Genomic DNA, 56341 nt, shown 5'->3' with positions numbered 1-56341 from the left:
CTGATCGCGCCGAGTGTCACCCTGGTTTATGCGACCGTGTTGGGTATTGCGGGCTTCGCGTTGCTGTATATCGCGGCCAACCCGCTGGCCATGTGGCTGGCGGTGATGGGCTTCGTGGTTTATGTCGGCGTTTACAGCCTGTACATGAAACGCCATTCGGTCTACGGCACGCTGATCGGCAGCCTGTCGGGCGCCGCGCCGCCGGTTATCGGCTACTGCGCGGTGACCAACGAGTTCGACGCCGGCGCGTTGATCCTGCTGGCTATCTTTAGCCTGTGGCAGATGCCGCATTCTTATGCGATCGCTATCTTCCGCTTTAAAGATTACCAGGCGGCCAACATTCCGGTGCTGCCGGTGGTGAAAGGCATTTCCGTCGCCAAGAACCACATCACGGTCTACATCCTGGCATTTATGATCGCCACGCTGATGCTGACCCTGGTAGGTTATGCCGGCTACAAGTACCTGATCGTCGCTGCGGCGGTGAGCGTATGGTGGCTGGGCATGGCGCTGCGCGGTTACAAGACCGAAAACGACAGCGTCTGGGCGCGTAAACTGTTCGTGTTCTCCATCGTCGCCATCACCTCGCTGAGCGTGATGATGTCGATCGACTTCAGCGCCACGGCGGCGCCTGAAGCGCTGGTGACCTACGTTTGGTAAGCCAAATCATCTGTGAATGGGCCGCTTTTGCGGCCCATTTTATTTGTCACGCCGAAAAGCGGCCAAACTGTAATATCTGTTAAACAACATTCGATTTACCCCCCCTGCCCCGCACACTAAAATGACGCAGCTTTACAGAAATCATGCCATCAGGCGCTGTCTCAACGTCTGATGGCATGGTTTTTACCGAGGTTTGATGTGAACGATAATTCAATGACCCCGCAGGAGCGCCGCGCTACCTGGGGATTGGGCACCGTATTCTCCCTGCGCATGCTCGGCATGTTTATGGTATTGCCGGTGCTGACCACCTACGGCATGGCGCTCAACGGCGCCAGCGAAGCGCTGATCGGCATCGCCATCGGCATCTACGGCCTGGCGCAGGCGGTGTTTCAGATCCCGTTCGGCCTGGTGTCCGATCGCATCGGCCGCAAACCGCTGATCGTCGGCGGCCTGCTGATTTTTGCCCTCGGCAGCGTGATCGCCGCGGTCACTGACTCTATCTGGGGCGTGATCCTCGGCCGCGCGTTGCAAGGCTCCGGCGCGATCGCCGCCGCGGTAATGGCGCTGCTCTCCGATCTGACCCGCGAGCAGAACCGCACCAAAGCGATGGCGTTCATCGGCGTCAGCTTCGGTATCACCTTCGCCATCGCCATGGTTCTGGGCCCTATCATCACTCATGCCTTTGGCTTACATGCGTTGTTCTGGATGATCGCCGTGCTGGCGCTGGCCGGCATCGTCATCACTTTGGCAGTAGTGCCTTCCGCCGATACCCATCTGTTGAACCGCGAGTCCAGCATCGTGCGCGGCAGCTTCCGCAAAGTGCTGAGCAACTCGCGCCTGCTGAAGCTCAACTTCGGCATCATGTGCCTGCATATCCTGCTGATGTCGAGCTTCGTGGCGCTGCCGCTGGCGATGGAGAAAGCCGGGCTGGCGGCCAGCGAACACTGGATCGTCTACCTGGTGACCATGCTGGTGTCGTTCGCCGCCGTAGTGCCGTTCATCATCTATGCCGAAAAGTATCGCCGCATGAAGCAGGTGTTTATGGGCTGCGTGGCGGTGCTGTTTTGCGCCGAAGTGCTGCTGTGGCTCTCCGGCGCGCACCTGTGGGGCATCATCGCCGGCGTACAGCTGTTCTTTATGGCCTTCAACGTGATGGAAGCCATTCTGCCTTCGCTGATCAGCAAAGAGTCACCGGCCGGCTACAAAGGCACCGCGATGGGGGTCTACTCCACCAGCCAGTTTATCGGCGTGGCGATCGGCGGCAGCCTCGGCGGCTGGCTGTACGGTTTGCAGGGGGCAGGCTTGGTGTTTATCGCTGGTGCCGTGTTAGCCGCCGTCTGGTTCCTGGTCAGCAGCACCATGAAAGAGCCGCCGTATGTCAGCAGCCTGCGCATTACGCTGTCGGAACTGGCGGTGAAGGATTCGGCGCTGGAAAGCCGCCTGAAGGCGCAGCCCGGCGTGGCCGAGGCGATCGTGGTGCCGGAAGAGCGCAGCGCCTACGTCAAGGTGGACACCAAGCAGACCAATCGCGGTCAGTTGGAAGCGCTGGTCAATTCGCTGTAAAGAAACGGGGCCGGCAATGCCGGCCCCGTAGAGATTAATCGCGGAAGTTCTTGAACTGGAACGGCTGCCCCAGATCGCCGCCGCGCACCAGCGCCATCACGCTCTGCAAGTCGTCGCGTGATTTGCCGGTCACCCGCACTTCTTCGCCCTGGATCTGCGCCTGCACCTTCAGCTTGCTGTCTTTGATCAGCTTGACGATTTTCTTCGCTACAGAGGTTTCAATCCCCTGCTTCAGCTTGGCTTCCACGCTGTAGGTTTTACCGCTGTGGGTAAACTCTTCCGGGATCTCCAGCGCGGCGCCGTCGATGCTGCGCTTGCTCAGCTTTTCGCGCAGAATGTCGAGCAGCTGCTGCACCTGAAAATCAGACTCGGTGGCAACCTTAATGCTTTGGTTTTTCTCGTTTAGCTCAAAGCTGGCCGGCACGTTGCGAAAATCCCAGCGGGTGCCGAGATCGCGGGTGGCGTTCTCAACGGCGTTACGCACTTCCTGCATATCAATTTCGGAAACGATGTCGAAAGATGGCATACTTCTTCCTCCTGAATGAGTGCCTAATAGCTTAGGCGATTTTGATGCCGAGCATGATAACCGCTTTGCCGCCTCAGACAAAATCTGCTGAACGCACGCAGGGATAGCGCTTCAGGCTGCCATAAAGCCTATAGTTAAATCACGGTAATTGAGCGGTATTCCCGTGTTTCCAAGGAGACTGAATGAAAATAACCATTCTTGGTTGCGGCGCGCTCGGACAACTGTGGCTCTCCCGGCTGTATCAGCAGGGCCACGATGTACAGGGATGGCTAAGAGTGCCGCAGCCTTTTTGCGCCGTGAACGTGATCGAGCCGGAAGGCGTCTCGTTTAATCGCAATTTGCCCACCAACGATCCTGAGCACCTCGCGCAGAGCGAGTTGCTGCTGGTGACGCTGAAAGCCTGGCAGGTGTCCAGTGCGGTCAGCGCGCTGCTGCCGAAGCTGAACCCTCAGTGCGCCATTTTGCTGTTGCATAACGGCATGGGCACCCAGGAGGAACTGCCGCCAAACGGCCAGCCCATCCTGCAGGGCACCACCACCCACGCCGCGCGCCACGAAGGCAGCACCATTATCCACGTCGCCACCGGCATCACCCACATCGGCCCAACCTCGCCGGCCGCCCAGCACCTCAGCCACCTGGCGGAAGTGCTGCATCAGGCTTTGCCTGACGTTGCCTGGCACAACAATATCGCCTCGGCCAACTGGCGCAAGCTGGCGGTCAACTGCGTGATCAACCCGCTGACGGCGCTGTACGGCTGTCGCAACGGCGATCTGCAGCGCTACCCGGAGCAAATCGAAGCGCTGTGTCGTGAAGTCGCCAGCGTGATGGCGATGGAGGGCTACCACACCTCCTGCGAAGGCCTGATGCAATATGTGATGGACGTGATCCACAGCACCGCCGACAACGTTTCGTCGATGCTGCAGGATATCCGCAGCCAGCGACACACCGAGATCGACTACATCACCGGCTACCTGCTGCGCCGCGCGCGCAGCCACGGCCTCACGCTGCCGGAGAATGCGCGGCTGTTTGAATTGATTAAACGAAAGGAAAATGAATATGAGCGTATCGGCGCTGGTTTGCCTGGCACCTGGTAGCGAAGAAACCGAAGCCGTCACCACCATCGATCTGCTGGTGCGGGCGGGCGTAAAAGTCACTACCGCCAGCGTCGCCGGCGACGGCGAGCTGACTATCGTCTGTTCACGCGGCGTCAAACTGCTGGCCGATGCGCCGCTGGTGGCGATCGTCGATGAGCCTTTCGACGCCATCGTGCTGCCCGGCGGCCTGAAAGGCGCAGAATGCTTCCGCGACAGCCCGTTGCTGGTGGAAAAAGTGCGGCAGATGCACCTGCAGGGGAATATCGTCGCCGCCATCTGTGCGGCGCCGGCGCTGGTGCTGCAGCACCACGATCTGTTCCCGGTCGGCAACATGACCGGCTTCCCGGGCCTGAAAGACCAGATACCGGCGGAAAAATGGATGGAGCGCCGCGTGGTGTACGACGCGCGCGTCAACCTGCTCACCAGCCAGGGGCCGGGCACCGCGATGGAGTTCGCGCTGAAGCTGATAGACTTGCTGCTCGGCAAGGCCAAAGCGGCGGAGATCGCCGCGCAGCTGGTGCTGATCCCGGGAATGTACGATTTCCGCGACTGAGCGGCTTGCCGATAAAAAAGGGCTGAACATCGGTTCAGCCCTTCTCGTTTATGGCGCTCCGCGCGTTACGGGCGATAAACCTTCACGTTGCTGAAGCCCTGCTCCAGCAGGTACAACACCTGCAGACGGCTCATCACGCCGCGCTCGCAGTACAGCAGGTAGGTTTTGCTTTGGTCCAGATCGCCGAATTGGGTGCTCAGCTTGTAGAACGGCAACGCTTTCACTTCAACCTGTTCCAGCTGCAGCGGCTTCTCTTCCTGCTCGTCGTTGGAGCGGATATCCAGGATCACCTCATCGGCGCCGAAGGCCGCAACGGTTTCTACCTCGGTCACCTGCTCCTGCGCCTGCTCGGCGATGGAGCGAATATCAACGTTCTTCGCCTCGCTCACCACCCGATCGAGAATGCTGAAATCGAAGTGGCTCTCTTCCTCTTCGATCTTGGCCTTGACGGCTTTTACCGTCGGGCTCTTCGAAATCACGCCGCAGTATTCCGGCATGGTTTTGGCGAAGTCTTCGGTGCCGATTTCACGCGCCAGTTTGATGATGTGCTCTTTATCGTGCGAGATCAGCGGACGCAGGATCAGGGTGTCGGACGCGTTATCGATCAGGCGCAGGTTGGTCAGCGTCTGGCTGGAGACCTGCCCCAACGCTTCGCCGGTCACCAGCGCCTGCACGCCATAGCGTTCGGCCACTTGCGAAGCGGCGCGCACCATCATGCGCTTGAGCACCACGCCCATCTGGCCATCGTCGACCTTCTCCAGGATCTCGCCCACCACCGGCTCGAAGTCAATGGCGACGAAGCGCACCTTGTGCGAGCTGGCGAAGCGGTTCCACAGGTAGTGCGCCACCTGCTTCACGCCGATCTCGTGCGCGGCGCCGCCCAGATTGAAGAAGCAGAAGTGCACGCGGCAGCCGCGACGCATCAGCATGTAGCTGGACACGCCCGAATCGAAACCGCCGGAAATCAGCGACATCACGTCTTCCTGGGTGCCGACCGGGTAACCGCCGATGCCTTCGAGGCGGCGTTTGACCAGCATCAGCTTGTCGTCTTCAATCTCCAGATTTACCGTGACCTGCGGGCGGGTAAGATTAACGCGCGCGCTCTCGATATGCTGGTTCAGGCCGCCGCCGACGTAACGCTCCACGTCCTGCGAATTGAACGCCTGCTTGCCGCGGCGCTTGACGCGCACGCAGAAGGTTTTGCCTTCCAGCTGGGCGCGGTAGGCTTCCAACGTCTGCTCGAAGATGTGGTGGATGTCGGTATAAGCGCGATCTTCCACTTCCAGAATATGGTGGATGCCGGGAATGCGCGTCAGCGCGTCGGCGATGATCGGCCGCTGGTTTTCATCTTTGGCGCGAACTTCGATATGATCCCAGTGACGGACGACCGCCAGCGTTTCATCATACTGCTTCAGGACGTTGCGAATATTGGTCGAGAGAATCTTGATAAAGCGCAAGCGCACAGATTGGCTCTTGATGGTGATTTCCGGGAACAATTTAATGATAAACTTCATGGCGGTCTTTGTTGTCAGATAAGAATTACGGCGCGGAGTATATCACCATATCGCCGCGCTCTGCGCACAAAACCACACATGAGCGCCATGATTTGCTAATCAAGATCCGCTAGGATAGGCTCTGGCGCCACGGTTCACATGATGACGTAAAAAGAAAATTATGCCGAAAAAACCAGCACAATCAGCCAGTACAGAGCAAACAGCCAGCTTTGAAAGCGCCCTCGGCGAGCTGGAAAGCATCGTGACGCGTCTGGAGTCGGGCGAACTGCCGCTGGAAGACGCGCTGAACGAATTCGAACGCGGCGTGCAGCTGGCGCGCCAAGGCCAGCAGAAACTGCAACAGGCGGAACAGCGTGTGCAGATACTTCTTAACGACAGCGCCGACGATGCGGCGCTGGCGCCTTTCACACCGGATGCCGAGTAACCGACATGTCTGAGATCGCCCCATCGGCCGCTTTTGCCGATCAACTGCAGATTTTCCGCCAGCGCGCCGATCGCGCGCTGCTGGACTTCATCGCCCCGCTGCCGTTCAACGACGGCAACATGGTGGCAGCGATGCGTCATGGCGCCTTGCTGGGCGGCAAGCGCCTGCGCCCGTTCCTGGTGTACACCACCGGCCAGATGTTCGGCGTGTCGCTGGCCAACCTGGACGCGCCGGCGGCGGCGGTGGAATGCATTCACGCCTACTCGCTGATCCATGACGATCTGCCGGCGATGGACGACGACGATCTGCGCCGCGGCCAGCCGACCTGCCACATTAAATTCGGTGAAGCCAACGCGATCCTGGCCGGCGATGCGCTGCAAACGCTGGCGTTTTCGATCCTGGCCGATGCCGAGATGCCTGACGTGGCGCTGCGCGATCGGCTGGCGATGGTTTCCGAACTGGCGACCGCCAGCGGCGTAGCCGGCATGTGCGGCGGCCAATCGCTGGATCTGGAAGCTGAAGGCAAGCACGTCGATCTGCAGGCGCTGGAACAGATCCACCGCCACAAAACCGGCGCGCTGATCCGCGCGGCGGTGCGCCTGGGCGCGCTGAGCGCCGGCGAAGCCGGGCGAGCGGCGCTGCCGCAGCTGGATCGATATGCCGCCGCGGTTGGCCTGGCGTTCCAGGTGCAGGATGACATTTTGGACGTTGTCGGCGAGACTGAAAAGATCGGCAAACGCCAGGGAGCGGACCAACAACACGGAAAGAGTACCTACCCGGCGTTGCTCGGGCTTGACAGCGCGAAAGCAAAAGCGTGGGATCTCTATCAGGAAGCATTAGCTGCATTAGACACTTTGGCAGCGCAATCTTACAACACAGCGCCATTGCGAGCGTTAGCCAGCTTCATTATTGAACGCGACAATTAACGTGTGACGTTAACTCCTCTGATATGAGTATCGAATGAGTCTTGATATAGCCAAATACCCAACCCTGGCGCTAGCGGAAAACCCCGAGGAACTCCGCTCACTGCCCAAAGAGAGCTTGCCGAAGCTGTGCGATGAGCTGCGGCAATATCTGCTGAACAGCGTCAGCCGCTCCAGCGGCCACTTTGCCTCCGGGCTGGGTACCGTCGAACTGACGGTGGCGTTGCATTTCGTCTACAACACGCCGTTCGATCATCTGGTGTGGGACGTCGGCCACCAGGCCTACCCGCACAAAATTCTGACCGGTCGCCGCGACCGGATCGCCACTATCCGGCAAAAGAACGGCTTGCACCCCTTCCCATGGCGCGCCGAAAGCGAATACGACGTGCTGTCGGTCGGCCATTCGTCAACCTCGATCAGCGCCGGCCTCGGCATGGCGGTGGCGGCGGAGCGTGAAGGCAAAGGCCGCCGCACGGTGTGCGTGATCGGCGATGGCGCCATCACCGCCGGCATGGCGTTTGAAGCGATGAACCACGCCGGCGACATCAATCCGGACATGCTGGTGGTGCTGAACGACAACGAGATGTCGATCTCGGAAAACGTCGGCGCGCTGAACAACCATCTGGCGCAGCTGCTGTCCGGCAAGCTTTACTCCACCCTGCGCGAAGGCGGCAAGAAAGTGCTGGCCGGCGTGCCGCCGATCAAGGAGCTGGTGAAACGCACCGAAGAGCACCTGAAAGGCATGGTGGTGCCGGGCACGCTGTTCGAAGAGCTGGGCTTCAACTACATCGGCCCGGTAGACGGGCACGACGTGCAGGGGCTGGTCGCCACGTTGAAAAACATGCGCGATCTGAAAGGCCCGCAGCTGTTGCACATCATGACCAAGAAAGGCCGTGGCTACGCGCCGGCGGAAAAGGATCCGATCAGCTTCCACGCGGTGCCGAAGTTCGATCCCGCCAGCGGCACGCTGCCGAAAAGCGCCGGCGGTCTGCCGACCTATTCGAAAATCTTCGGCGACTGGCTGTGTGAAACCGCCGCCAAAGACAGCTCGCTGATGGCGATCACGCCGGCGATGCGCGAAGGCTCCGGCATGGTGCAGTTCTCCCGCGACTACCCGCAGCAATATTTTGATGTGGCGATCGCCGAGCAGCACGCGGTCACCTTCGCCGCCGGGCTGGCGATCGGCGGCTACAAGCCGGTGGTGGCGATCTATTCCACCTTCCTGCAACGCGCCTACGACCAACTGATCCACGACGTGGCGATCCAAAACCTGCCGGTGATGTTCGCCATCGATCGCGGCGGCATCGTCGGCGCCGATGGTCAGACTCACCAGGGTGCGTTCGATCTGTCGTTCATGCGCTGCATCCCGACCATGGTGATCATGACGCCGAGCGACGAAAACGAATGCCGCCAGATGCTGTATACCGGCTATCACTACAATGCCGGCCCGAGCGCCGTGCGCTATCCGCGCGGCACCGGCACCGGCGCGGCGCTGGAGCCGCTCAACATGCTGCCGATCGGCAAAGGCGTGGTGCGCCGCCAGGGGGAAAAGATCGCCATTCTCAACTTCGGCACTCTGCTGCCGGAGGCCGCGCAAGCGGCGGAAGCGCTCAACGCCACGCTGGTCGACATGCGCTTCGTCAAGCCGCTGGACGAGCAGTTGGTGCTCGAACTGGCCGCCAGCCATGAAACGCTGGTGACGCTGGAAGAAAACGCCATCATGGGCGGCGCCGGCAGCGGCGTCAACGAACTGCTGATGGCCAAACGCCGGCCGGTGCCGGTGCTGAACCTCGGCCTGCCTGACAGCTTCGTCTCGCAGGGCAGCCAGGAAGAGCTGCGCGCCGATCTGGGGCTGGACGCCGCCGGCATTCAGCGCCAAATCGAAACCTGGCTGGCGCAGTAATCACCCCCGCGCCTGAAAAAACGCCTCCGCTCTCGGAGGCGTTTTCGTTTCCGCCCTCCGGGATCCGCGCTACAGTTACTGTCTGAGCTGTGAATGGGAGGCAAACATGAAGTACCTGAAACTGGGCAACACCGATCTGAACGTTTCGCGCATCTGCCTGGGTTGCATGACCTACGGCGAACCGAATCGCGGCAATCACGCCTGGACGTTGCCGGAAGAGAGCAGCCGCCCGCTGCTGAAACAGGCGCTGGAAGCCGGCATCAACTTTTTCGACACCGCCAACAGCTATTCCGACGGCAGCAGCGAGGAGATCCTCGGTCGGGCGCTGCGCGACTATGCGCGCCGCGAGGACGTGGTGATCGCCACCAAGGTCTATTTCCCGCTGAGCAACCTGGAGCGCGGTTTGTCGCGCGCCAAGATCATGCAGTCCATCGACGACAGCCTGCGGCGCCTGGGCACCGACTATGTCGATTTGCTGCAGATCCATCGCTGGGATTACGAAACGCCGCTGGAAGAAACGCTGGAAGCGCTGCACGACGTGGTGAAAGCCGGTAAAGCGCGATACATCGGCGCCTCCTCGATGTACGCCTGGCAGTTCGCCAAAGCGCTGTATACCGCCGATCTGCACGGCTGGACGCGCTTTGTCAGCATGCAGGATCAATACAACCTGATCCAGCGCGAAGAAGAACGCGAGATGCACCCGCTGTGCGCCGCCGAAGGCATCGCCGTGCTGCCGTGGAGCCCGCTGGCGCGCGGCCGCCTGACCCGCCCCTGGGGCGAAACCACCGCGCGGCTGGTCTCCGACCAGTTCGGCAAGAGCCTGTACGAGGACACTGAAGGCATCGACGCCATCATCGCCGAGCGCGTCGCCAGCCTCGCCGACGAACGTGGCGTTTCACGCGCGCAGATCGCGCTGGCCTGGCTGCTGAACAAACCGACGGTCAGCGCGCCGATCGTCGGTGCTTCACGCAGCGAGCAGTTGGATGACGCCATCGCCGCGGTCGATTTGAGTTTGTCGCCACAAGAGGTGGCGGAACTGGAGACGGCCTACGTGCCGCACCGGGTGACAGGGTTTGAATAAAGAGAAGCGGGCGCGAAGAAGCGCGCCCGCCTGTCAGAACAGCCCGATAGGCCAGTGGTGGCCAATCAGGTAGATGATGCCGGCGGACAGCACGCCGGCGATGATATCGTCGACCATGATGCCCATGCCACCATGCACGTTGCGGTCGAACCAGCGGATCGGCCACGGCTTCCACATATCCAGAATGCGGAAGATGACGAAACCGGCGGCGACCCAGCGCCAGTCGTTGATCGGCAGCGCCATCAGCGTGATCCACATGCCGACGAACTCATCCCAGACGATACTGCCGTGATCGTGCACCTTCATGTCTTTTGCCGTGCGGTGGCAAATATAGACGCCGATACAGATGCTGAACATCACCGCCAACGAGTAGAGCTGCCACGGCAGCTGGATCAGCAGCAGCCAGAACGGGATCGCCGCCAGCGATCCCATGGTGCCCGGCATCACCGGCGACAAACCGCTGCCAAAACCGGTGGCCAGCAGGTGCCACGGATTGCTCATCCGCAGCCGACGTTTGGCTTCATCCATGGGTGCCCGGCTCCGCATTGAAATGATCGAACCCGGCCCAGTCCAGCTCTACCGCTTCGTCGTCGCGATAATAGCGGATGCCTTCAGACAGCGGACCAATTTGGCCGATGCAGGTGTAGTCGGCGCCGAGGTGGCTCAGCGCCACTTCCAGCGCGCCGCGGTTGATCTCCGGCACGGTGAAGCACAGCTCGTAATCTTCGCCGCCCGCCAGCGCCCAGCGCAGCGCCTGCTCGGCGTCGGTGTGGCTGCTCAGCGCCTGCGACATCGGCAGCTCGTCCAGCACGATGCGTGCCCCGCAGTCGCTGGCCTTCAGGATGTGTTTCAGATCGGAAATCAGGCCGTCGGAGATGTCGATCGCCGAGCTGGCCAGATCCCGCAGCGCCTGCCCCTGCAGCACCCGCGGCTGCGGCCGCAGATGGCGAGCGAGCAGGTAATCGCGCGCCGCCGCATCCGGCACCGCCAGGCGATCCTGCAGGATCGCCAGACCGGCGGCGCTGTCGCCCAGCGTGCCGGTCACGTAGATCCAGTCGCCGATGCGCGCGCCGCTGCGGGTCAACGCCCGGCCGGCCGGGATCAAACCCTGAATGGTCAACGTCATGCTCAGCGGGCCGCGCGTGGTATCGCCGCCGATCAGCTGCATGCCGTAATAGTTGAGCTGATCAAACAGGCTGTCGCTGAAGGCCTTCAGCCAGGGTTCGTTCACCTCCGGCAGGGTCAGGGCCAGCGAGAGCCACGCCGGATCGGCGCCCATCGCCGCCAGATCGCTCAGATTGACCGCCAGCGCTTTATAACCGAGATCGGCCGGATCGATATCCGGCAAGAAGTGCACGCCCGCCACCAACGTATCGGTACTGACGGCCACCAGCTGTTTTTCCGGCACTGCCAGCAGTGCGCAGTCATCTCCAATGCCCAACTGTACATCCCGGCGCACGCGCTTAAACCGGTCAAAATAGCGGGCAATGAGGTCAAATTCGCCGCATGCCATATCGATATTCCACGAGAAGAAATTAAGGCCGGGAATGCCGGCCTTAATGTTTTACTTTTTCTTGCGAAGGGTTGGCGCCACTTTATCCAGCACCCCGTTCACAAACTTGTGGCTGTCTTCCGCGCCGAAGGTTTTCGCCAGCTCGATCGCTTCGTTGATCGCCACTTTGTAAGGGACATCCTCGCGCATCTTCAGTTCAAACAGCGCGACGCGCAGCACCGCGCGCTCCACCTGGCCCAGCTCTTCGAGCTGACGCGACAGGTATGGCGCCATCAGTTCGTCCAGCATACCTGCATTCACTGCCGCGCCGGACAGCAACTCGCGAAAATAGGCGACGTCAACATCTTTGACATCCTGCTCCGTCAGGAACTGGTGTTCAACATCGGCAAGGTCGTTTTTAGACAACTGCCAAGAGTAAAGCGCTTGAACAGCGCACTCACGAGCGCGGCGACGAGCAGCAGGTTTCACGGAATTCCCCTTAACTAAATTCAGGCTTTAATAGCTTTGATAACATTAATCATTTCAAGTGCGGTCAACGCGGCTTCAGCGCCCTTGTTGCCCGCTTTAGTGCCGGCGCGTTCGATCGCCTGTTCGATGCTTTCGGTGGTCAGCACGCCAAAGGCAACCGGGATTTCGGCATTCATCGCAACGTTGCCGATGCCGGAGCTGGCTTCGCCCGCCACATATTCGAAGTGCGCGGTGCCCCCGCGGATAACGGTGCCCAGCGCGATAACCGCGTCGTATTTGCCGGTTTTGGCCAATACGCTCGCCGTCAGCGGCAGCTCGTAAGCGCCCGGGACCCAGACAACGGTGATGTTGTCGTCAGCAACCTGACCAATGCGTTTCAGCGCGTCGATGGCGCCTTCCAGCAGGCTGTCGTTGATGAAATTGTTAAAACGTGCAATTGCGATCGCCACACGGGCATTTGGAGTAGCAACAACACCTTCGATAACTTTCATGGGCTTTCCTTAAAAATGGGTTCAATACCCCGCAGGGGGGCGGATTCTATCATATTCTTTCATCGCCTGCGCGGCGCTTTTGTAAAACCGGCGCGCGGGCGCGAGATTCAGTGTTTCACCCGCAGGCGCAAACGCAGATCGGGGCCGACCTGGCGCACGTCGCTAAAGACGAATTCCGGCGCGTCGGCCAGCCGTTCCAGGCCCGGCAGATGACACAGGCCACGGCCATTATCGCCCAACAGTTTCGGCGCGATGTACAAAATGAGCTCATCCACCAGGCCGGCCTGCAGCAGCGCGCCGGCCAGCATTGCGCCCGCCTCTACCCAGATTGAATTCACCTGGCGCTTGGCCAACAGCATCATCATCACCACCAGATCAATGCCGCCGCCGTGCGCCGGGCAGATAAACTGTTCGACCTCTTGCGGCCAGGCCTGTTCATCCGCCTGCAGGCGCGCCAGCCAGGTAGCGCCCGGCTGCTGCACCACGCGGTGCTGCGGGGTGATGCGATTTTGGCTGTCGAGCAGGATGCGCAGCGGCTGGCGCAGATTTTCGCGCGGATAGAGGCGCTGCGTCTCGGCGTCCAGCTCATCCCAACGCACCGTCAGCGACGGATCGTCCGCCAGCACGGTGGCGCTGGTGCTGAGAATCGCGGCGCTCTGCGCGCGCAGGCGCTGCACGTCCTGACGCGCTTCGGGTGAGGTGATCCACTGGCTCTCGCCGGTGGCCATCGCCGTGCGGCCGTCCAGCGACGCGCCCAGCTTCAGCTGCACGTAAGGGAAACCGGTGCGCATGCGCTTGAGGAAGCCCAGGTTGACCGCTTCGGCCTCGGCCAGCATCAGGCCATGACGGACTTCGACGCCGGCCTGCTGCAGCTTGTACAGCCCGCGCCCCGCCACCTGCGGATTGGGATCTTGCATCGCCGCGACCACCCGCGTCACGCCGGCGGCCACCAGCGCATCGGCGCAGGGCGGTGTGCGGCCGTGGTGGCTGCACGGCTCGAGCGTCACATAGGCGGTGGCGCCGCGCGCCTTGTCGCCCGCCATGCGCAGCGCGTGCACTTCCGCGTGCGGCTCGCCGGCGCGCAGATGGTAGCCTTCACCGACAATTTCGCCGTCGCGCACGATAACGCAGCCGACGTTCGGATTGGGCGCGGTGGTGAAACGCCCCAGGCGCGCCAGTTCGAAGGCGCGCGCCATATAAAATTCGTCGTGATGCATGAAAGATCCTTTAGTCTTGCAGGCGGGCAATCTCTTCGCCGAACTCGCGCACGTCCTCGAAGCTGCGGTACACCGACGCAAAGCGAATGTAGGCGACCTTATCCAGCTTTTTCAACGCGTCCATCACCAGATTACCCACCAGTTTGGTCGGCACTTCGCGTTCGCCGGTGGCGCGCAGTTGGGATTTGATATGATTAAGGGCGTTTTCCACATCGTCCGAGCTTACCGGGCGCTTTTCCAGCGCTTTCAGCATGCCGCGGCGCAGTTTGTCTTCGTTGAACGGCTCGCGCACCTCATCGCTTTTAATCACTCGCGGCATCACCAGCTCGGCCACCTCGAAGGTGGTGAAGCGCTCATTGCACACCAGACACTGGCGGCGGCGGCGCACTTGCGAACCGTCCCCCACCAGGCGGGAATCAATGACTTTGGTATCAACGGCGGCGCAGAAAGGGCAATGCATAACACGTCCTGATAAACGTTTTTATAGATAAACGCAGTTTACCCCGAAGTGCAGCCACAACAAAGGGCGGCGGCCATTTGTTGCAACACGCCGCCGGGAAGCGGCGCCGATATGACTTTCCCCTCCGAGCGGACTAAGCTGATAGCAGGAGATTCAGCATAGGAAATCGCCGTCATGACAACCTGTTACCCCAAAATCGCCCTGCTCACCGCCGCCGTGTTGCTGGCAGGCTGCGCGCACAACGCCGCCGTGCCTCAACTGCGCCATCAGGTCGCCGCGCTGAACCAGAAAGTGAGCGTGCTGACCGATCAAACCACCGCGCTGGAGCGGCAGAATATGCTCAATCAGCACTCCGACAACGGCGTCTACCTGCTGCCGGCGGCCCGAAGCGCCGCCCGTTTGCAGAGCGGCATCGGCGAGCTGAGCGTTTCGCTGAGCCACATCAAGAGCGAAGCCAACGGCACGCAGGCGCAGCTGCATGTGCGCATCCTCTCACAGGCCACGCTGCCGCCGTTCAAAGCGGTGGTGGAATGGGGCCAACTGGACGACGCCACCGGGCGGCCGCTGACCGCCGAGGCGCTGTCGCAACCGATCGCCAGCGCCGATTCGCTGCTGCCGAAACCCGCCCAGGACTTTGAGCTGCGCTTCAGCGGCGTGACGCCGGAACAATTGGGCTATATCCGTCTGCACAGTCTGGTTTCGACCGCCCAACCGGCGGTGGTGCAGCAACGCTGAAACCCAAAGCAAAAAAAAGGAGCGCCGATGGGCGCTCCTTTTCATTTCGCTGAATACTGCGGCGGTTAAGGCAGAATCGAAGGCTGATCCGCGCCCTCTTTTTCCACTTTTTGCTGCAGCATGTGCTCGCGTTTCATCCCCAGTTTCAACGCCAGCGCGGACGCGACGTAGATGGAGGAGACGGTACCGATCGACACGCCGATCAACATCGCCAGCGAGAAGCCTTGCAGCATCGCGCCACCGAAGATGTACAGCATCAGCACCACCATCAGGGTAGTACCGGAAGTCATCAGCGTACGGCTCAGCGTCTGGGTCAACGACACGTTCATGATCTCGTAAGGCGTGCCGCGGCGGATCTTGCGGAAGTTCTCACGAATACGGTCGGAAACCACGATGCTGTCGTTCAGCGAGTAACCGATAACCGACATCAGGGACGCGACGATGGTCAGGTCAATCTCGATGTGGAACAGCGACAGCACGCCCAGCGTGATGATCACGTCGTGCGCCAGCGCGATAACCGCCCCCAGCGCCAGGCGCCATTCGAAGCGGAAACCGACGTAGATCAGGATACAGATCAACGCCACCAGCAGCGCCATGCCGCCGGTTTGCGCCAGTTCGCTGCCCACGCTCGGGCCGACGAACTCGATGCGCTTCACGGTGGCGTTTTTATCCACCGAGTCGTTGATCACGCCGATCACCTTGTTGCCCAGTTCCTGGCCTGCGGTGCCGGTCGCCGGTGGCATGCGCACCATCACGTCGCGGCTGCTGCCGAAGTTCTGGATGATCGGATCCTGGAACCCGGCCTTCTCCAGCGTATCGCGCATCAGGTCGAGGTTAGCCGGTTTCTCCAGGTTGATTTCAATCACCGTACCGCCGGTGAAATCCAGACCCCAGTTAAACCCGCGCACCGACATGGTGACGATCGACGCGACCAACAGCAGCAACGAGATGCCGAAGGCCAAATAGTCCCAGCGCATAAAGTCGTAGACTTTACGGCCGTAGTTGAGTTGCTCAACAGTATAATCCTGTGCCACAACGCACTCCTCAGATAGACAGCTTGTTAATGCGTTTGCCGCCGTAAAGCAGGTTGACGATGGCACGGGTACCGACAATCGCGGTGAACATGGACGTCGCCACACCGATAGCGGTGGTGATCGCAAAGCCTTTGATCGAACCGGTGCCCACTGCGTACAGGATGACCGCGGTGATCAGGGTGGTGATGTTGGCATCGACGATACTGGAGAACGCGCCTTTATAGCCCTCATGGATCGCCTGCTGAACGGACCGGCCGTTCTTCAGCTCTTCCTTGATACGTTCGTTAATCAGTACGTTGGCGTCAACCGCCACCGCCAGCGTCAACACGATCCCGGCGATACCCGGCATGGTCAGCGTCGCCCCCGGCAACAGGGACATCACGCCGACGATCAGCACCAGGTTGGCGACCAGCGCCGTGGTGGCGATCACGCCGAACTTACGGTACCAGACCACCATGAAGACGATGGACGCCACCAGGCCCCACAGACAGGCTTCCAGACCTTGGGTGATGTTCTGCTGACCCAGGGTTGGACCGATGGTGCGCTCTTCGACGATCTGAATCGGCGCGATCAGCGCACCCGCACGCAGCAGCAGCGAAAGCTGACGCGCTTCGTTCGGGTTGCCGATGCCGGTGATGCGGAAGCTGTTGCCCAGACGCGACTGAATGTTCGCCACGTTGATCACTTCTTCCTGTTTCACCAGCACCGCACGGCCGTTAGCGTCTTTCTTGCCGCTGTCCTTATACTCCACGAACAGGGTCGCCATCGGCTTGCCGATGTTATCCTTGGTGAAGTTGGACATGGACGTGCCGCCGGCGCTGTCCAGCGAGATGTTAACCTGCGGCTGGTTGTATTCGTCGGTGCTCGAGGTGGAGTCGGTGATGTGGTCACCGGTCAGGATCACGCGCTTGTACAGCACGATCGGCTGGCCGTCACGGGTGTATTTCACCTCGGAGTCGCCCGGCACGCGGCCGTTGGCCGCAGCAGTGGCATCCGCATTGGTGTTCACCAGGCGGAACTCCAGGGTCGCGGTGGCGCCCAGAATTTCTTTGGCGCGCGCGGTGTCCTGAATGCCCGGCAGCTCAACCACGATGCGGTCGGCGCCCTGGCGCTGCACCAGCGGTTCGGCGACGCCGAGCTGGTTGACGCGGTTACGCAGGATAGTGATGTTCTGCTGGACGGCGTATTCGCGCGCTTCGCTCAGACGGGCGTCCGTCAGGTTGGCTTTCATGGTGTTGGCGCCGTTGGCGGACAGCACCAGATCGCGCTGACGCGGACCGATGTAGCTGATGGCCTGATCGCGAGCCGCATCGTCGCGGAAGCGAACTTCCACGCCGTTATTGTCCAGCTTGCGGATAGACGCGTAAGGAATGCCCTTCTCGCGCAGCTCGCTGCGCAGGGTATCCATGGTCTGTTCCTGCAGCTTGCTCAACGCGGTGTCCATGTCCACTTCCATCAGGAAGTGTACGCCGCCGCGCAGGTCCAGGCCGAGTTTCATCGGCTCTGCGCCCAGCATGGCCAGCCAGGTCGGCGTGGCCGGCGCCAGGTTCAGCGCCACGACGAATTTGTCACCCAGCTCGGTCACCAGCGCTTCGCGGGCGCGCAGCTGAACGTCAGGATCTTTAAAGCGAGCCAGGATGGCGCCATTTTCCAGCGCAATCGACTTGCTCGCGATGTTGTCTTTTTCTAATACGGTACGGACCTGGTCCAGCGTAGTTTCACTGGCGGCGACGCCGCGCGCGCCAGTGATTTGTACGGCCGGATCCTCACCGTAGATGTTGGGAAGCGCATAAAGCAGACCGACGAGGATCACGACGATCAACATCAGATACTTCCACAAAGGATAACGGTTTAGCACGGCAATTCCCTTCGGGAAAAAAGATTACAGGGCCTTCATGGTACCTTTCGGCAGAACGGCCGCCACGAAGTCACGCTTGATCATCACTTCCGTGGTGTCGTTCAGCGCGATGGCGATGATGCCGGTGTCGGCCACTTTGGTCACGCGACCGATCAGGCCGCCGGTGGTCAGCACTTCGTCGCCTTTACCGATGGAGTCCATCAGCTTCTTGTGATCTTTAGCGCGCTTCTGCTGTGGGCGCAGGATCATGAAGTAGAAGATCAGGCCGAACACCACCAGCATAATGATCAGAGAGTACGGGCTTCCCTGAGCCGGAGCCCCTGCGGATGCGACGGCGTCAGAAATGAAAAAGCTCATTGAAATTCCCTCATTAAGTTATCAATTATTAGATCAAGCGTTTAAAGGCGGAATCGGCTTGCCGATCCGACCATAGAAATCCGCAACAAACTGCTCTAATTTACCCTCTTCGATAGCCTGGCGTAAACCCGCCATCAGGCGCTGGTAGTGACGCAGGTTATGAATTGTGTTCAGTCGAGCACCCAATATTTCGTTGCAACGGTCGAGATGGTGCAAGTAGGCGCGGCTGTAATGGCGACACGTGTAGCAATCACAGTCCTTATCCAGCGGAGACGTATCATCCTTGTGCTTGGCATTACGGATTTTTACCACACCGTCAGTCACGAACAAATGGCCGTTGCGGGCGTTGCGGGTCGGCATGACGCAGTCGAACATGTCGATGCCGCGACGCACGCCTTCCACCAAATCTTCCGGCTTGCCGACGCCCATCAAATAGCGTGGCTTATCTTCCGGAATTTGCGGGCAAACGTGTTCAAGAATGCGATGCATATCCTCTTTCGGCTCGCCTACAGCCAAGCCGCCCACAGCGTACCCGTCAAAGCCGATATCCACCAGCCCTTTGACGGAAACATCACGTAAATCTTCGTAAACGCCGCCCTGAATGATGCCGAACAGCGCATTTTTATTTTCCAGCTCGTCGAAACGCTGGCGGCTGCGCTGCGCCCAACGCAGCGACATTTCCATCGAACGCTTGGCGTAGTCCCAGTCGGCCGGGTACGGCGTGCATTCGTCGAAAATCATCACGATGTCGGAGCCCAGGTCATACTGGATTTCCATCGATTTTTCCGGGCTCAGGAACACCTTGTCGCCGTTGATCGGGTTACGGAAGTACACGCCTTCCTCTTTGATCTTGCGCATCGCCCCCAGGCTGAACACCTGGAAACCGCCGGAGTCGGTGAGGATCGGGCCCGGCCACTGCATGAAGTCGTGCAGATCGCCGTGCAGCTTCATGATCTCCTGGCCCGGGCGCAGCCACAGGTGGAAGGTGTTGCCCAGCAGGATCTGCGCGCCGGTCTCTTTCACTTCTTCCGGCGTCATGCCCTTGACCGTACCGTAGGTGCCGACCGGCATAAAGGCCGGGGTTTCCACCACGCCGCGGTCGAAAATCAGGCGGCCGCGGCGTGCGCGGCCATCGGTAGTTTGTAGTTCGTACTTCACAAAGCCTCCAGCATCAGAGAAACAGTCTGATGTCGTTGAAACGGGGCCGCGCCGTAGGCGCAGCCCGGGAAATTAACCGCCGACGGACTCGTTTTCCGCCTGCGGGTTACGGCTGATGAACATCGCATCGCCGTAGCTGAAAAAGCGATACTGCTCGGCCACCGCCTGCTGATAGGCGTTCATGGTATTTTTATAGCCGGCGAAGGCCGATACCAGCATGATCAGGGTCGATTCCGGCAGGTGGAAATTGGTCACCAGCGCGTCGATCACCTGGTAGTGATAGCCCGGATAGATAAAGATGCTGGTATCGCCGAAGAACGGCGCAATCAGCGCCTCTTTGCTGGCCGCCGCGGCGCTTTCCAGCGAACGCACCGAGGTGGTGCCCACCGCCACGACGCGCTTGCCGCGCGCTTTGCAGGCCAGCACCGCATCCACCACGTCCTGCGGCACTTCGGCGTATTCGGCGTGCATCACGTGATCTTCGATGGTTTCCACGCGCACCGGCTGGAAGGTGCCGGCGCCGACGTGCAGCGTCACGAACGCCATTTCCACGCCTTTGGCGCGCAGCGCCGCCAGCAGCGGTTCGTCGAAGTGCAGGCCGGCGGTCGGCGCGGCGACCGCGCCCGGTTTCTCGCTGTAGACCGTCTGATACAGCTCACGGTCGGCGTCTTCATCCGGGCGAGCGATATAAGGCGGCAGCGGCATGTGGCCGGCCGCGTTAAGAATGGTGAATACGTCGCGTTCGTCGTTGAAGCGCAGCTCGAACAGCGTCTCGTGGCGCGCCACCATGGTGGCGGCGATGCTCTCGTCATCCCCCAACAGCAGCTCGGCGCCCGGCTTGGGCGCTTTCGACGCGCGCACGTGCGCCAGCACGCGATGGTCGTCCAGCACGCGCTCCACCAGCACTTCTATCTTGCCGCCGCTGACCTTGCGGCCGAACATGCGCGCCGGGATCACGCGGGTATTGTTGAACACCAGCAGGTCGCCGGCTTCCAGCTTATCCAGCAGATCGGTGAATACGCCGTGCGTCAGCGCCCCGCTCGGCCCATCCAGCTGCAGCAGGCGGCATGCGCTGCGCTCGGCCTGGGGATAGTGGGCAATCAGGGATTCGGGAAGTTCAAACGAAAAATCAGCGACGCGCATGGGTATTCACTTCTTCAATTTAAGGCTGGTTGGTAAAAAACAGGCGGCCTAGTCTAAAGCCGGGGGCGGTCAGCGGCAAGAAATAAGGAGGATTTGCCTGACTTCAGGTATAGTTGAGGGATGAATTTTCTCGCTCACCTTCACCTGGCCATGCTGGCAGACAGCTCGCTGCTGGGCAACCTGCTGGCCGATTTCGTTCGCGGCAACCCCGCCGCCGACTACCAGCCCGAGGTCGTGGCCGGCATCATGATGCACCGCCGCGTCGACGTGCTGACCGACAGCCTGCCGCAGGTGAAAGCCTGCCGCGACTATTTCAGCGCCCCCTACCGCCGCGTGGCGCCGATCACCCTCGACGTGGTGTGGGACCATTTTCTGGCGCGCCACTGGCAACAGTTGGAGCCTTCACGCGACCTGCACCAGTTTACCCAGGAAGCCCGCAGCCAGATCGAACCTTACCTGCCGCTCACGCCCCCGCGTTTTCAGAACCTGAACGGCTATCTGTGGCCGGAACGCTGGCTGGAACGCTACGCCGAATTGCCGTTCATCGCCCGGGTATTGCAGGGCATGGCCAGCCGCCGTCCACGCCTCGAAGCGCTGGCCGGCTCGTTCGCCGACGTCGAACAACATTATCATCAGCTTGAAACACACTTCTGGCAGTTTTATCCGAAAATGATGCAGCAGGCGAAGGAAAAAACGCTCTGAGGTCAAGCCCAAGCGTTTGAAATTGCAGCGCATTGCAAGAATTTACGTTTTGCCGCTTGCCCTTTTGCAGGAAAAGGTTATTTTTAAAGCTTGATAAATTATATCAACGACTTTGATAGGTAAAAGCTATCTCATTGATTGGTCTTTTACCCTTTATTCACCAAGTCATGGCCCCTATACTGGCCCTTGTTTTTACATCCACCCTTTAACACCTATTACAGGAGTAATTATGGTCCTGGTAACTCGTCAAGCCCCTGACTTCACTGCAGCTGCCGTACTGGGTAGCGGCGAAATCGTTGAAAACTTCAACCTGAAGAAGCACCTGAACGGCAAACCGGCCGTGCTGTTCTTCTGGCCAATGGACTTCACCTTCGTATGCCCTTCCGAGCTGATCGCTTTCGATCACCGCTATGAAGAGTTCCAGAAGCGTGGCGTTGAAGTGGTTGGCGTTTCCTTCGACTCAGAATTCGTCCACAACGCATGGCGTAAAACCCCTGTCGACAAAGGCGGCATCGGTGAAGTGAAATACGCAATGGTTGCTGACGTTAAGCGTGAAATCCAGAAAGCTTACGGCATCGAACACCCGGAAGCCGGCGTTGCGCTGCGCGGCTCCTTCCTGATCGACAAAGACGGCATCGTGCGTGCTCAGGTTGTTAACGACCTGCCAATCGGCCGTAACATCGACGAAATGATCCGTACCGTTGACGCGCTGCAATTCCACGAAGAGCACGGTGAAGTCTGCCCGGCTCAGTGGGAAAAAGGCAAAGCAGGTATGGGCGCTTCCCCAGACGGCGTGGCAAAATACCTGTCTGAAAACGCTGCCAAGCTGTAATTTCAGCCTGATAGTGAATCAACCGGCCCACGCGGCCGGTTTTTTTATGCCCCTTTTTGGGGCAGACCGCCCGTCTTCAGTGCTTTATTTCCCTGTTTCCGCTCACATTTCCCGCCCAGTTCGCCGCGCGAATGCCCATCTGCGGCTACTATCAATAACGCTGGCTCGCGCTTTGCAAGCGAACAGCGGCAAGCAAACACAACACAATAAAAAACTGACAGGGTAGGAATAACTATGTTTTTACAGAAATGGAGCAAACCCCTGACCATGGCGGCGCTGCTGGTCAGCGGCAGCCTGTATGCGGCATCCAACCCAGCGGTGGAAGCCCAAAACGGCATGGTGGTCACCTCGCAGCATCTGGCCTCGCAGGTCGGGGTGGATATCCTGAAGATGGGCGGCAACGCCATCGACGCCGCCGTGGCGGTCGGCTATGCGCAAGCGGTGGTGAACCCCTGCTGCGGCAACATCGGCGGCGGCGGCTTTATGACCGTCCACCTGGCGGACGGCACCGATACCTTCATCAACTTCCGCGAAACCGCGCCGGCGGCGGCCAGCGCCAACATGTATCTGGACGCCGACGGCAAGGTGAAGAAAGACGCCAGCCTGTACGGCTATCTGGCGGCGGGCGTGCCGGGCACCGTGCTGGGGATGGAAACCGCGCGTGAGAAGTACGGCAAACTGAGCCGCGAACAGGTGCTGGCGCCGGCGATCAGGCTGGCGCGCGAAGGCTTTGTGCTGACCCGCGCCGACACCGATATCCTCGACACCACCATCGCGCGCTTCAGGCAGGATCCCGAATCGGCCAAAATCTTCCTGCGCCCGGACGGCAGCCCGCTGCAGCCGGGGGACAAGCTGGTGCAAACCGATCTGGCCAACACGCTGGAAGCCATCGCCAAAGGGGGAACCGACGCCTTCTACAAAGGCAAGATCCCGCAGGCGGTAGAGGCGGCGGCCAAACAGGGCGGCGGCATTTTGACCGCCGCCGACTTCGCCAACTATAAAGTCACCGAAACCCCGCCGATCACCTGCAGCTATCGCGGCTACAAGTTCGTGTCAGCGCCGCCTCCCAGTTCCGGCGGCGTGACGCTGTGCGAAATCCTCAACGTGGTGGAAGGCTATGATCTGAAAAGCATGGGCTTCAACTCGGCGGCGGCCATTCACACCATGACCGAAGCGATGCGCCATGCCTACATGGATCGCAACACCTACCTTGGCGACCCGGAATTCATCAAGAACCCGATCGACCGACTGGTGAGCAAGAGCTACGCCGAGCAGATCCGCAAGAAAATCGTCGCGGACAAGGCCACGCCGTCGGAAAACGTGCAGCCCGGCATGGAGCCGCATGAGAAGCCGGAAACCACCCACTATTCGATCGTCGATCACGACGGCAACGCGGTTTCCACCACCTATACCGTCAACGGTCGCTTCGGCGCTGTCGTCATCGCACCGGGTACCGGCTTCTTCCTCAACGACGAGATGGACGACTTTACGGTGAAAGTGGGCGAGAAAAACCTGTACGGGCTGGTACAGGGCACCGCCAACAGCATTGCCCCCGGTAAGCGCCCACTATCGTCGATGAGCCCGACGCTGGTGACCAAGGATAACAAGATCTTTATGGTGCTGGGCTCGCCGGGCGGTTCGCGCATCATCACCATCACCCTGCAGACCGCGTTGAACGTGATCGACCACGGCATGGCGCCGCAGGAAGCGGTGGACGCACCGCGCATCCATCACCAATGGCTGCCGGATGAGGTGTACTACGAACAGCGCGGCGTTTCCGCCGATACGCTGAAGCTGCTGAGCGGCATGGGCTACAAGATGGTCGAGCAAACGCCGTGGGGCGCCGCCGAACTGATTCTGGTCGGTTTGCCGGGCGCGGCGGGCGTCAGCCCGGCCAACTCCGGCAACGATTCGGCGGTATCCGGCAAAGTGCGCGAAGGCTATCTGTACGGCGCCAACGACGTGCGTCGCCCGGCAGGCTCCGCGGTCGGTTACTGATGTAAACACCCACTCACCTTAACCGCGGGGGCGTTTCTGCCCCCGCACTCCCTTTAGCCCCCGCAGCGCCACACGGTGGCCGACTCTTCCGCCAACTGCAGGCGCAACCCTCCTGTCGTTTCGCTCAACTCGCCTCGCCCTTCCACACGCCGCCACGGGCCGCGGGCCAACAGCGGGTTGTGCGGCAACTGCGCCTGGCCGCTGCCGTCGCGCTGCAGCGCCACCAGCACCTGCTCCTGCTGATACAGGCGCACGAACACCAGCGTTTCTCCGCTGGCGTACAGCACCTGACAGCCGCCTCGGCGCAACGCCAGGCTCTGTTTACGCAGCGCCGCCATGCGCTGGAACAGCGTCAACAACGGCCGGTCCCAGTCGCCGACGTCCCATGGGAACGGCTTGCGGCAAAACGGATCGTTGCCGCCATCCAGGCCAATCTCATCACCGTAATAGAGGCAAGGCACGCCGATCCAGCTCAGCAACCACACCGCCGCCATCTGCATGCGCGCCGCATTCCCCTGCAACAGCGTGAGGAAGCGCGCGGTATCGTGGCTGTCCAGCTGATTGAACTGGATCAGTTGGCGGCTGTGCGGCAGCCCGGCGCGGTAACCGTCCATCCACTGCGCGCACCCGGCGGCGTCCAGCCGCACCGGGTGGTAGGCCACGTCCAGCCCCGCCAAAAACGCCCGCACCGGCAGCGCGAACCCCATGTAGTTCATCGCCGCATCCTCCACGCCGGCGTGCAGCCAGCGGCGCGCGTCGCCGAAGTGCTCACCCAAGACATAGGCCTGTGGATTCTCCTGCTTCACCGCCTGATAGATGCCCGCCAGGTGGCGCAGATTGCCGGTGGCGCCGCCGTTCTCCCCCAGCATATGCACCACGTCCAGCCGCCAGCCGTCGATGCTGTACGGCGGGCGCAGCCAGTGACGCACCACGCTGCCTTCCCCCTGATAAATCGCTTCCGCCACCTGCGGCTCGGCGAAATTGAGCTTCGGCAGGCTGGCGTTGCCCTTCCAGTCGAGCGCGCGGCCGTCCGGGTAAAAGTTGAACCAACCGCGATACGGCGAATCGGGGTGGTGACAGGCGCCGTTTTCGCCCTGACGATGGCGGTCGAACCACGGGTGCGAGTCGCCGGTGTGGTTGAAGACCCCGTCCAGCACTAGTTTCATGCCCACTTTGTGAGTGCTCACTCGCAAACGCTGCAGCGCCGCGTTGCCGCCGAAGTGCGGATCGACCTGGTAATAGTCCTCGGTATCGTACTTATGCACGCTCGGCGCGGTAAAAATCGGGTTCAAATACAGCGCCGTCACGCCCAGCTGCTGCAAATACGGCAGTTTGGCGCTGATGCCGTCCAGATCGCCGCCGTAAAAGGTCGAGGCGGCGTGGCGATCCTCCAACGGGTGCTGCCAGTCGCGCCGAATCACCTCGGCGCCGGCCGCGTGATGGCGGTAGCTGCCGCTCTGGATGCCGTGCTCGCCGCCGCTGCTGGCGAAGCGATCGGGGAAAATCTGGTAGAACAGCTGATCCGCCACCCACGCGGGGCCATTGTCAGGATCGTCGACGGCGAACTGCGCCAGCTGGCCCGGCGGCGTTGGCGACCAGCCCTGCGGGCCGAACCACTGTTGGCGATCGGCCCACAGCAGCTTGAAGCAGTAACGCCGCGTCGGCTCGCCCTCATTCAGCGTCAGGCTGGCCTGGTAGCGCCGCATCCCCTCGTGGCGCTGCGCTTTCATCGTCAGCAGCCACTCTTCGTTGTCCGGTTCGGCGCGCAAAAATACCCGTTCCGGCAGTTCATCCCCTTGTAACCACAGCGTGATATCCAAACGTTGCCCTTGTTTCACCACAAAAGGCGGGACCGGTTGATGCCAGGCGTTAAGCATACTGTTCTCCTGCTGTACCAAACGAAATCGACGGCGTTCTTCAAAAACGAACAATGCCACGTTAAGTGCAACTCCCCCTCCTCTCTGGCCGCAAAACCCGGGGATGAGCCGGGGGGCGGAGACTGAAAAATAACGCTAACTTGATGTAAAAAAAGGTAAACAGGCACAAATCCTGCACGTTCCCCCTTAGGCTAACGCGTTTTAAGTTTACAGGATATTTTTTGCGCATTTTTTAAGGAGCGGTAATGCAACAACAGATAACGCGCTGGCTGGAACAGTTTGGTTTGGAATTCGGCGGAGTGATGTCGCTGTTGATGGTATTGGGGTTGATTGTTCTGATCTCGGTCGCGATCCACCTGGTGCTGCACCGGGTGGTGTTGGCGGCCCTTCAGCGCCGTGGCCAGCAGTCGCAGCGCGTCTGGCAACAGGCCATCACCCAATACAAACTGTTCCAGCGCGTGGCGCTGCTGCTGCAAGGGGTGATCATCAGCATCCAGGCGACGCTGTGGCTGCAGAGCGGCAGCCAGACTCAGGCGGTGATCGTCACCGCCGCGCAGGTGTGGATACTCGCCTTCACCCTGCTGTCGCTGTTCTCGCTGCTGGATACGCTGCTGGCGCTGCTGCGCCAAAGCCCGATTTCCAATCAGCTGCCGCTGCGCGGCATTTTCCAGGGCCTGAAACTGGTGGCGGCGATCCTGATCGGCATCATGATCGTCTCGCTGCTGATGGGCAAATCGCCGCTGTTGCTGCTCAGTGGCCTGGGCGCCATGACCGCGGTCTTGATGTTGGTGTTCAAGGATCCGATCCTCGGGCTGGTGGCCGGCATCCAGCTCTCCGCCAACGACATGCTGAAGATCGGCGACTGGCTGGAAATGCCGAAATACGGCGCCGACGGCGCGGTCACCGACATCGGCCTGACCACGGTCAAAGTGCGTAACTGGGACAACACCGTCACCACCATACCGACCTACGCGCTGATCTCCGACTCGTTCAAAAACTGGCGTTCGATGTCGGAATCCGGCGGGCGCCGCATCAAGCGCAGTTTGAATATCGACACCGGCAGCGTGCACTTCCTGTCGGAAGAGGAACAGCGCCGCCTGCAGCGCAACCCGCTGCTGCACAGCTATCTGAACGTTAAGACCCAGGAGCTGAGCCAGCACAACCAGGAGATCGCCGTCGATCTGGCCTCGCCGCTCAACGGCCGCCGCCTCACCAACCTCGGCACGCTGCGCGCCTATCTGGAAGCCTACCTGCGCGCTCATCCGCGCATTCACCAGAACATGACGCTGATGGTGCGCCAGCTGGCGCCGACGCCGGAAGGCCTGCCGCTGGAAATCTACGCCTTCACCAACACCACGGTCTGGGCGGAGTACGAAAGTATTCAGGCGGATATTTTCGACCATATCCTGGCGGTGATCGACGAGTTCGGCCTGCGCGTGCATCAGACGCCAACCGGCAATGACCTGCGCGGCATGCTGCGACAAAGCGTGAACGCTTCCTGACGTCGGCTGACGTAACTGTGTCTGCTGGTAATTATTCTCTTTCAATTGCCAGCAGATATCTCCATCCCCTTCTTTTCCCCGGCGAAAACGGCGTTAATGCGCCATCACCTTCACCACCGAGAGGGAAAGCCCTTGCTGAAACGGATACGTCATCGGCTGTTTACCCTGCTGGCCACCCTGCTGTTTATCGGCTGCCTGCACAGCGCGTCGCTGGATGAAAGCCGCATGCCCCGCAATCTGCAACCTTCGCTGAGCGCCCTCAGCAGCAACCTGCAGGACATTCGCGAAGTGCTGGCGCGCTGCGCCGGCGAGGAAGAGGAGGAACGGCTGAACGACGGCGGCATGCGCATCGAAGCGCGCGCCGCCGGGGAGGAGGAAGCGGAAGACAAACGCTTGGCATAGCAGGTTAAAAAACGCCCCATCTTGTTGCGCCACACGCAACACCTGGCTGTGATGCGTATAGCGCAACACTCATGGAGCCATCAGGATGATAAGAAGCTTCAAGCATAAGGGACTCAAAAAGTTTTTCGAAACCGGTTCAACGGCAGGTATCGACGCCAAGCAGGCGAAGAAAATCGCGCTGCGGCTGAGCGTGCTGGATCTGGCGAAAGTGATTGATGACGTAGATCTGCCCGGCTTCTTCTTGCACCCGCTAACGGGCGCTCGCAGCGGGCAGTGATCCGTCACCGTCACCGGCAACTGGCGTATCACGTTTGAACTGGTCGAGGGTGATGTTTATATCGTGAATTATGAGGACTATCACTAATGAACCGCATGCATAATCCTCCTCATCCTGGAGAATTGATCAAAGAAACCATGGAAACGCTGAATCTCAGCGCGCGCGCGCTGGCCAAAGCATTGGACGTCGCGCCGTCTACGGTTCAACGCCTGATCAGCGGAAAATCCGATATCTCGCCGGAAATGGCCATCCGCCTGTCCATCGTAATAGGCAGTTCCGAACAGGTCTGGATGGGCATGCAAGATGCTTACGATCTGTGGCAGGCCAGGCAGTCCATCGACGTTTCGAAACTGCGCAAGCTGGACTTCGCTTAACGCCTGCCCCTAAAAAAACACCGGCCTCAGCCGGTGTTTTTCCATTTAGTCTTGCTGCGTCGCCAACGGCGCGCGTTTTTTCTGATGGTTGACCTTGAACCAGTACCCCGCCAGCAGCAACACCACCCAGACCAGGCCGGCGTACAGCGAGACGCGCGTGGTCGGGAAGTAACCGATCAGGCCGATGATGAACACCAGGAACACGATCGCCACCACCGAGGTGAACACCCCGCCGCGCAGCGGGAACGCCAGCTGCTTCACCTGCTCTTTGCTCAGGCTGCGGCGGAAGGCGATTTGCGAGAACAGGATCATGATCCACACCCACACGGTGGCGAAGGTCGCCAGGGAGGCGATCACCAGGAACACGCTCTCCGGCATGATGTAGTTGAGGTATACCGCCAGCAGCAGCGCCAGCATCATCACCACCACCGTCACCCAGGGAATGCCGCGTTTCGACACCTTGCTGAACATCTTCGGCGCGTGCCCTTGCTCGGCCATGCCATGCAGCATGCGGCCGACGCCGAACACGTCGCTGTTGATCGCCGACAGCGAAGCGGTGATCACCACGAAGTTGAGGATGCCCGCCGCCACGGTGATGCCCATATGCTGGAAGGTCAGCACGAACGGGCTGCCGTTGGTGCCCACCTGGTTCCACGGGTAGATCGACATGATGACAAACAGCGTGCCGACGTAGAACACCAGAATGCGCCACGGCACTGAGTTGATGGCTTTGGGAATCGATTTTTTCGGATCCTTGGCTTCGCCGGCGGTGATGCCGATGATTTCAATGCCGCCGTAAGCGAACATCACCAGCTGCAGCGACAGGATCATGCCGATAACGCCGTTGCTGAAGAAGCCGCCGTTCGACCACAGGTTATGAATGCCGGTCGGTTGCCCGCCGTTGCCGATACCCCAGATGATGATGCCGATGCCGGCCGCAATCATGATGATGATGGTGGCGACCTTGAAGAACGAGAACCAGAACTCCAGCTCGCCGAATACCTTGACGCTCATCAGGTTGATGGCGCCGATGATCAGCACCACGCTCAGCACCCAGATCCAGTGCGGCACTTCCGGGAACCAGACCCCCATATAGATGCCGAAGGCGGTCACGTCGGCGATGGCGACGATCAGGATCTCAAAGCAGTAAGTCCAGCCGGTGATGTAACCCGCCATCGGGCCGAGGTAGTCCTGCGCGTAGCGGGAAAATGAGCTGGCCTGCGGGTTGTTGACCGACATCTCCCCCAGTGCGCGCATGATGATAAAGGCCACGATGCCGCCGATCAGGTAAGCCAGCAGCACGCTCGGGCCGGCCATTTTGATGGCGTCCGCCGAGCCGTAGAACAACCCGGTGCCGATGGCCGATCCCAGCGCCATAAAGCGGATATGACGCGTGCTGAGGCCGCGTTTCAGCTTATTGTCGGGGGCAGTGGTGGGTGACTGTTGTTGCATGAAAATGACCCATAGTTTTAAACGAAAAAAAGCCACGGACATGTCCGTGGCCCTGGATTTAGCCGGGGGATTATCAGTGCGCGGTCACTTGGGAACGCGTGCACACCCGATCATAAATCGCGACCAGCGCCAACATCAGCAGCGAAGGCGGCAACCATGCCAACCCCTGCTCCGCCAGCGGCAGGTGAGTGGACCAGGCCGGCAGCAGTTGCTGGAAACTGGACGCTTTCACCGCGTCAAGAATACCAAACAACAGGCTGACAAGCATCACCGGCGCAATGATGCGCGGCGCGCTGTGCCACCAACGCAGGGTGAAGCTCAGCACCACCAGCACGATGCACGGCGGATAAATCGCGGTCAGCACCGGAATGGAGATCTGGATCAGGTGGCTCAGGCCGAGGTTGGACACCACCATCGAGAACAGGCCCAGGATAAACACCAGCGTCTTGTAAGAGAACGGCAGGTATTGCGCGAAGAATTCGGCGCAGGCGCAGGTCAAGCCCACCGCGGTCACCATGCAGGCGATGAAGATCAGCGCCGCCAGGAAGAAGCTGCCGAGGCCGCCGAAGGTGTTCTGAACGTAAGCGTGCAGGATCACCGCGCCGTTGGTGGCGTCAGGCACCAGCGCGCCGCTGCCGGAGCCCAGCTTGAACAGGCTCAGATAAACCAGCGTCAGGCCCACGCCGGCGATCAAACCGGCCAGAATGGTGTAACGGGTCAACAGACCGGCGTCTTTCACGCCGCGCGAGCGCGCCGCGTTGACGATAACGATGCCGAATACCAGCGCGCCCAGCGTATCCATGGTCAGATAGCCGTTAACGAAGCCGGAGGAGAAAGGCACGCTCTGATAAGCCGCCGTCGCCGGGATAGGCGTGCCGGCAGGCCACAGCAGCGCGGCGATGCCCAGTACGGCCAGCGCGACGATCTTCAGCGGCGCCAGCACGTGGCCGACGGTATCGAGCAGACGGCCCGGATACAGGGAGATGCCGATCACCAGCGCGAAGTACACCAGACTGTAGATGAACAGCGGCATGGCGCCGTCGCCGGTCAGCGGGGCGATGCCCACCTCAAAGGACACGGTGGCGGTGCGCGGCGTGGCGAACAGCGGGCCGACGGCCAGGTAGCAGACGGTCGCCAGCAGCAGGCCGGCGCCGCGGCCGATCGGCGAACTGAGGGCGTCGATGCCGCCGCCGACGCGCGCCAGCGCGATGACGGTGATGACCGGCAGGCCCACGGCGGTGAGCAGGAAGCCCAGCGCAGCGATCCAGACGTGTTCACCGGACTGCAAGCCGACCATCGGCGGGAAGATGATGTTCCCGGCCCCAACGAATAAGGCAAAGGTCATGAAGCCCAGTGCCAGGATATCTTTTGACGTTAAACGATGACTCATACGATGTCGTGTTGCCTGTTCAAATGAAAAAAAATTGTCCGATAGCGTGGTGGCGAAACGCCCCACCCGGTTGCCGGCATGCCCGATCGTCGCAGCGCCAAATAAGCACCCTAAACGCAGTCGATCCGGCGTTTATGTCCCTATTCGAAAGTGGCCGCTCATGAAGATGGGCAAAATTTTAGGAGTTATAAAAATGGAGGTTTAATCCGACAACGAAGGCTAAGGTAAACGTTTATAGCGCTTCAAGGCAAGACGCACGGCGAAAAGCAGAGCTATCGACCATATAAACTTTAGCCACCAGTCGATCATATTGGCTATCAATAAATATACACTACATGATTTGTATCATTTTTGAACAATGAATTCACGAAACGTGAAGCATATATCGCTTTACCGCGCGAAAACGCCAATAAGCGCCCGATTTTCGCGTGGTATAAGCTCCGTTTCGCCGTGAAAAAAGGCGAAAATTACGCCGATTTTTGTCGCTTATTGCGCCGTGGCCAGCGCGAGCGGTGGCAACCCGAGCGCCTGACGAGTCTTCTGCAGGGCGGCCGGCGGCAGCGGCAGATAGCCGTCGTGGTTGACCAGGCTTTGCCCTGGCGTCGACAGCACGCGATCGAGGAACGCGGCGGTCAGCGGCTCCAGCGGTTGATTGGGGGCTTTGTTGATGTAGATATACAGATAGCGCGACAACGGGTAGCGATCGTTGCGCACGTTGGCGGCGGTAGGCGCGACATAGTCTTCTCCCGACTCCGCCAGCGGCAGCAGCCGCACGCCGCTGGCGCGAAAACCGATGCTGGCGTAGCCGATGCCGTTGAGCGAACCGGCCACCGCCTGCACCACCGAAGCCGAACCGGGCAGCTCATTGACGCGCGGCATGAAATCGCCGCCGCACAGCGCGCGCAGTTTGAAATAGCCGTAGGTGCCGGACGCCGAGTTGCGGCCGAAGCGTTGCAGCGAGCGTGTCGCCCAGTCGCCGCTCAGCCCCAGCTCGCCCCAGCGCGTCAGCGGCTGGCTTTCACCGCAGCGCCGGGTGGCGGAGAAAATGCGATCGAGCTGCTGCAGGTTAAGGCCGCGCAGCGGATTGTCCTGATGCACCAACACCACCAGCGCATCCACCGCTACCGGCACCGCCAGCGGCGCATAACCGTAACGGTGTTCGAACGCCGAAACCTCGGCCGCCTTCATCGGCCGGCTCATCGGGCCCAGCTGTGCGGCGCCCGCCGCCAACGCGGTCGGCGCGGTCGACGAACCGGCGGCCTGGATCTGCAGGTTGACGTTGGGATAATGCTGGCTGAAATCCTGCGCCCACAGCGCCATCAAATTCGCCAGCGTGTCGGAGCCGACGCTGGACAGGTTGCCCGCCAACATGCCGTCAGGCTGCGCCAGCGCGCCGCGTCCGGCCAGCAGCGCCAGGCAAAGCAACAGCCCTCGGGTAATTCGGGTCATACCGGTGTCTCGCGTTAATTTTTCACCGCATTCTCTGATAAAGCGGCGGGAACAATCAACCGATTGGGCAAGGTAAAGATAAAGCGGGTGCCGATCCCCGGTTCGCTGAGGATCTCCAGCCGCGCGTCGTGATGGCTGAGCGCGTGCTTGACGATCGCCAGCCCCAGCCCGCTGCCGCCGGTCTGGCGCGAACGGGCCTTGTCGACGCGATAAAAACGCTCTGTCAGGCGCGGCAGATGCTCGGCGGCGATGCCCGGCCCGTTGTCGCTGACCTGGAATTGCGCGCCGTGCGCCGTCTGCTGCCAGCTGACTTCGATATGGGTGCCCTTCGGCGTGTGGTTGACCGCGTTGTACACCAGGTTAGACACCGCGCTGCGCAACTGGTCTTCATTGCCGAACACGTTGAGCTGTTCGTTCACCCGGAAGGTGATCTCGTGATTGCCGCCGCTCAGCGATTGCGCCTCACGCTGCAACACCCGCAGCATCAGCGGAATATCCACCCGCTCGTTCATGTCGACATTGGGCGCCGCCTCGATGCGCGACAGCGTCAGCAGCTGCTTGACCAGCCCGTCCATCCGGCGGGTCTGCTCTTGCATGGTGCTAAGCGCCTTGCTGCGCAGCGAGCCATCCTGCTCTTCGTCGCCCATCATCTCCAGATAGCCCTGCAGCACCGTCAGCGGCGTGCGCAGTTCATGACTGACGTTGGCGAAGAAGTTGCGCCGCGCGCCCTCCAACTGGCGCATCTGGGTGACGTCGCGCGCCACCATCAGCAGTTGCCCTTCAGAATACGGCATCACGCGGAATTCGACGTAGTGTTCGTTGTTCAGCTGCAGCGTCAGCGGGCGCGAAAACTCCTGCTGTTGCAGATAGTGGCTGAATTCCGGATAACGCAGCAGGTTAAGGATGTGCTGGCCGTTGTCTTCCGGCCAGCGAAAGCCGAGCAGATGCTGCGCCAGCCCGTTGCACCAGAAGATATTGCCTTCGACGGTGGTCATCACCACCGCGTCAGGCAGCGATTCGGCCCCGCTGCGAAAGCGCTTGATCAGCAGCGCCAGCTCGCGCCGGCGGCGGCGGTTGCGCTGCTGCATCTGATACAGGCCATAGAACAGCGGCTCCCAGCTCCAGCGGCCGGGCGGCGGCGTCATGCTGCGGTCGATCCACAGCCAATGGGAGAGTTTGAGCTGGTTGTAGAAATTCCACACCAGCGCTGCCAGCGCGGAGGCCAGCAGGAACCAGGGCAGATAACCGAAAATCAGCCCCAGCAGTAAGGCGGGCAGACAGAAAAGAGCCAGCTCCAGAGCCAGCCTCTTCCACGACAGACGTTCTAACACGGCATATTCTCCAGCGCGGCGCGATCAGTAGCGCGTTGAGAACCGGTAGCCGGTGCCCCGAACGGTTTGAACCATTTTATCATGCCCACTGGTTTCTAACGCCTTGCGGAGCCGACGGATATGCACGTCAACGGTACGGTCTTCCACATAAACGTTAGTGCCCCAGACGTGATTAAGCAACTGCTCACGGCTATAAACCCGCTCCGGGTGGGTCATAAAGAAGTGCAGCAGCTTGAACTCGGTCGGCCCCATGTCCAGCGCCTGATCGTTCGCCATTACGCGGTGGGAGGACGGGTCCAGGCTCAGCCCTTGCATTTCAATCACTTCTTCCACCGCCATCGGCGAAATGCGGCGCATGACCGCCTTGATGCGCGCCACCAGCTCCTTGGGCGAGAACGGCTTGGTGATGTAATCATCCGCCCCCACTTCCAGGCCGCGCACCCGGTCTTCTTCTTCGCCGCGCGCGGTCAGCATCATCACCGGGATATCGCGGGTCAGCGCTTCGCGCTTCATATGTTTGATAAACTGAATGCCGGAACCCCCGGGCAACATCCAGTCAAGCAACACCAAATCAGGGAACGGCTCAGACAGACGCGTCACGGCGCTGTCATAATCCTCGGCTTCCAACGGTTGGTAACCATTCTGTTCCAACACAAAGCACACCATCTCACGGATCGGCGCTTCGTCTTCCACCACCAGTATGCGTCTTGCCATCGTCAATCCTGCCAATGTGTTAGCGACTTTTCGGGCGCCATTATGCGTCAGTTTTGTGACACTTTTATGAAAAAAACCGGCTGTTATAGGCAGTAAGCATAGCGATTATTTCCCGCAGTAAAGAAAAATCATCCGGTTGTCATCATCATTGCGCCGGGACAGCCGCCGCCGCGGCCTTTATAATCATCGCCATTATCTTCGCATCCGGGAGTGTCATGCGCCTGATCCACACCTCTGACTGGCACCTTGGCCAGTACTTTTTCACCAAAAGCCGCGCCGCCGAGCACCAGGCTTTTCTGAACTGGCTGATCGAACAGATCGAACAGCAGCAGGTGGATGCGCTGATCGTCGCCGGGGATCTGTTCGATACCGGCTCGCCGCCCAGCTATGCCCGCGAGCTGTACAATCGCTTCGTGGTGGAACTGCAGCGCACCGGCTGCCAATTAGTGGTGCTGGGCGGCAACCACGATTCGGTCGCAACGCTGAACGAATCGCGTGAACTGCTCTCTTGCCTGAACACCACGGTGATCGCCAGCGCGCAGGGCGCCCCGGAACAACAGATCGTGGTGCTTAACCAACGCGACGGCCAGCCGGGCGCGGTGCTTTGCGCCATCCCGTTCCTGCGGCCGCGCGACCTGCTCACCAGCCGCGCCGGCGAATCCGGCGCGCAGAAACAGCAGGCGCTGCAGGAAGCCATCGCCGAACATTACCAAGCGCTGTATCAGGCGGCCTGCGAGCGCCGCGACCAGCTGGGCCTACCGCTGCCGATCGTCGCCACCGGCCACCTGACCACCGTCGGCGTCACCACCTCCGACTCGGTGCGCGACATCTATATCGGCACCCTCGACGCCTTCCCGGCGCAGGCCTTCCCGCCCGCCGACTATATCGCGTTGGGCCACATTCACCGCGCGCAGAACGTCGCCAAATCGGAGCATATTCGCTATAGCGGCTCACCGATCCCGCTCAGCTTCGATGAGCTGGGCAAAGCCAAAAGCGTCTTCCTGGTCGATTTCGCCGACGGCGCTTTGCAGCGGGTAGACGCGTTAACGATCCCGCAGTTTCAGCCCATGCAACTGATCAAAGGCGATCTGGCCGAGATCGAACGGCAGCTGCGGCAATTTGCCGACTATGCCGGCGAGCTGCCGGTGTGGCTGGATATCGAAGTGGCGACGCAGGACTACCTCAGCGACATCCAGCGCCGCATCCAGCTGATGGCGGATGAGCTGCCGGTGGAAGTGGTGCTGCTGCGGCGCAGTAAAGAGCAGCGCCGCCAGGCGATCGCGCAGCAGGAGAAAGAAACGCTGAACGAGCTGAGCGTCAACGAGGTGTTCGAACGGCGTCTGACACAGGAGGCCGACATGCCCGAAGCGCGCCAACGGCGGATGCACCAACTGTTCCGCCAGGTGGTCGAGGCGGTGCAGCACAACGCCGAGGAGACCAACCCATGAAGATCCTCAGCCTGCGGTTAAAAAACCTCAACTCGCTGCAGGGCGAATGGAAAATTGACTTCACCGCCGAGCCGTTCGCCAGCAACGGCCTGTTCGCCATTACCGGCCCGACCGGCGCGGGCAAAACCACCCTGCTGGACGCCATCTGCCTGGCGCTGTACCACCAGACGCCGCGCCTCAACGTCACGCCGAGCCAGAATGAACTGATGACCCGCCACACCGCCGAATCGCTGGCGGAGGTCGAATTCGAGGTCAAGGGCGTCGGCTATCGCGCCTTCTGGAGCCAGCGCCGCGCCAAAAACGCGCCGGACGGCAATCTGCAGGCGCCGAAGGTCGAACTGGCGCGCCGCGAGGACGGCAAGATCCTGGCGGACAAGGTGCGCGACAAGCTGGAGCTTACCGCCGCCATCACCGGGCTGGACTTTGGCCGCTTCACCAAATCGATGATGCTGTCTCAGGGGCAGTTCGCCGCGTTCCTCAACGCCGACGCCAACGATCGCGCCGAACTGCTGGAAGAGCTGACCGGCACCGAAATCTACGGGCGGTTGTCCGAACAGGTGTTCGAGTCGCACAAGCAGGCCAAAACCGACCTGGATGCGTTGCATCAACGCGCCAGCGGCATCGAACTGCTGAACGACGAGCAGCGCCAGTCTCTGGCCGAACAGCTGACGGCGCTGAGCGCGCAGGAAATCGCCCTCGGCGAGCAAACCCAGCGGCAGCAACAGGCGCTGAGCTGGCTGCAGCAATGGCAACGCCTCCGGCAACAGCAAAGCGAGGGGCAATTGCGGCTGGACACCGCCCAGCGCGAGCAGGCGGAGGCCGCCCCGCAGCTGCAGCGGCTGGCGCGCAGCGAGCCGGCCGAGAAATTGCGGCCGCTGCGCGGCGAACGCGATCGTTGCCGCGCCGAGCTGCAGACGATACAACAGCAGGCAGCCCAGCTGACGCAACAACAGGAACAGCACTCGGCGCAGCTGGCGCCGCTGCAGCAGGCGGTGGAAAAAACCCGTCTGGCGCAGCAAACCCATGCCGAGCATATGCGGCAACAGCAACAGTTGATCGATGACCAGGTGGCCCCGCTCGACCATCAAATAGCCCAACTGCAGTCGACACAGGCCGAGCGGCGACAGGCCGGCGATGCCGCCGCGCAGCAATGCGCCCAGCAGCAGACCGCGCTGGAGCAGCTCACCGCCCAGCGCAGCCAACTGACGACGCAGGCCGCACAGCATCAGCAGCAGTTGAACGCGCTGACCGAAGCGCTGGCCGTTCAACAACAGCAGCAACAGGCGCTGGAGGCGAAAACGCCGTTGGCCCCGCTGCGCCAACGCCTGAGCGCCCTGGCGGATCTGCGCCCGACGCGCCGGCAGTTATTTGCTCTCGCTTCTTTATCGCAGCAAATCGTTAAACGGCTGGAACAACAGCGGCAAGAGCTAAACAGCGGCCAACATGAACTTACCCAGTTGGAACCGCAGCTAGAACTCATCCGTCAGCAATTTAAGCAGCAGAAAGCCCACCAGGCCGATGTTGAAAAAACCTATGCGCTGGAACAACGGATCGTGGGTCTGGAGGCCGAGCGCGCCCGTTTGCAACCCGGCGCCCCCTGCCCGCTGTGCGGCTCATGCGAGCACCCGGCGGTAGAACAATACCAAGAGGTAAAACTGTCAGAAACCGCGCAACGTCTGGAGCAAATGAAAGTCCAGACCGAAGCATTGCAAAAACAAGGCGTCGAGCTGCGAGCCCGTTACGACAACCTGCAACAGCAATTGCAGCGTCAGCAGCAAACCATCGCGCAGGATGAACAACAGCTGGCCGGCCAACAGCAGCAGTGGCAGCAGCTCAGCGCGCCGTTGGCGTTCGACTTTACGCTGGCGGATGGCGAGCAACTCAGCGCCTGGCTGAACGGCTGCGACGACGAAGAACGGCGCGGGCAACACGCGCTGCAACAGCATGAACAGGCGGCGCAGGCGGTACAGCAGGCGAAGGATGCGCTCATCGCTCTGCAAACGCAGCAGCAGCAGACGCAGCAACAGCTGGCGTTGCTCGAAGAACGCTTTACGCTGCTGCAGAAAGCCCACGCCGACAGCCTGCAACAGCAGCAAGAGCTGCATCAACGCTGGCAAGAAGGCGAGAAGACCCTTGCCGAACGACGCGCGCAGCGGCTGGCGCTGTTCGGCGAACAGCAGGTCACCGAGGTGCGCGAACAGCTGCGCGCCAAACAAACCGCCTGCGAACAGGCCAGCGTTCAGGCCGCCGAGCAGTGGCAAAAGGCGCAGGAACTGCGCGAACGCCTGGCCGGCCAGCAGGCCGGGCTGCAACATCAACACACTCAGATGCAGGAGCGGCTGCAGCAGGCGCAGCAGCAGTGGCAGCAGGCGCTGGCCGACAGCGAATTCGCCGATGAAACCGCCTTCACCGCCGCGCTGCTGGACGATGTCCTGCGCCGCGAATTGCAACAGCGCAAAGAACAGCTGCAACAGCGGCAGGTGGAGGCCGCCGCCCTGCTGACGCAGGCGACGCAAACGCTGGAGCAGCACCGGCAAAACAGCCCTGAAGGGGTGGATGAAGCCAACGCGGATCTCGATGCGCTCACCCAATCGCTGGCCGAACTGGCACAGCAGTTGAAGGCGCTGCAGCTGCGCCAGGGCGAACTGCGCAACCAGCTGGAAAGCGACGCCGAACGCCGTCTCAATCAACAGGCGCTGTTCGAACAGATCGCCCGCAGCCAGCAAGACTACGACGACTGGAGCTGCCTCAACCAGCTGATCGGCTCAAAAGAGGGCGACAAATTCCGCCGCTTCGCTCAGGGGCTGACGCTCGATCATCTGGTGTATCTAGCCAACCTTCAACTCGGCCGGCTGCACGGGCGCTACCTGCTGCAGCGTAAGACCAGCGACGCGCTGGAGCTGCAGGTGGTGGACACCTGGCAGGCCGACGCGCTGCGCGATACCCGCACCCTGTCCGGCGGCGAGAGCTTCCTGGTCAGCCTGGCGCTGGCGCTGGCGTTGTCCGATTTGGTCAGCCACAAAACCAGCATCGACTCGCTGTTCCTCGACGAAGGTTTCGGCACGCTGGATGCCGAAACCCTCGATACCGCGCTGGACGCGCTGGACAGCCTGAACGCCTCCGGCAAAACCATCGGCGTGATCAGCCACGTCGAGGCGATGAAAGAACGCATTCCGGTGCAGATCAAGGTGAAAAAGGTCAACGGGCTCGGCGTCAGCCGGCTGGAGGCGCACTTCAGGCTGGAATGATCCCGCGGCTCGCGGCGCAGAAGTGTGACCGCGGCGGCACTCCGCGGTGAAAAGCGTTGAGCCGCGGCGGGCACGGGTTATTATGCCAGCATAACAGGATTGTTACTGTATCCCCTCCGCCGCTCAGGCCGCAGGGCAGAAAGATAAAATACAGGCAAAACCTGACGCCCGGGATCGCTTCCGGGCGTCAGGTTTTTTCGTTTTCAGGATGCTGAAACACCGGGAAAAACCATGAAAATCGCTAAAATACTCAATAATAACGTGGTGATTACGCTGGACGACCGTCAGGCAGAGACGGTGGTGATGGGAAAAGGAATCGGCTTTAAAAAGAAGCCCGGCGATACGCTGGACGAAAGCCTGATCGAGAAGGTCTTCACCCATAACGGCGGTGAAATCGCCGAGCGCTATAAAGAGCTGCTCGCCGAGATCCCATTGGCCTGCGTCACCACCGCCGACAGGATCATCACCCTCGCCCGCGAACGCCTGCCGGGCAAGCTGCATAACATCGTCTACATCACGCTGACCGATCACATCCACTTCGCCCTGCAGCGCTATGCGCAAGGGCTGGATATCAAAAATGCGCTGCTGTGGGAGATTAAAAAACTCTATCCGGCCGAATTCGCCGTCGGGCTGGAGGCGCTGGCCCTGATCGCCCAGCGGCTGGATACCGCGCTGCCGGAAGACGAAGCCGGATTTATCGCCCTGCACCTGGTCAACGCTCAGCTTAACGACGAGATGCATAACACGCTGCACATCACCCGCGTGATGCAAGAGATCCTCAACCTGGTCAAATACCATTTCCGCTTTGATTACAACGAGGAATCCCTGAGCTACCACCGCTTCGTCACCCATTTGAAGTTCTTCGCCCAGCGCCTGCTGGGGAAAAACTACGTCGACAGCGACGACGACTCGCTGTATCAGGTGGTGAAAGAGAAATACCGCGAGTCTTTCGCCTGCGCCGGCAAGATCAACCGCCACATCGAAAAGCACTATCAGCATCAGCTCACCACGGAAGAGATGATGTTTCTGACCATTCATATCGAACGGGTGCGCAGCGAAAGCGAGGAAAAGCCGGCTTAACGGCGGGCGTCCGCCACCCGCACGCCGTACTGCGGAAACACCGCGTCGGCGGAGATCAGCGTCAGCCCCTCGGCCTGCGCCTGTGCGATCAGCATGCGATCGAAAGGATCCTGATGATAGGGCGGCAGCTGCCCGGCCTGTTGGCAGTGAAAGGCGTCCATCGGCAACGACAGAAAATCCTCGGCCTCGATGATCGCAAAGATATCTTCCGGCAGCGCCAGTTTGCCCTGCGCCTGCTTGATCGAGATCTCCCAAATGCTGGCCGCGCTGACGTACACCGCATTGCCCGGATCGGCGATCTGCCTTTTGGCGTTCGCGCCCAGGCAGGCGTCATCAATCAACCACCACAGCAACGCGTGGGTATCCAGCAACAGGCGCTTCATTCATCGCCCTCAAACAACGCCGCAATGGCCGCATCCCCCGCGTTGAAATCCGCCGGCACGGTGAACTTGCCCTTGGCGGCGCCAGGGCGGCGCGCTTCCCCCTTGATGGCGACCAGCTGTACGTACGGCTTCCCTGCTTTTGCAATAATCACGGTTTCTCCCTCCGCGGCTCTGTCCGCCAACTGACTCAGATTGGATTTGGCTTCGTGCATATTGGCCTGAATCGGCATACGCGTCCTCCTTAGCTAAGTTAGCTAAAGCATAAAGCGCCGTCCAGTTTTTGTACAGTGAAGGGTTTAAAGCGCGAGCAGCCTCGCGCTTTGTTGCAACGCTTAGCGCTGCTGTTGCGGCCACAGCCAGGCCGCACCGCGCACGCCGCTGGAGTCGCCGTGAACCGCCTTGCGGATCGGCGTTTCACACTCGCCGCCGAACACCCAGTCTTTCACTCGCTGCGGCACCGTGCGGTACAGGCGATCCACGTTGCTCATGCCGCCGCCGAGCACCACCACGTCCGGATCCAGCATGTTGATCACGTGCGCCAGCGATTTCGCCAATCGCATTTCGTAACGGACGATCGCCTGCTCCGCCAGCGCATCGCCCCGCTCGCTCAGCACCATGATCTCATGCCCTTGTAGCGCGTTGCCGCTCAGGCGCGCATAGTCGGTGGCGAAACCGGTGCCGGAAATAAAGGTTTCGATGCAGCCCGGTTTGCCGCAGTAGCACGGCACTTCGCGGGCGTAACGCAGCTCATCGTCATCCTGCCACGGCAGCGGGTTGTGGCCCCACTCGCCGGCAATGCCGTTGCCGCCGGAATGCGCCTGGCCGTTCAGCGCCACGCCGGCGCCGCAGCCGGTGCCGATGATGACCGCAAACACGGTTTTCGCGCCTGCGCCGGCGCCATCGGTGGCTTCCGACACCGCCAGGCAGTTGGCGTCGTTGGCGATGCGCACCTCGCGCGCCAGCAGCGCCGACAGATCCTTATCCAGCGGCTGGCCGTTGAGCCACACCGAGTTGGCGTTCTTCACCCGCCCGGTAAACGGCGACAGCGTGCCGGGAATGCCGATCCCGACCGATCCTCGTTCGCCGGTATGATCCTCCGCCAGTTTCACCAGTCCGGCGATCGCCGCCAGGGTTTGCCGGTAGTCATGGCGCGGCGTGGCGATGCGATGGCGAAACAGCTCTCGCCCGTCATTCGCCAACGCGATCACTTCAATTTTTGTTCCACCCAAGTCGATGCCAATGCGCACGTATTTTTTCTCCTCAATGCCACGCAGCGTTGTCACAGCCTAATGTAAGCGCGCGAATGAATCACCTGTTTCCCATTCTCCGTCCCGTCCTTCCCCGGTGCGCAAAGCGACGCAATTCGGAGAGAATGGGGCGATTTTTCAGCGTCAATTCGTTATCATGCCGCCCTGCTTTTGACGAATCAGCGTGCCGAACGCACGCCCAGCCAGGGATAACATTATGCTGTGGTTTAAGAATTTGATGGTTTACCGTTTGAGCCGCGAAGTGGCGTTAAACGCGGATGAAATGGAAAAACAACTCAGCGCGTTCGCCTTCACGCCGTGCGGCAGCCAGGACATGGCGAAGACCGGCTGGGTCTCCCCGATGGGCTCGCACAGTGATGCGCTGACGCACGCGGTCAACGGCCAGATCGTCATCTGCGCGCGCAAGGAAGAGAAAATCCTGCCGTCGCCGGTGATCAAGCAAGAGCTGCAGGCCAAGATTGAGCGCCTGGAGGCGGAGCAACACCGCAAACTGAAGAAAACCGAGAAGGACGCGCTGAAAGATGAAGTGCTGCACAGCCTGCTGCCGCGCGCGTTCAGCCGCTTCAACCAGACCTTCATGTGGATCGACACTGTCAACGATCTGATCATGGTCGACGCCGCCAGCGCCAAACGCGCCGAAGACACGCTGGCGCTGCTGCGCAAAAGCCTCGGCTCGCTGCCGGTAGTGCCGCTGACCATGGAAAGCCCGATCGAACTGACGCTGACCGAATGGGTGCGTTCCGGCGAGATGCCGGCCGGCTTCGCCATTCAGGATGAAGCGGAACTGAAAGCGATTCTGGAAGAAGGCGGCGTGATCCGCTGCAAGAAGCAGAATCTGATCAGCGACGAAATCGCGGTGCACATCGAAGCCGGCAAGCTGGTGACCAAGCTGGCGGTGGACTGGCAGGAGCGCATCCAGCTGATGCTGTCGGACGACGGCTCGCTCAAGCGCCTGAAGTTCGCCGACACGCTGCGCGAGCAGAACGACGATATCGATCGCGATGACTTCGCCCAGCGCTTTGACGCCGACTTTATCCTGATGACCAGCGAGCTGGCGGCGTTGATCAAAAACACCATCGAAGCGCTCGGCGGCGAAGCCCAGCGTTAATCCCGCCTCAGAAACGACCAGGGCCCAGCCTTCGCTGAGCCCTGCGTTCCCCTAACGAGCAACGTTTATTTGCTCAGGTAGCGGCACAGATAGGCGGTGGCGTCGGCCACCTGCAGGTTGAACTCGCTGTGCCCCGGCACGAAGAACTTCTCGCCCGGCGTAAACACCTGCCAGTCCGGCGCCCCCGGCAGCAGCACTTTCAGCGCCCCGGTGATCACCGTCATTTCTTCCGGCTGCGCGGTGGAGAAGGTGTATTCGCCCTCTTCCATCACGCCCACGCTGGTAAGACCGATGCTGCTACTGTCAAAACCGATAGACTTCACTTTTCCGGCAAAATACTCATTCACTTTCAGCATAGACTGGCACCCGCGTAATCATCTTGATGGAAAATCCATATTGGGGGATTGCGGTTGATCTGTCACTGGTTTTTCGCGCGAAATGCGATCGCGGCGCAGAGGCAAAGGTTTCCGTGCGCCACGCTCAGGCCATCGCCATGAAACAACCGCGTCAAAAACCCGCGCCGCGCAAACTGAAATCGATCGGCAACGTCAATTCCACCGTGCCGTTGACATAGGCGTCCGCCGGCGGCGTCGGCAGCGGCGACGCGCGTTTGACCAGCGCCTGAATTTCACGATCCAGCGACGGCAGCCCGGCGCTGCTGACCAGCGTCACCGCCAGCACGTGGCCCTGTCTGTCCAACGTGAAACGCACCTGCCCGACGCCCTGGCGCTTCAGCCGCAGTGCGTCTTTGGGGTAACGCTTAAAGCGATTCAGGCGGCCGCTGATGCGGCTGCGCCAGTTGTCCTCCCCCGCCTGAGCATAGGGTGTCAGGCGGGTTTGCGGCGCGGCCGTTTTATCCGCGCGGCCCGGCGGCGGCGCGCCGGCGCTTTGCTCCTGAACCTTCGGCGGCGCGATGATTCTCTCCTGCGGCGGCGTGCGGGGCAGGTTGTTTTTCTTCACCGGCTTAGGTGGTTTTTTCTGTTTCGGCGGCACGGCGATGTTCGGCTGCGCGGCGTCAGGCGCTTTCACCAGCGGCAACGGCTCCGGCGGCGCCGACGGTTCAGCCTGAGGCGGCAGCGTCCTTTGTCCCGGCGGCTGTTTCACCTCGGCCGGGGCCTGCGGCGCGGCGGCCATCAGCACCATCACCGCCGGCGGCGGCACCCACGGCGGCACGGCCTTGTCTCTCCAGGGCCAAAGCAGCGCGGCAACCAGCAGATGCAGCGCCAGCACCAACACCAGACAACGGCGCCAGGGCATGGCGGCGCCGGGCGCGGCGAAAGGCAGCGGCGAAACCGACATGCTCACTCTTCCGTCAGCGCCAAATGAAGGCGATCGGTCAGCGGTTTGAACAGATAGTTCATCATCGAACGCTCGCCGGTGCGGATGAACCCTTCAACCGGCATCCCCGGGCGGATCTCCAACCCGTTCAAACGTTGCAATCCTTCTTCGCTGACCTTGGCGCGCACGCTGTAATAAGGCGCGCCGCTTTTCTCGTCGGTCAGGCGATCGGCCCCGACCAGCGTCACTTCACCCTCGACGCGCGGCGTGGTGCTTTGGTTGAACGCCGAGAACAACAGTTCGACCGGCAGTCCCACCTGCACCTTGTCGATCAGTTCGACCGGGATGCGCGCCTCCACCTGCAGCCCCCGCTCGCTGGGCACGATCTCCATCAGTTGCTGACCGGCGCCGATCACGCCGCCTTCGGTGAACACGCTCAACCCCACCACGGTGCCCGCCACCGGCGCTTTCACCTGCGTATGCCCCAGATCGGCCTCCGCCTTGGCCAAGCGGTTATCCAGCTCGTCCAGCTTCATCCGTACCTCGGCCAATTGGCTGCTGACCTCTTTCTGATACTCCTCCCGCCGCTGGATCGCCCGCAGTTTCAGCTCCAGGATTTGGCGGCCCAGGCGGCCGATATTCCCGGTATCCTCGGACGCCTGGCCGTCGATCTGCGCATGCTGCCCTTCCAGATCCAACAGCCGATTGCGCGCCACATACCCCTGCGCCGCCAGCTTGCGCATGCCGCTCAGTTGCTCCTGCAACATGGCCTTTTGCCGTTGCTTGCTGGCGTAAGATTGCCGAACCCCTTCCAACATCGCCTGCGATCCGGCGATGCTCTCCGCGATCGCCGCCAGCTCGCTCTGCAGCGCCGCACGGCGGCTGGTGAACAGCTGTTGTTGCAGCAGCATCAGCGACATCACCTCCGGCTCTTCTCGCCGCGCTTGCAGCAATGGCGGGAAAGCGATCGCCTGCAGACCGTCGCGCTCGGCCTGCAGCCGCGCCTGCTGCGCGGCGTTGCTCAACTGCTGGCTGCGCAGCGCATCGCGCTGGGTGCGGCTGTCGACGGTATCCATCAGTAACAGCACCTGCCCGGCGCGGACCCGGTCACCCTCATGCACCTGAATCTGCGACACCACGCCGCCGCTCGGGTGCTGCACCGCCTTGCGGTTACCGGCCACCACCACGCTACCGGAAACCGGCACGCCCTTATCCAACGGCGCCAACAGCCCCCACAGCAGGAAGCCGCCAAATCCCAGCAGCACCAGCCAGCCGCCGAGCCGCAGATGGCGCCCTTCGTCAAACTGCCGGGAAAGGGTGTCGATATCGCCGGGGATCACACTCTGATTGCTCATACTTTTCGTTCACCGCTGGCCGTTTTGGCGAAATTGGCGTAATTGACGTTGAAGCCGCCGTTGCTGCGCCCGGTATTGGCCGGAGCAGCGGCAGCGGCGGGCGCAAAACCAGGCAGTTTTTTCAGGATGGCGTCGCTGGGGCCGAAGTGCTGCACCTGGCCGGCGGTCAGCACCAGTAATTTGTCGGTGGTCGCCAGGATCGCCGGTTTGTGAGTCACCAACACGATAGTGGTGCCGCGCGCCTTTAGCGCTTCGATCGCCCGCTGCAGCGCCTCTTCCCCTTCGCGATCGAGGTTGGCATTCGGTTCGTCCAACACCACCAGCGCCGGAGATCCATACAGCGCGCGCGCCAGCGCTACCCGTTGACGTTGGCCTCCGGACAGGCCGCTGCCGCCTTCACCCAGCTCGGTCTCATAGCCTTTCGGTAAATGCAGGATCAGCTGATGCACGCCGGCCAGCGCCGCCGCGGCCACCACCTTCTCGGCGTCGACCTGGCCAAAGCGGGCGATGTTGTCCGTCAGGGTGCCGGCGAACAGCTGGATATCCTGCGGTAAGTAGCCGATATGCGGCCCGAGTTGTTGCTTGTCCCACTGTTGAATGTCTGCACCGTCCAGCCGCACGTCGCCGCTGATCGGCGTCAGCGCGCCGACCAGTTGGCGCATCAGCAACGTTTTGCCGGAGCCGGACGCGCCAATCACGCCCAGCACCTCGCCGGCTTCCAGACGAAAACTGACGCCGTGCAACACCGGCGCCGTGCCGCCGGGCGCACTGGCGGTCAACTGGCTCACGGTCAATGCGCCGCCGGGCGCCGGCAGCGGCAGACTCGGTATTCGTGGCGGGTTAGCGGCCAGCATCACCTCCAGACGCTGCAGGGACTGGCGCGCCGATGACCACTGCTTCCAGGCGCCGATCAGCTGATCGATCGGCCCCAGCACCCTGCCGATCAGGATCGATCCGGCGATCATCATGCCCGGCGTAATGTCACCGCTGACCGCCAACAGCGCGCCGCAGCCCAACATCAGCGACTGCAGCGCCAGCCGCACGGTTTTCGACCAGGCGGTGACGGCGGCGATTTTCTCGCTGGCGCGGTTCTGCAACAGCAGGAACTGCTGATGCTGCCGCAGCCAACGCAGGCGCAAGTCGGTCAGCATCCCCATGGCGGCGATGGCTTCGGCGTTGCGCAGATTGCCGTTGGCCTGCTGTGTGGCGCTCAGCGCGACCCGGCCGGCCTCCGCCAGAGGCGCTTGCGACACCCGCTGATTGAGCCAGGCCAGCAGCACCAGCACGATTACTCCGGCGCTGGCCAACGCGCCAAGCCAGGGGTGGAGCAGAAAAACCACCAGCAGATAAACCGGGAACCAGGGGGCATCGAAAAAGGCGAACAGCGCATTACCGGTGGCGAACTGGCGCAGGTTGGTCAGATCGTTCAGCGCCTGCCCCGCCAGCGGGTTGCCGGTTTTCAGATTGGTTTCGAAGGCGGCGTCGTAGACTCGCTGATTGAGGCGCATATCCATCTGGGCGCCGAGGCGGATCACCACCTGGCTGCGCACCCACTCCAGCAGCCCCATAAACAGGTAAAGGCCGACCACCATCAGGGTCAGCATCGCCAGCGTCATACGGTTGCCCGACGGCAACACGCGATCGTAGACCTGCAGCATGTACAGCGCCGGTGCCAGCATCAGCAGGTTGATCACCGCGGTAAACAGCGCGATGCCCCAAAATCCGCGCCGGTATGCGGCCAGCACGCTCATCACTTCTCCGCGCCTGACGGCGTTTTTCATGGCGTTTTCCATCGGCTAAAAACGAGAAAACGCCCGCCGGGGCGCACGGCGCCGGCGGGCAAACGGCCGCGATCAGGCCGCCAGCAGTTCCGGGCTGTCGGCGTGCTGCACGCCCACCGCCGTCGCCGCCGCCACCTGATCGAAGGTGGAGTTGACGCTCAGGCCGTAGTCGTCGAGGATGCCGTTCAGCGCGGTCTCCAGCGCGCCGGTATCGCCGGACATCAGGCCGTACACCACCTGGTGCACCACGCCATCATGACCCTGCGCCTGCAGGCTGCTGAGGTTCAGGCCGCCAAAGCTGACGTCAGGCACCTGGATGCTGTACGGCGATGTATCGCCACCGCTCAAACCGTCGCCGAAGGACAGGGAATCCAGCTGGCCGTACAAGGTATGCGCCGGTTCGTTGAACAACGTGTAGGTCAGGTTGCCGCCCGCCACGAAGGCGGTCACCTGGTTTGCCGTGCTGCTGATGGCATACTGACTACCGGACAGGCTGCCGCCATAGAAGCCGCCGCTGTTGGCGTCGGTGACATTGCCGTTGGTGTGATTGACATCACCGAATGTCGAAGCCCACTGGCCCAGATAGTCATGAATGCTGTAACCGCCGAAGCTGCTGTCATAATTGACTGAAAATGCCATTTCTCTATCTCCATTGATGAACGGCGCCCCTTGCGAGGCGGCCCTTGTGCTCAAGGATGAGCAACGCCCTTTTACTGCTTAAAAACGGTATTCCACCCCGCCCTGCACGGTGCGGCCGCGCCCCAGGGTATTGGCCAACGTCTCGCCGTAGCTGACGACATAGGCGCGGTTGGTCAGGTTCTCCACCGAGCCGCGCAGCGTCAGGCTGTCGGTCAGCTTGTAGCTGGCGTACAGATCGAACAGGGTGTACTTCGGCCAGTCGGCCAGGTACGGGTAGTTGGACGGTACCGAGCTGTCCTGATAACCCGGCGCAAAGCGTACGGTCACCCCGGCGTCCAGCTTGCGATCGAAGGCACGCCCGCCCAGCGTCACCGAACCGCGATCGCCCGGCAGGTAGGCGGCGGAGCCGAACTGCGTCCCCCCATCACACGTGACGAAGTCATTGGAAGCGGCATCAGGCTCAACATAGAAGTTCCCGCGGCGCGAGCCGTCGCCGTAGCGCAGACGCCCTCCCAACCAGGCCTTGTTCGAGCAGAACTCGTTTTTGCCGATCATGTGGGTGTAGGTCAGGTCGGCGTAGAAGACCCCGGCGTCATAGTTGAGCTGGTACTCCAGCCCGCGGAAGCGGGTTTTCGACAGATTGTTGACGTAAGCGGCATTACCGATGCTCGGCTGCACCAGCCCCGGTTTATTGCGGTCTATCGCCAGGTTGATGTAGTTATCCACTTTGGTGTCGAAGTAGGCCACCTTGGCCACCAACCGATCGCCCTCAAACCACAGATCCGGCTGCTGCACGTTGAACCCGACTTCCCAGGCGCGCGAACGCTCGGGCTGCAAGAACGGATTGGGGTATTGCGTGGAAGAACTGTGCGCGCTGCCGTTGGTCAGCGTTTCAGTGATCGCCGGCGGCCGCCAGGATTTGCCGTAGGTGGTATACAGCTCCAGCCACTCCACGCCGGGGCGCACCGCCACCGCCAGCGTCGGCGACAGCTTGCCCTGATCGCGATCCACGTCCCAATCTTCGCGGGTGGTGGTTGAACAGCCGGTCAGACGCAACGCTTTGCAAGGATTGTCAATCGTGTAGCGTTGCCCATCCTTGGCCAAATCCGGATAGCTCAGGCCGGTCTGGCCGCGCAGGCGATAGCGGTCGTAACGCAGCCCGCCTTCCAACGTCAGCCAGCCGTCGTAGTCGTAGGTCAGATTGGCGAACAGGCTGGCTACCGAACGGTTGCCGGCCGGCGTCACCCCATCCATGCCTTGGCGGGAAGAGTCGCTGGTCGCTTTGTCGTAATAGAACTCCAGCCCGTAATTGGCGCGGAAGTCATGCCCCGGCGCCAGGCTGAAGCGCGAGGTGTTTTGCGCCTGTGCGCCATAGGTACGCAGGCGGGTGCGCGTCGCGTAGCCGTTGTCCAGCAGCGAACTGGTGCTGTAGGTGTCGCTGTCATCCTGAGTATCGACGTAATACAGCTTGGCCTGAAAATCGAGCCAGTCGACGTCTTCCGGCGCCAGGCTGTAGTCGAACGCCGCGTTGCGCGCCATCACGTCGGTGTAGCCGGTGCGTTTCCAGCCCAGTTCATAGGGCGGGCGAGTGCCCAGGTTAGTCAAGGTGCCGGCGATCGGCGATGAGGTCTGGGTCTGCAGATAACTCAGCTGCAGGCGCTGGTTGGCGGGCAGATTCCAGCCCACCTTGGCCAGCCGCGAGTGCATGCGGTAATGGGTGTCGGGGATTTTGTTGTTCTTGATGCTCTCGGCGTAGCGATCGTAATTGCCGGTGTCGTTATTGATGCGAATGTTGCCGATGTCGCCCTTGTTGCCGGGCCAATAGTCGCCGAGGTGGCGTTCGCTGGCGGCCAGCAGGATATCGCCGGTTTCGTTGCCCAATGCCAGTATGCCGCTGCCGATGAAGTGGGTGCCGTTATCGCCGGTGCTGGCGTGCAGCTTGCCGCCCAGTTCTTTGCCCGGCGCCAGGAAATCGCTCGCGCTGACGGTATTGAAGGTGGCGATGCCGCCGAGCGTGCCGGCGCTGCCCATGCCGCCGGTGGTGCCCTTGTCGATAGTCACGCCGGACAGCAGTTCGGAATCGATGTACATGGTGCCATTACGCTGGCCATGGCCGCTCTTTTGAAAATTCTGCCGCATGCCGTCGATATTCATGTTCACCCGGCCATAGTCTTGTATGCCACGGATGTTGACCGACAGCGCAGGATCTTGCTGGCTGACGCTGGAATAGGCTCCCGTAGTCTGCTCCAGAATATCGGCCGCGTGTCGCGCCGGGCGGTTGTCCATCTGTTCGCGGCTGATGACGCTGACCGAGCGCGGTTCGTCGTAAACCCAATCGTTGGCGTTGATGCCGCCGGCGCCCAGCACCGTCAGGCTGTCCAACGCCAGCGCGCCACCGTCGCCGTTCGCCGTCGGCAGCCGGCTCAATACGATCTGCCCCTGCGGCTGCAGGCGGAAAGCCACCGGATTGCCGCCGATCAAGCGCCGCAGGCCCTGTTCTACGCTCATGCTGCCATTCAGCGCCGCCGCCTGCATGCCATCGAGTTTCACCTCGTCAAAAAACACCTGCATGCCGGCCTGCTCGGCGAAGCGCAACATGGCGCTCTGCAGCGGCTGCGCCGCAATATTGAAATTCTTTTGCTGTGCGGCCTGCGCGCCGTTCGCCTCAGCCAGGACGGCGAGCGCTACCGCCGGCTGAGTCAACATCATCGCCGCCAGCGCGGCGCGTACCGCCGTGGCCAATCGGCCGGCCGGCGTGGTTCCCTTGTGAATAAGCATGCGTGTGTGTTCCACCCGAAAGAACGTCAAACCAAGTGATAATGGAAATCAATCTCGTTTAAACATAAGGACGTTCCGGGAGGCAAAAACCCGTAAAGATTTTTTACAGAAAGTGAAAATAGCGGTGAAGCGGGCATCCCGGCCCGCCTTGGCCGCTCAGTAAAGCAGCGTGATGCCGGGGAGATTCAGCTGGCGGGCGGAGAGTTCCTGACGAATGGCGCCGACGCCGTCGTCGAGTTTATTGAGCGCGAACACGCCGCTGACCGTGCGCGTTCTTAGCGTGGGATTGACCGCCACGATGCGGGTCTCGCGATAGCGGTTGAGCTGCGCGAGCGCCTGCGTCAGCGGTTGGCGGTCGATCACCAGCCAGCCGCGTCGCCAGGCGTCATCACCGGCCGTTTGCCGCGTCAGCTGCAGCTGCCCGTTGCGGTAATGCGCCGCCTGGCGTTGCGCGACCACCAGCGAGCGCTCGCCGCGCTCAAGCGTCACCCGCACGCTGTGCTGATGCACGCTGACGTCGACGCCCTGTTCAGTGCGCGCCACGCTGAACTCGGTGCCCAGCGCCTGGGTGACGCCGTTTTTCGCCTCCACCCTGAAAGGGCGGCTTTCCGCCCCGCCCAACGGCGCGACGATAAAATAGGCGGCGCCGCTCAGCAGCCGCACCTTGCGCTCGTCTGCGGAATACGCCAGCGCGATCGCGCTGCCGCTGTCCAGCGCCACCCGGCTGCCGTCCGGCAACGCAACTTCGCGCACCTCACCGCGAACGGTTTGATAATCGGCCTGCAGGCCGATCCACAGATCCGGCCCGCGATAAACGCCGAATGAAACGGCGAGCGCCACCGCCGCTGCCACCGCCCAGCGGGGCCATCGATGGCGAGATGGCGTTTTCAGCGCCGCCACCTGCGGTTGTAACGCCTGCCGCTGCTCAGGCGGCAGTTGCCCAAGCGTCGTCCACAGCAGGCGAGCCTGACGCAGCGCCGCCGGATGCTGCGGATCGGCGGCCAGCCAGGCGTCCAACGCTCGCCGCCGATCGGCCGGCAGCGCCCCTTCGGCCAGACTCACGGCCCAGGCGGCCGCCTGCTGTCGCGCCTGTGCGGTTAGCGGTTTCATAATGGCATAGACCTCTGTTTTTTCTGGTTATAGGTTAAGACGTCTGAGCGCGGATAAACCCGTAAAAAAATTGCCATTATTGTTCTTCCATCCGCGCCATCAGCCGCTCCAGCGCGCTGGCCAGGTGTTTTTCCACCGTGCTGAGCGACACGCCCAGCTGCGCCGCCACCTGCGCCTGGGTCAGGCCATCGAGCCGGTTAAGGCGGAAAATCTGCTGCGTGCGCGGCGGCATGTCCGCCAGCGCCTGCTGTAACAACTGCAGCAGTTGGCTATCGATCGCCCGTTGTTCAAGCGCCGGTTCACCCGAGGGATACTGCGCCAGAATGTCGTCTTCGACCGCTTCGGTCTGCCGCCGCTGCTGCTGGCGCAGATGGTCGAGCATCAGATTCTTGGCGGTTTTATACAGGTAGGCCTCAATATCGAGAATGTTACCCTGCGGATACTGCTCGGTAAGGCGGGTAAAACTTTCCTGCGCCAAATCCGCGGCCAGCTGAGGGTCGCGCAGTTTGGCGTTCAAATAGGCTTGCAGCGGCCGCATATGGCGCAGAAACAGCGCCTGCAACTCGGAATTGGACATCTCTTTTCCCAGAAGTGAAACACCCAATAGGGGCGATAAAAATCACATAAATGATTATCATTATCAATATTGTTCTGGGAAATATGTGCTAAGGCGGGGATAAACAGGAAACCGGCCTGACGCCGGTTTCCGCTGGGCTGCAGGTCAGTGCTCTAGCGCCTCGTCTTCATAGCGGTGCTTGGCGTCGAGCGCTTCCTGCTCGGTTTCATGTTCACTGAGCAGCGTATTCGGCTCAATGTCGTCGGTGCGCACTTCAAAACGGCGCAGATGCAGGTTCGGGTCACCCCGAAACACCTCTACGACGCGGGCACTCCGCGGATAAGCAGGTTGATCATTTTCGCGCATGCCGTTCTCCCGTGTGTTTCACACAGTAGCAAGTATAGCAGCCGCCCTCATTCCGACACGCGCGAGCCAAGATCGCGATCGCCGGGGGCGCCCGTCAACAGCTCGGTCAATTCGTCGCAGGCGCAAATACGCCCTTCACGCACGGTGAAGTGCGCCAGCACCCGCACGCGGCTGCGGGAACCGTCGCGCTTTTCCACCTCGACCAGATGGTGGGTCAGCACCGCCTCGCCCTGCGCCGCCGCCGCGATCACGCTCAGCGTCATGCGGCGGGTTTGCCGCTTCAGCAGCGCCATATGCTGCTCAAACTGCTCGAAGTTCAGCACCTTGCCATCCACCTGCTGGCGGTAGCCTGCGCTGAAACGGGCGGCGAGCTGCGTCGGCCGATGCTCCGGGCTGGCGACCACCTGCTGCAGCGTATCGAGCACCAGATTCAGCGGGGTAAGTTGAGTCATCACATTTCTCCGAAATAGGGTGAAAGGCGATCCTATCCCGGCCAGGCGATGGCATAATAACCACATCAAGACTTTCAATAACGTTAAACGGCCAACATGACGCAGATCCGCAGCCAACGCCTTCAGCATGAAAAAAAGCACCTGACGCCCTGGCACCGGCACGAAGGCGGCCAGATCTATCTCTTGACGCGCGGCATGCTGGCAATGGAACTCCCGGGCCGGCAATGGGCGATCACCGGCGGCACACTGGGCTGGCTGCCGCCGGGATGCGCCCATCAGGCGCTGGCCTGCGGCGACGTGGCGGGCTGGAGTCTGTATCTGCCGAGGGAAAGCGTGCCGGAGATGCCGCCGCTGCCGCAGCTGTTCACGGCCTCTGCGCTGTTGCAGGCCCTGGTGGCGCGCATCGCGCAGTTCCCCGCCGGCCCGCTGAGTGCGCCGCAACGGCGGCTGCTGCAGGTGCTGCTGGACGAAATGCACGCGGCAAGCCGCGCGCCGCTGCAATTGCCGCTGCCGCAGGACGCCCGGTTGCTGAACATCGCCCGTGCGCTGCTGAACGATCCCGCCAGCCCGCGCAGCCAGCGCGACTGGGCCGTCTGGGCCGGGCTCAGCCCGCGCACCCTGAGCCGCCGTTTTCTGCAGGAAACCGGCATCAGCTTCGCGCTGTGGCGCCAGCAGGCGCGGGTGTTGCGTTCACTGGAGGGATTATCACGCGGCAAAGCGGTTGGCGAGGTGGCCGACGCCTGCGGCTATGATAACGTCAGCGCCTACATCGCCGCCTTTCGCCGCCGCTTCGGCGTCACGCCCGGGGCGTACTTTGCACCGGCTCGGCAAGCGGAATAAGAAAACGGGCGCCCAGCGCCCGAAGAGAAGAAAGGGTTACTTCACCGTCTCACGCGGCAGCACCGCGAGGATTTGTTCCACCACCCGCTGCGGATCGGCGGCGCCATCCATCACGTAATGCGCGGCCTCCTGATACAACGCTTCGCGCGCGGCCAGCACCTCGCGCATCTCCTCGGCGATCGGCCTGCCGGTGAGCGTCGGGCGCTGCGCATCTTCCGGGTACTCTTCCAACCGCTGCGCCAACACGCTGGCCGGCGCGCGCAGGTAGATAACGGTGCCATGCTGGCGCATAAACTGACGGTTCTCCTCCGCCAGGATCGCGCCGCCGCCAGTGGCAACTATAGTTGACGGCTTGGTCACGGTTTGCAACGCGATGGTCTCGCGGCGGCGGAACCCCAACCAGCCCTCGCGCTCGACCATTTCCGCTACGCTCATCTGCGCCGCCTGCTGCATAAACAGATCGGTATCGACGAACTGATAGCCCAACGCCAGCGCCAATGCGCTGCCTACCGTGGTCTTGCCGGCTCCGCGAGCGCCTATCATGAACAGGGTTTGTGTCATTACGGGTTGTCCCTTATGCGGTGACTTGAGTGCATTGCATACCAAAATACCGAGCGGGTGCGATGGCGTGGTGGCAGCATCATACCCTGCCCGCTCTGTATTTCAATATTTACGATAGTGTAAATTCCATGGCACAGCGACTGCCGACGGCAAAGCCGTGCGCCAGATCTTCATCCAGGTGCCGCCGCAGGGCGACCGTGAGCCGCGCATCGTCAAGCGGCCGGAATCCCAGCCGCCGGTAGTAAGGCGCATTCCACGGCACCTCAATGAAGGTGGTGAGCGTCAGGCGGTCGGCCCCCTGCCGTTTGGCCTCTTCCGCCACCGCGCCGATCAGGCGGCGGCCGACGCCCTGCCGTTGCCAGGCACCGGCGACCGATAATTCGGCGATATGCCAGTCTTTCCCCTGAGCCAGCACGGCGATAAAACCGGCGCACTCGCCGTTGTCGCTTTCCGCCAGCCATTCACGGCGCTCGGCGATAAACGCGGCATGCTGCTGCGGGACCATCACCTCGCCTTCGGCGATAAAGCGCCATTCCGGCTGTTGGCGAAACAATTGCGCCGCCGAGCGCTCAACCGCCATCAGATGCGCGATATCCTGCTGCTGCGCCAAACGGATCTGCAGGCTCATGGGTTCTCCTTAACGTTGGGGCGGTTATTTAAGCAAATTTCACCGCCCGTGGCTCAGAAATCGATACTGCCGCGCAGCACCACCTCACGCGGTTCCCCCACCGCCACGCGCAGATTGCCGCCGCTGGACGGATAGTAGGTTTTATCGAACAGGTTCTTCACGTTCAGCTGCCATTTCACCCGATAGCCGTTGATCGGCATGGTGTAAGCGGCGAACGCATCGGCAACGGTGTAGTTATCCAGGTAGAAGCTGTTGGCGGCGTCGCCCGGGCGGCGCCCTACGTAGCGCGCACCGGCGCCAATGCGCACCTCATCGCCGCTGTACAGGCCCAGGCTGCCGAGGTTCTGGGTCAGGAACAGCGAGGCGGTATGGCGCGCCACATTGGTCATCTCTTTGCCCTTGTTGTCCGGATCGTCCACCACGCGGGCGTCGGTATACGCATAGGAACCGATCAGGCTCAGCGAGTCGGTAAGATTACCGGCCACGTCCA

55 protein-coding genes and 1 pseudogene (2 of these 56 running past the window's edge) are annotated in these 56341 nt (G+C 61.4%); 21 read left to right on the top strand and 35 right to left on the bottom strand.

What is annotated here, in order from left to right; genetic code table 11:
- Positions 1-657, top strand: partial view of a heme o synthase gene (gene cyoE, locus ACJ8PL_RS00870; RefSeq protein WP_015376842.1) — the 3' portion only. 234 nt of this gene lie to the left of the window's left edge; the window shows 657 of its 891 coding nt (coding positions 235-891); its start codon lies beyond the left edge, outside the window; it ends in the stop codon at positions 655-657.
- Positions 658-855: 198 nt separating this feature from the next.
- Positions 856-2220 (top strand): MFS transporter, encoded by a 1365-nt coding sequence (locus ACJ8PL_RS00865; protein WP_028128216.1) that lies wholly within the window; start codon positions 856-858, stop codon positions 2218-2220.
- A 34-nt stretch (positions 2221-2254) separates the two neighbouring features.
- Here the strand turns inward: ACJ8PL_RS00865 and ACJ8PL_RS00860 are convergent, their stop codons facing one another.
- Positions 2255-2746 (bottom strand): YajQ family cyclic di-GMP-binding protein, encoded by a 492-nt coding sequence (locus ACJ8PL_RS00860; RefSeq protein WP_004940373.1) that lies wholly within the window; start codon positions 2744-2746, stop codon positions 2255-2257.
- Positions 2747-2928: 182 nt separating this feature from the next.
- Here ACJ8PL_RS00860 and panE point away from each other — a divergent pair, with 182 nt between their 5' ends.
- Both panE and yajL read left to right on the top strand, forming a co-directional pair.
- Positions 2929-3840 (top strand): 2-dehydropantoate 2-reductase, encoded by a 912-nt coding sequence (gene panE, locus ACJ8PL_RS00855; protein WP_079449607.1) that lies wholly within the window; start codon positions 2929-2931, stop codon positions 3838-3840.
- On the top strand, positions 3803-4393 hold the full coding sequence (gene yajL / locus ACJ8PL_RS00850; protein ID WP_033641150.1) for a protein deglycase YajL: 591 nt from the start codon (positions 3803-3805) through the stop codon (positions 4391-4393). Before panE ends, yajL begins: the two co-directional genes overlap by 38 nt.
- A gap of 65 nt (positions 4394-4458) precedes the next feature.
- Here yajL and thiI read toward each other — a convergent pair whose 3' ends face one another.
- Positions 4459-5907: a tRNA uracil 4-sulfurtransferase ThiI gene (gene thiI, locus ACJ8PL_RS00845; RefSeq protein ID WP_274850626.1), complete on the bottom strand. Its 1449-nt coding sequence runs from the start codon at positions 5905-5907 to the stop codon at positions 4459-4461.
- Positions 5908-6067: 160 nt separating this feature from the next.
- Here thiI and xseB point away from each other — a divergent pair, with 160 nt between their 5' ends.
- The 4 genes from xseB (at position 6068) to ACJ8PL_RS00825 (ending at position 10238) form a co-directional block, all read left to right on the top strand.
- Positions 6068-6331: an exodeoxyribonuclease VII small subunit gene (gene xseB / locus ACJ8PL_RS00840; RefSeq protein WP_015376838.1), complete on the top strand. Its 264-nt coding sequence runs from the start codon at positions 6068-6070 to the stop codon at positions 6329-6331.
- A 5-nt stretch (positions 6332-6336) separates the two neighbouring features.
- Positions 6337-7257: a (2E,6E)-farnesyl diphosphate synthase gene (gene ispA, locus ACJ8PL_RS00835; protein ID WP_016928868.1), complete on the top strand. Its 921-nt coding sequence runs from the start codon at positions 6337-6339 to the stop codon at positions 7255-7257.
- 34 nt (positions 7258-7291) lie between these two features.
- The gene (gene dxs, locus ACJ8PL_RS00830; protein ID WP_028128213.1) at positions 7292-9157 is read left to right on the top strand and encodes a 1-deoxy-D-xylulose-5-phosphate synthase; all 1866 of its coding nucleotides are present in this window, start codon (positions 7292-7294) and stop codon (positions 9155-9157) included.
- Between the two features lie 106 nt (positions 9158-9263).
- Entirely contained in the window at positions 9264-10238 is a 975-nt protein-coding gene (locus ACJ8PL_RS00825) for an aldo/keto reductase (RefSeq protein WP_016928870.1), read from the top strand.
- A 33-nt stretch (positions 10239-10271) separates the two neighbouring features.
- Here the strand turns inward: ACJ8PL_RS00825 and pgpA are convergent, their stop codons facing one another.
- From pgpA to nrdR, 6 genes are all read right to left on the bottom strand, one after another.
- On the bottom strand, positions 10272-10766 hold the full coding sequence (pgpA, locus tag ACJ8PL_RS00820) for a phosphatidylglycerophosphatase A (protein WP_016928871.1): 495 nt from the start codon (positions 10764-10766) through the stop codon (positions 10272-10274).
- Positions 10759-11751, bottom strand: a complete 993-nt coding sequence (gene thiL / locus ACJ8PL_RS00815) for a thiamine-phosphate kinase (RefSeq protein WP_016928872.1) — start codon at positions 11749-11751, stop codon at positions 10759-10761. Before thiL ends, pgpA begins: the two co-directional genes overlap by 8 nt.
- A gap of 51 nt (positions 11752-11802) precedes the next feature.
- Complete coding sequence (gene nusB / locus ACJ8PL_RS00810; RefSeq protein ID WP_004940384.1) at positions 11803-12219, bottom strand: transcription antitermination factor NusB; 417 nt, start codon at positions 12217-12219, stop codon at positions 11803-11805.
- Between the two features lie 20 nt (positions 12220-12239).
- Positions 12240-12710, bottom strand: coding sequence for a 6,7-dimethyl-8-ribityllumazine synthase (gene ribH, locus ACJ8PL_RS00805; RefSeq protein ID WP_004940385.1), 471 nt, complete (start codon positions 12708-12710; stop codon positions 12240-12242).
- Between the two features lie 107 nt (positions 12711-12817).
- Positions 12818-13927, bottom strand: a complete 1110-nt coding sequence (gene ribD, locus ACJ8PL_RS00800; protein ID WP_097102660.1) for a bifunctional diaminohydroxyphosphoribosylaminopyrimidine deaminase/5-amino-6-(5-phosphoribosylamino)uracil reductase RibD — start codon at positions 13925-13927, stop codon at positions 12818-12820.
- Between the two features lie 10 nt (positions 13928-13937).
- The gene (nrdR, locus tag ACJ8PL_RS00795) at positions 13938-14387 is read right to left on the bottom strand and encodes a transcriptional regulator NrdR (protein ID WP_004940387.1); all 450 of its coding nucleotides are present in this window, start codon (positions 14385-14387) and stop codon (positions 13938-13940) included.
- A gap of 174 nt (positions 14388-14561) precedes the next feature.
- Between nrdR and ACJ8PL_RS00790 the strand changes: the two genes are divergently transcribed.
- Positions 14562-15122, top strand: a complete 561-nt coding sequence (locus ACJ8PL_RS00790) for a DUF3251 domain-containing protein (protein WP_442530747.1) — start codon at positions 14562-14564, stop codon at positions 15120-15122.
- Positions 15123-15187: 65 nt separating this feature from the next.
- Here the strand turns inward: ACJ8PL_RS00790 and secF are convergent, their stop codons facing one another.
- The 5 genes from secF to queA all read right to left on the bottom strand — a co-directional run bounded on the left by secF (position 15188) and on the right by queA (position 20672).
- Positions 15188-16156 carry a protein translocase subunit SecF gene (secF, locus tag ACJ8PL_RS00785; RefSeq protein ID WP_004940389.1) on the bottom strand — a complete coding sequence of 323 codons (969 nt, stop codon included), beginning with the start codon at positions 16154-16156 and terminating at the stop codon, positions 15188-15190.
- 10 nt (positions 16157-16166) lie between these two features.
- Positions 16167-18014, bottom strand: coding sequence for a protein translocase subunit SecD (gene secD / locus ACJ8PL_RS00780; protein WP_004940390.1), 1848 nt, complete (start codon positions 18012-18014; stop codon positions 16167-16169).
- A 24-nt stretch (positions 18015-18038) separates the two neighbouring features.
- Positions 18039-18371, bottom strand: a complete 333-nt coding sequence (gene yajC / locus ACJ8PL_RS00775) for a preprotein translocase subunit YajC (RefSeq protein WP_004940391.1) — start codon at positions 18369-18371, stop codon at positions 18039-18041.
- Between the two features lie 33 nt (positions 18372-18404).
- A complete protein-coding gene (gene tgt / locus ACJ8PL_RS00770; protein ID WP_016928877.1) occupies positions 18405-19529 on the bottom strand; it encodes a tRNA guanosine(34) transglycosylase Tgt in 1125 nt (374 codons plus the stop codon).
- A 72-nt stretch (positions 19530-19601) separates the two neighbouring features.
- On the bottom strand, positions 19602-20672 hold the full coding sequence (queA, locus tag ACJ8PL_RS00765; RefSeq protein WP_016928878.1) for a tRNA preQ1(34) S-adenosylmethionine ribosyltransferase-isomerase QueA: 1071 nt from the start codon (positions 20670-20672) through the stop codon (positions 19602-19604).
- A gap of 120 nt (positions 20673-20792) precedes the next feature.
- On the opposite strand from queA, the gene ACJ8PL_RS00760 reads away from it, so the two are divergent.
- From ACJ8PL_RS00760 to ggt, 3 genes are all read left to right on the top strand, one after another.
- Positions 20793-21374 carry an acyl carrier protein phosphodiesterase gene (locus ACJ8PL_RS00760; protein WP_016928879.1) on the top strand — a complete coding sequence of 194 codons (582 nt, stop codon included), beginning with the start codon at positions 20793-20795 and terminating at the stop codon, positions 21372-21374.
- 229 nt (positions 21375-21603) lie between these two features.
- Entirely contained in the window at positions 21604-22206 is a 603-nt protein-coding gene (locus tag ACJ8PL_RS00755) for a peroxiredoxin C (RefSeq protein ID WP_004940403.1), read from the top strand.
- A 234-nt stretch (positions 22207-22440) separates the two neighbouring features.
- Positions 22441-24204, top strand: a complete 1764-nt coding sequence (gene ggt, locus ACJ8PL_RS00750) for a gamma-glutamyltransferase (RefSeq protein ID WP_049299685.1) — start codon at positions 22441-22443, stop codon at positions 24202-24204.
- A gap of 53 nt (positions 24205-24257) precedes the next feature.
- Here the strand turns inward: ggt and malZ are convergent, their stop codons facing one another.
- Positions 24258-26081, bottom strand: coding sequence for a maltodextrin glucosidase (gene malZ, locus ACJ8PL_RS00745; RefSeq protein WP_442530745.1), 1824 nt, complete (start codon positions 26079-26081; stop codon positions 24258-24260).
- Between the two features lie 245 nt (positions 26082-26326).
- Between malZ and ACJ8PL_RS00740 the strand changes: the two genes are divergently transcribed.
- The 4 genes and pseudogenes from ACJ8PL_RS00740 (at position 26327) to ACJ8PL_RS00725 (ending at position 28636) form a co-directional block, all read left to right on the top strand.
- On the top strand, positions 26327-27583 hold the full coding sequence (locus tag ACJ8PL_RS00740; RefSeq protein ID WP_442530743.1) for a mechanosensitive ion channel family protein: 1257 nt from the start codon (positions 26327-26329) through the stop codon (positions 27581-27583).
- Positions 27584-27715: 132 nt separating this feature from the next.
- On the top strand, positions 27716-27985 hold the full coding sequence (locus tag ACJ8PL_RS00735) for a hypothetical protein (protein ID WP_016928883.1): 270 nt from the start codon (positions 27716-27718) through the stop codon (positions 27983-27985).
- A gap of 85 nt (positions 27986-28070) precedes the next feature.
- Positions 28071-28349: pseudogene (locus ACJ8PL_RS00730) on the top strand (type II toxin-antitoxin system RelE/ParE family toxin).
- Positions 28349-28636 carry a HigA family addiction module antitoxin gene (locus ACJ8PL_RS00725; RefSeq protein WP_025160069.1) on the top strand — a complete coding sequence of 96 codons (288 nt, stop codon included), beginning with the start codon at positions 28349-28351 and terminating at the stop codon, positions 28634-28636. Before ACJ8PL_RS00730 ends, ACJ8PL_RS00725 begins: the two are co-directional and overlap by 1 nt.
- Before the next feature lie 45 nt (positions 28637-28681).
- Here ACJ8PL_RS00725 and proY read toward each other — a convergent pair whose 3' ends face one another.
- From proY to phoB, 5 genes are all read right to left on the bottom strand, one after another.
- Positions 28682-30088 carry a proline-specific permease ProY gene (proY, locus tag ACJ8PL_RS00720; protein ID WP_097103129.1) on the bottom strand — a complete coding sequence of 469 codons (1407 nt, stop codon included), beginning with the start codon at positions 30086-30088 and terminating at the stop codon, positions 28682-28684.
- A gap of 73 nt (positions 30089-30161) precedes the next feature.
- Complete coding sequence (gene brnQ, locus ACJ8PL_RS00715) at positions 30162-31478, bottom strand: branched-chain amino acid transport system II carrier protein (protein WP_079450868.1); 1317 nt, start codon at positions 31476-31478, stop codon at positions 30162-30164.
- Positions 31479-31964: 486 nt separating this feature from the next.
- The gene (locus tag ACJ8PL_RS00710) at positions 31965-32927 is read right to left on the bottom strand and encodes a PstS family phosphate ABC transporter substrate-binding protein (RefSeq protein ID WP_097102667.1); all 963 of its coding nucleotides are present in this window, start codon (positions 32925-32927) and stop codon (positions 31965-31967) included.
- Between the two features lie 14 nt (positions 32928-32941).
- Positions 32942-34258, bottom strand: coding sequence for a phosphate regulon sensor histidine kinase PhoR (gene phoR, locus ACJ8PL_RS00705; RefSeq protein ID WP_004940434.1), 1317 nt, complete (start codon positions 34256-34258; stop codon positions 32942-32944).
- A gap of 24 nt (positions 34259-34282) precedes the next feature.
- A complete protein-coding gene (phoB, locus tag ACJ8PL_RS00700; protein ID WP_004940438.1) occupies positions 34283-34972 on the bottom strand; it encodes a phosphate response regulator transcription factor PhoB in 690 nt (229 codons plus the stop codon).
- Between the two features lie 215 nt (positions 34973-35187).
- Between phoB and sbcD the strand changes: the two genes are divergently transcribed.
- From sbcD to licT, 3 genes are all read left to right on the top strand, one after another.
- Positions 35188-36420 carry an exonuclease subunit SbcD gene (gene sbcD / locus ACJ8PL_RS00695; RefSeq protein WP_116403936.1) on the top strand — a complete coding sequence of 411 codons (1233 nt, stop codon included), beginning with the start codon at positions 35188-35190 and terminating at the stop codon, positions 36418-36420.
- Entirely contained in the window at positions 36417-39668 is a 3252-nt protein-coding gene (gene sbcC, locus ACJ8PL_RS00690) for an exonuclease subunit SbcC (protein WP_442530740.1), read from the top strand. The genes sbcD and sbcC overlap by 4 nt, the downstream gene beginning before the upstream one ends.
- A 231-nt stretch (positions 39669-39899) precedes the next feature.
- The gene (gene licT / locus ACJ8PL_RS00685; protein WP_016928891.1) at positions 39900-40748 is read left to right on the top strand and encodes a BglG family transcription antiterminator LicT; all 849 of its coding nucleotides are present in this window, start codon (positions 39900-39902) and stop codon (positions 40746-40748) included.
- On the opposite strand, the gene ACJ8PL_RS00680 is transcribed toward licT, so the two are convergent.
- From ACJ8PL_RS00680 to mak, 3 genes are all read right to left on the bottom strand, one after another.
- The gene (locus tag ACJ8PL_RS00680; protein WP_016928892.1) at positions 40745-41131 is read right to left on the bottom strand and encodes a type II toxin-antitoxin system VapC family toxin; all 387 of its coding nucleotides are present in this window, start codon (positions 41129-41131) and stop codon (positions 40745-40747) included. The two genes, licT and ACJ8PL_RS00680, sit on opposite strands and share 4 nt — an antisense overlap.
- Positions 41128-41361, bottom strand: a complete 234-nt coding sequence (locus ACJ8PL_RS00675) for a type II toxin-antitoxin system Phd/YefM family antitoxin (RefSeq protein WP_016928893.1) — start codon at positions 41359-41361, stop codon at positions 41128-41130. Before ACJ8PL_RS00675 ends, ACJ8PL_RS00680 begins: the two co-directional genes overlap by 4 nt.
- A gap of 102 nt (positions 41362-41463) precedes the next feature.
- Positions 41464-42378 (bottom strand): fructokinase, encoded by a 915-nt coding sequence (gene mak, locus ACJ8PL_RS00670; RefSeq protein WP_016928894.1) that lies wholly within the window; start codon positions 42376-42378, stop codon positions 41464-41466.
- A 217-nt stretch (positions 42379-42595) separates the two neighbouring features.
- On the opposite strand from mak, the gene rdgC reads away from it, so the two are divergent.
- Positions 42596-43507, top strand: coding sequence for a recombination-associated protein RdgC (gene rdgC, locus ACJ8PL_RS00665; protein ID WP_004940461.1), 912 nt, complete (start codon positions 42596-42598; stop codon positions 43505-43507).
- Positions 43508-43572: 65 nt separating this feature from the next.
- Here rdgC and ppnP read toward each other — a convergent pair whose 3' ends face one another.
- From ppnP to ACJ8PL_RS00615, 10 genes are all read right to left on the bottom strand, one after another.
- The gene (gene ppnP, locus ACJ8PL_RS00660) at positions 43573-43863 is read right to left on the bottom strand and encodes a pyrimidine/purine nucleoside phosphorylase (RefSeq protein ID WP_004940463.1); all 291 of its coding nucleotides are present in this window, start codon (positions 43861-43863) and stop codon (positions 43573-43575) included.
- Positions 43864-44014: 151 nt separating this feature from the next.
- Positions 44015-44806, bottom strand: a complete 792-nt coding sequence (locus ACJ8PL_RS00655; protein WP_016928895.1) for an energy transducer TonB — start codon at positions 44804-44806, stop codon at positions 44015-44017.
- Positions 44807-44808: 2 nt separating this feature from the next.
- On the bottom strand, positions 44809-46140 hold the full coding sequence (locus ACJ8PL_RS00650; RefSeq protein WP_261105926.1) for an HlyD family type I secretion periplasmic adaptor subunit: 1332 nt from the start codon (positions 46138-46140) through the stop codon (positions 44809-44811).
- Entirely contained in the window at positions 46137-47921 is a 1785-nt protein-coding gene (locus ACJ8PL_RS00645) for a type I secretion system permease/ATPase (RefSeq protein WP_033634212.1), read from the bottom strand. Before ACJ8PL_RS00645 ends, ACJ8PL_RS00650 begins: the two co-directional genes overlap by 4 nt.
- Before the next feature lie 72 nt (positions 47922-47993).
- Positions 47994-48560 (bottom strand): hemophore HasA, encoded by a 567-nt coding sequence (locus ACJ8PL_RS00640; protein ID WP_016928898.1) that lies wholly within the window; start codon positions 48558-48560, stop codon positions 47994-47996.
- A 78-nt stretch (positions 48561-48638) separates the two neighbouring features.
- Positions 48639-51338: a TonB-dependent receptor gene (locus tag ACJ8PL_RS00635; protein WP_097102679.1), complete on the bottom strand. Its 2700-nt coding sequence runs from the start codon at positions 51336-51338 to the stop codon at positions 48639-48641.
- Positions 51339-51494: 156 nt separating this feature from the next.
- Complete coding sequence (locus tag ACJ8PL_RS00630) at positions 51495-52448, bottom strand: FecR family protein (RefSeq protein ID WP_016928900.1); 954 nt, start codon at positions 52446-52448, stop codon at positions 51495-51497.
- Positions 52449-52524: 76 nt separating this feature from the next.
- A complete protein-coding gene (locus tag ACJ8PL_RS00625; RefSeq protein ID WP_025301723.1) occupies positions 52525-53025 on the bottom strand; it encodes an RNA polymerase sigma factor in 501 nt (166 codons plus the stop codon).
- Between the two features lie 144 nt (positions 53026-53169).
- The gene (locus tag ACJ8PL_RS00620; protein ID WP_015376810.1) at positions 53170-53370 is read right to left on the bottom strand and encodes a YaiA family protein; all 201 of its coding nucleotides are present in this window, start codon (positions 53368-53370) and stop codon (positions 53170-53172) included.
- A gap of 47 nt (positions 53371-53417) precedes the next feature.
- Positions 53418-53822, bottom strand: a complete 405-nt coding sequence (locus tag ACJ8PL_RS00615; protein WP_115435609.1) for a nuclear transport factor 2 family protein — start codon at positions 53820-53822, stop codon at positions 53418-53420.
- A gap of 96 nt (positions 53823-53918) precedes the next feature.
- Here ACJ8PL_RS00615 and ACJ8PL_RS00610 point away from each other — a divergent pair, with 96 nt between their 5' ends.
- Complete coding sequence (locus ACJ8PL_RS00610; protein WP_079450862.1) at positions 53919-54662, top strand: helix-turn-helix domain-containing protein; 744 nt, start codon at positions 53919-53921, stop codon at positions 54660-54662.
- 36 nt (positions 54663-54698) lie between these two features.
- Here ACJ8PL_RS00610 and aroL read toward each other — a convergent pair whose 3' ends face one another.
- The 3 genes from aroL to ACJ8PL_RS00595 form a co-directional block, all read right to left on the bottom strand.
- Complete coding sequence (aroL, locus tag ACJ8PL_RS00605; protein ID WP_016928904.1) at positions 54699-55223, bottom strand: shikimate kinase AroL; 525 nt, start codon at positions 55221-55223, stop codon at positions 54699-54701.
- Positions 55224-55332: 109 nt separating this feature from the next.
- Entirely contained in the window at positions 55333-55851 is a 519-nt protein-coding gene (locus ACJ8PL_RS00600; RefSeq protein WP_442530739.1) for a GNAT family N-acetyltransferase, read from the bottom strand.
- Positions 55852-55904: 53 nt separating this feature from the next.
- Positions 55905-56341, bottom strand: the final stretch of a protein-coding gene (locus tag ACJ8PL_RS00595) for a TonB-dependent siderophore receptor (protein ID WP_049191782.1). 1687 nt of this gene lie beyond the right edge of the window; 437 of the gene's 2124 nt are visible here — the last part of the coding sequence; its start codon lies off the right edge, out of view; its stop codon occupies positions 55905-55907.

Source organism: Serratia sp. CY83965, assembly GCF_052166375.1.
Classification (GTDB): domain Bacteria; phylum Pseudomonadota; class Gammaproteobacteria; order Enterobacterales; family Enterobacteriaceae; genus Serratia; species Serratia marcescens.
Note: the sequence above shows the minus strand (reverse complement) of the source record. Positions and strands in the feature narration are given on the sequence as shown.

Coding starts and splice junctions, on each gene's coding strand:
- ACJ8PL_RS00860 (WP_004940373.1), bottom strand. CDS start 2,746: ATGCCATCTTTCGACATCGTTTCCGAAATTGATATGCAGGAAGTGCGT.
- ACJ8PL_RS00655 (WP_016928895.1), bottom strand. CDS start 44,806: ATGTCGGTTTCGCCGCTGCCTTTCGCCGCGCCCGGCGCCGCCATGCCC.
- ribD (WP_097102660.1), bottom strand. CDS start 13,927: ATGCATCACGACGAATTTTATATGGCGCGCGCCTTCGAACTGGCGCGC.
- phoB (WP_004940438.1), bottom strand. CDS start 34,972: ATGGCAAGACGCATACTGGTGGTGGAAGACGAAGCGCCGATCCGTGAG.
- panE (WP_079449607.1), top strand. CDS start 2,929: ATGAAAATAACCATTCTTGGTTGCGGCGCGCTCGGACAACTGTGGCTC.
- nrdR (WP_004940387.1), bottom strand. CDS start 14,387: ATGCATTGCCCTTTCTGCGCCGCCGTTGATACCAAAGTCATTGATTCC.
- ACJ8PL_RS00825 (WP_016928870.1), top strand. CDS start 9,264: ATGAAGTACCTGAAACTGGGCAACACCGATCTGAACGTTTCGCGCATC.
- yajC (WP_004940391.1), bottom strand. CDS start 18,371: ATGAGCTTTTTCATTTCTGACGCCGTCGCATCCGCAGGGGCTCCGGCT.
- ACJ8PL_RS00625 (WP_025301723.1), bottom strand. CDS start 53,025: ATGTCCAATTCCGAGTTGCAGGCGCTGTTTCTGCGCCATATGCGGCCG.
- xseB (WP_015376838.1), top strand. CDS start 6,068: ATGCCGAAAAAACCAGCACAATCAGCCAGTACAGAGCAAACAGCCAGC.
- ACJ8PL_RS00615 (WP_115435609.1), bottom strand. CDS start 53,822: ATGACTCAACTTACCCCGCTGAATCTGGTGCTCGATACGCTGCAGCAG.
- sbcC (WP_442530740.1), top strand. CDS start 36,417: ATGAAGATCCTCAGCCTGCGGTTAAAAAACCTCAACTCGCTGCAGGGC.
- ACJ8PL_RS00620 (WP_015376810.1), bottom strand. CDS start 53,370: ATGCGCGAAAATGATCAACCTGCTTATCCGCGGAGTGCCCGCGTCGTA.
- ACJ8PL_RS00710 (WP_097102667.1), bottom strand. CDS start 32,927: ATGACCCGAATTACCCGAGGGCTGTTGCTTTGCCTGGCGCTGCTGGCC.
- ACJ8PL_RS00640 (WP_016928898.1), bottom strand. CDS start 48,560: ATGGCATTTTCAGTCAATTATGACAGCAGCTTCGGCGGTTACAGCATT.
- ACJ8PL_RS00740 (WP_442530743.1), top strand. CDS start 26,327: ATGCAACAACAGATAACGCGCTGGCTGGAACAGTTTGGTTTGGAATTC.
- ggt (WP_049299685.1), top strand. CDS start 22,441: ATGTTTTTACAGAAATGGAGCAAACCCCTGACCATGGCGGCGCTGCTG.
- sbcD (WP_116403936.1), top strand. CDS start 35,188: ATGCGCCTGATCCACACCTCTGACTGGCACCTTGGCCAGTACTTTTTC.
- dxs (WP_028128213.1), top strand. CDS start 7,292: ATGAGTCTTGATATAGCCAAATACCCAACCCTGGCGCTAGCGGAAAAC.
- yajL (WP_033641150.1), top strand. CDS start 3,803: ATGAGCGTATCGGCGCTGGTTTGCCTGGCACCTGGTAGCGAAGAAACC.
- ACJ8PL_RS00600 (WP_442530739.1), bottom strand. CDS start 55,851: ATGAGCCTGCAGATCCGTTTGGCGCAGCAGCAGGATATCGCGCATCTG.
- malZ (WP_442530745.1), bottom strand. CDS start 26,081: ATGCTTAACGCCTGGCATCAACCGGTCCCGCCTTTTGTGGTGAAACAA.
- licT (WP_016928891.1), top strand. CDS start 39,900: ATGAAAATCGCTAAAATACTCAATAATAACGTGGTGATTACGCTGGAC.
- proY (WP_097103129.1), bottom strand. CDS start 30,088: ATGCAACAACAGTCACCCACCACTGCCCCCGACAATAAGCTGAAACGC.
- rdgC (WP_004940461.1), top strand. CDS start 42,596: ATGCTGTGGTTTAAGAATTTGATGGTTTACCGTTTGAGCCGCGAAGTG.
- ispA (WP_016928868.1), top strand. CDS start 6,337: ATGTCTGAGATCGCCCCATCGGCCGCTTTTGCCGATCAACTGCAGATT.
- thiI (WP_274850626.1), bottom strand. CDS start 5,907: ATGAAGTTTATCATTAAATTGTTCCCGGAAATCACCATCAAGAGCCAA.
- ACJ8PL_RS00645 (WP_033634212.1), bottom strand. CDS start 47,921: ATGAAAAACGCCGTCAGGCGCGGAGAAGTGATGAGCGTGCTGGCCGCA.
- ACJ8PL_RS00650 (WP_261105926.1), bottom strand. CDS start 46,140: ATGAGCAATCAGAGTGTGATCCCCGGCGATATCGACACCCTTTCCCGG.
- ACJ8PL_RS00755 (WP_004940403.1), top strand. CDS start 21,604: ATGGTCCTGGTAACTCGTCAAGCCCCTGACTTCACTGCAGCTGCCGTA.
- pgpA (WP_016928871.1), bottom strand. CDS start 10,766: ATGGATGAAGCCAAACGTCGGCTGCGGATGAGCAATCCGTGGCACCTG.
- ppnP (WP_004940463.1), bottom strand. CDS start 43,863: ATGCTGAAAGTGAATGAGTATTTTGCCGGAAAAGTGAAGTCTATCGGT.
- thiL (WP_016928872.1), bottom strand. CDS start 11,751: ATGGCATGCGGCGAATTTGACCTCATTGCCCGCTATTTTGACCGGTTT.
- queA (WP_016928878.1), bottom strand. CDS start 20,672: ATGCGCGTCGCTGATTTTTCGTTTGAACTTCCCGAATCCCTGATTGCC.
- ACJ8PL_RS00790 (WP_442530747.1), top strand. CDS start 14,562: ATGACAACCTGTTACCCCAAAATCGCCCTGCTCACCGCCGCCGTGTTG.
- ACJ8PL_RS00630 (WP_016928900.1), bottom strand. CDS start 52,448: ATGAAACCGCTAACCGCACAGGCGCGACAGCAGGCGGCCGCCTGGGCC.
- ACJ8PL_RS00760 (WP_016928879.1), top strand. CDS start 20,793: ATGAATTTTCTCGCTCACCTTCACCTGGCCATGCTGGCAGACAGCTCG.
- ACJ8PL_RS00680 (WP_016928892.1), bottom strand. CDS start 41,131: ATGAAGCGCCTGTTGCTGGATACCCACGCGTTGCTGTGGTGGTTGATT.
- ACJ8PL_RS00635 (WP_097102679.1), bottom strand. CDS start 51,338: ATGCTTATTCACAAGGGAACCACGCCGGCCGGCCGATTGGCCACGGCG.
- ACJ8PL_RS00610 (WP_079450862.1), top strand. CDS start 53,919: ATGACGCAGATCCGCAGCCAACGCCTTCAGCATGAAAAAAAGCACCTG.
- ACJ8PL_RS00725 (WP_025160069.1), top strand. CDS start 28,349: ATGAACCGCATGCATAATCCTCCTCATCCTGGAGAATTGATCAAAGAA.
- aroL (WP_016928904.1), bottom strand. CDS start 55,223: ATGACACAAACCCTGTTCATGATAGGCGCTCGCGGAGCCGGCAAGACC.
- brnQ (WP_079450868.1), bottom strand. CDS start 31,478: ATGAGTCATCGTTTAACGTCAAAAGATATCCTGGCACTGGGCTTCATG.
- ribH (WP_004940385.1), bottom strand. CDS start 12,710: ATGAAAGTTATCGAAGGTGTTGTTGCTACTCCAAATGCCCGTGTGGCG.
- ACJ8PL_RS00675 (WP_016928893.1), bottom strand. CDS start 41,361: ATGCCGATTCAGGCCAATATGCACGAAGCCAAATCCAATCTGAGTCAG.